Annotated in this window: 55 protein-coding genes and 1 tRNA gene (2 of these 56 running past the window's edge); 30 read left to right on the top strand and 26 right to left on the bottom strand. The window is 72.1% G+C overall.

Annotation, left to right across the window (positions count from 1 at the left end):
* The 3 genes in view from treZ to ACUY4T_RS04855 are tightly spaced (at most 53 nt apart) and all read left to right on the top strand, a layout consistent with a single transcriptional unit that may run on beyond the window.
* Positions 1-1473, top strand: partial view of a malto-oligosyltrehalose trehalohydrolase gene (treZ, locus tag ACUY4T_RS04865; RefSeq protein WP_446017772.1) — the 3' portion only. It extends 294 nt beyond the left edge of the window; the window shows 1473 of its 1767 coding nt (coding positions 295-1767); the start codon falls outside the window, past its left edge; the stop codon is at positions 1471-1473.
* A gap of 10 nt (positions 1474-1483) precedes the next feature.
* A complete protein-coding gene (locus ACUY4T_RS04860) occupies positions 1484-2029 on the top strand; it encodes a ClbS/DfsB family four-helix bundle protein (RefSeq protein WP_446017771.1) in 546 nt (181 codons plus the stop codon).
* A gap of 53 nt (positions 2030-2082) precedes the next feature.
* Positions 2083-3213 carry a hypothetical protein gene (locus ACUY4T_RS04855; protein WP_446017770.1) on the top strand — a complete coding sequence of 377 codons (1131 nt, stop codon included), beginning with the start codon at positions 2083-2085 and terminating at the stop codon, positions 3211-3213.
* 16 nt (positions 3214-3229) lie between these two features.
* Here the strand turns inward: ACUY4T_RS04855 and ACUY4T_RS04850 are convergent, their stop codons facing one another.
* The gene (locus ACUY4T_RS04850) at positions 3230-3397 is read right to left on the bottom strand and encodes a hypothetical protein (RefSeq protein ID WP_446017769.1); all 168 of its coding nucleotides are present in this window, start codon (positions 3395-3397) and stop codon (positions 3230-3232) included.
* A 49-nt stretch (positions 3398-3446) separates the two neighbouring features.
* Positions 3447-4361: a non-homologous end joining protein Ku gene (ku, locus tag ACUY4T_RS04845; RefSeq protein ID WP_446017768.1), complete on the bottom strand. Its 915-nt coding sequence runs from the start codon at positions 4359-4361 to the stop codon at positions 3447-3449.
* Positions 4362-4519: 158 nt separating this feature from the next.
* On the opposite strand from ku, the gene ACUY4T_RS04840 reads away from it, so the two are divergent.
* Positions 4520-6979, top strand: a complete 2460-nt coding sequence (locus ACUY4T_RS04840; RefSeq protein ID WP_446017767.1) for an ATP-dependent DNA ligase — start codon at positions 4520-4522, stop codon at positions 6977-6979.
* Between the two features lie 111 nt (positions 6980-7090).
* The gene (locus ACUY4T_RS04835) at positions 7091-7438 is read left to right on the top strand and encodes a DUF7882 family protein (RefSeq protein ID WP_446017766.1); all 348 of its coding nucleotides are present in this window, start codon (positions 7091-7093) and stop codon (positions 7436-7438) included.
* A gap of 9 nt (positions 7439-7447) precedes the next feature.
* Here the strand turns inward: ACUY4T_RS04835 and ACUY4T_RS04830 are convergent, their stop codons facing one another.
* From ACUY4T_RS04830 to ACUY4T_RS04815, 4 genes are all read right to left on the bottom strand, one after another.
* Positions 7448-8512 carry a fatty acid desaturase family protein gene (locus tag ACUY4T_RS04830; protein WP_446017765.1) on the bottom strand — a complete coding sequence of 355 codons (1065 nt, stop codon included), beginning with the start codon at positions 8510-8512 and terminating at the stop codon, positions 7448-7450.
* Between the two features lie 188 nt (positions 8513-8700).
* Positions 8701-9681: a DNA topoisomerase IB gene (locus ACUY4T_RS04825; protein WP_446017764.1), complete on the bottom strand. Its 981-nt coding sequence runs from the start codon at positions 9679-9681 to the stop codon at positions 8701-8703.
* A gap of 11 nt (positions 9682-9692) precedes the next feature.
* A complete protein-coding gene (locus tag ACUY4T_RS04820) occupies positions 9693-9965 on the bottom strand; it encodes a DUF7218 family protein (RefSeq protein ID WP_446017763.1) in 273 nt (90 codons plus the stop codon).
* 32 nt (positions 9966-9997) lie between these two features.
* Positions 9998-10879 carry an SDR family oxidoreductase gene (locus ACUY4T_RS04815; protein WP_446017762.1) on the bottom strand — a complete coding sequence of 294 codons (882 nt, stop codon included), beginning with the start codon at positions 10877-10879 and terminating at the stop codon, positions 9998-10000.
* A 292-nt stretch (positions 10880-11171) separates the two neighbouring features.
* Here ACUY4T_RS04815 and ACUY4T_RS04810 point away from each other — a divergent pair, with 292 nt between their 5' ends.
* Both ACUY4T_RS04810 and ACUY4T_RS04805 read left to right on the top strand, forming a co-directional pair.
* The gene (locus ACUY4T_RS04810) at positions 11172-11336 is read left to right on the top strand and encodes a hypothetical protein (protein ID WP_446017761.1); all 165 of its coding nucleotides are present in this window, start codon (positions 11172-11174) and stop codon (positions 11334-11336) included.
* Positions 11337-11414: 78 nt separating this feature from the next.
* Positions 11415-11780: a DUF7882 family protein gene (locus tag ACUY4T_RS04805; protein ID WP_446017760.1), complete on the top strand. Its 366-nt coding sequence runs from the start codon at positions 11415-11417 to the stop codon at positions 11778-11780.
* A 4-nt stretch (positions 11781-11784) separates the two neighbouring features.
* Here the strand turns inward: ACUY4T_RS04805 and ACUY4T_RS04800 are convergent, their stop codons facing one another.
* Positions 11785-12348, bottom strand: coding sequence for an SRPBCC family protein (locus ACUY4T_RS04800; RefSeq protein WP_446017759.1), 564 nt, complete (start codon positions 12346-12348; stop codon positions 11785-11787).
* A gap of 134 nt (positions 12349-12482) precedes the next feature.
* Between ACUY4T_RS04800 and ACUY4T_RS04795 the strand changes: the two genes are divergently transcribed.
* Positions 12483-12683, top strand: a complete 201-nt coding sequence (locus ACUY4T_RS04795) for a hypothetical protein (RefSeq protein WP_446017758.1) — start codon at positions 12483-12485, stop codon at positions 12681-12683.
* A gap of 24 nt (positions 12684-12707) precedes the next feature.
* Here ACUY4T_RS04795 and ACUY4T_RS04790 read toward each other — a convergent pair whose 3' ends face one another.
* On the bottom strand, positions 12708-13031 hold the full coding sequence (locus tag ACUY4T_RS04790; protein WP_446017757.1) for a DUF7882 family protein: 324 nt from the start codon (positions 13029-13031) through the stop codon (positions 12708-12710).
* 185 nt (positions 13032-13216) lie between these two features.
* On the opposite strand from ACUY4T_RS04790, the gene ACUY4T_RS04785 reads away from it, so the two are divergent.
* A tRNA-Arg gene (locus ACUY4T_RS04785) sits at positions 13217-13289 on the top strand.
* A 121-nt stretch (positions 13290-13410) separates the two neighbouring features.
* Entirely contained in the window at positions 13411-15291 is a 1881-nt protein-coding gene (locus ACUY4T_RS04780; RefSeq protein WP_446017756.1) for a glycoside hydrolase family 15 protein, read from the top strand.
* A 27-nt stretch (positions 15292-15318) separates the two neighbouring features.
* Here the strand turns inward: ACUY4T_RS04780 and ACUY4T_RS04775 are convergent, their stop codons facing one another.
* Both ACUY4T_RS04775 and ACUY4T_RS04770 read right to left on the bottom strand, forming a co-directional pair.
* The gene (locus ACUY4T_RS04775) at positions 15319-17271 is read right to left on the bottom strand and encodes an alpha-amylase family protein (RefSeq protein WP_446017755.1); all 1953 of its coding nucleotides are present in this window, start codon (positions 17269-17271) and stop codon (positions 15319-15321) included.
* A gap of 503 nt (positions 17272-17774) precedes the next feature.
* Positions 17775-18410: a hypothetical protein gene (locus ACUY4T_RS04770; protein WP_446017754.1), complete on the bottom strand. Its 636-nt coding sequence runs from the start codon at positions 18408-18410 to the stop codon at positions 17775-17777.
* Between the two features lie 140 nt (positions 18411-18550).
* Between ACUY4T_RS04770 and ACUY4T_RS04765 the strand changes: the two genes are divergently transcribed.
* Both ACUY4T_RS04765 and ACUY4T_RS04760 read left to right on the top strand, forming a co-directional pair.
* Entirely contained in the window at positions 18551-19003 is a 453-nt protein-coding gene (locus ACUY4T_RS04765; protein WP_446017753.1) for an Hsp20/alpha crystallin family protein, read from the top strand.
* On the top strand, positions 19000-19332 hold the full coding sequence (locus tag ACUY4T_RS04760) for a GNAT family N-acetyltransferase (protein WP_446017752.1): 333 nt from the start codon (positions 19000-19002) through the stop codon (positions 19330-19332). Before ACUY4T_RS04765 ends, ACUY4T_RS04760 begins: the two co-directional genes overlap by 4 nt.
* A gap of 274 nt (positions 19333-19606) precedes the next feature.
* On the opposite strand, the gene ACUY4T_RS04755 is transcribed toward ACUY4T_RS04760, so the two are convergent.
* The 4 genes from ACUY4T_RS04755 to upp all read right to left on the bottom strand — a co-directional run bounded on the left by ACUY4T_RS04755 (position 19607) and on the right by upp (position 22855).
* On the bottom strand, positions 19607-19999 hold the full coding sequence (locus tag ACUY4T_RS04755; protein ID WP_446017751.1) for a hypothetical protein: 393 nt from the start codon (positions 19997-19999) through the stop codon (positions 19607-19609).
* A gap of 111 nt (positions 20000-20110) precedes the next feature.
* Positions 20111-20590: a MarR family winged helix-turn-helix transcriptional regulator gene (locus tag ACUY4T_RS04750; protein ID WP_446017750.1), complete on the bottom strand. Its 480-nt coding sequence runs from the start codon at positions 20588-20590 to the stop codon at positions 20111-20113.
* Between the two features lie 315 nt (positions 20591-20905).
* The gene (locus tag ACUY4T_RS04745) at positions 20906-21694 is read right to left on the bottom strand and encodes a winged helix-turn-helix domain-containing protein (RefSeq protein ID WP_446017749.1); all 789 of its coding nucleotides are present in this window, start codon (positions 21692-21694) and stop codon (positions 20906-20908) included.
* Positions 21695-22222: 528 nt separating this feature from the next.
* Complete coding sequence (gene upp, locus ACUY4T_RS04740; RefSeq protein ID WP_446017748.1) at positions 22223-22855, bottom strand: uracil phosphoribosyltransferase; 633 nt, start codon at positions 22853-22855, stop codon at positions 22223-22225.
* Positions 22856-22909: 54 nt separating this feature from the next.
* On the opposite strand from upp, the gene tadA reads away from it, so the two are divergent.
* Positions 22910-23380, top strand: coding sequence for a tRNA adenosine(34) deaminase TadA (gene tadA, locus ACUY4T_RS04735; RefSeq protein ID WP_446017747.1), 471 nt, complete (start codon positions 22910-22912; stop codon positions 23378-23380).
* Here the strand turns inward: tadA and ACUY4T_RS04730 are convergent.
* Positions 23305-24099, bottom strand: coding sequence for a glutamine amidotransferase-related protein (locus tag ACUY4T_RS04730; RefSeq protein ID WP_446017746.1), 795 nt, complete (start codon positions 24097-24099; stop codon positions 23305-23307). The genes tadA and ACUY4T_RS04730 overlap by 76 nt on opposite strands.
* Positions 24096-25058 (bottom strand): cation diffusion facilitator family transporter, encoded by a 963-nt coding sequence (locus ACUY4T_RS04725; protein ID WP_446017745.1) that lies wholly within the window; start codon positions 25056-25058, stop codon positions 24096-24098. Before ACUY4T_RS04725 ends, ACUY4T_RS04730 begins: the two co-directional genes overlap by 4 nt.
* A gap of 23 nt (positions 25059-25081) precedes the next feature.
* On the opposite strand from ACUY4T_RS04725, the gene proC reads away from it, so the two are divergent.
* Entirely contained in the window at positions 25082-25930 is an 849-nt protein-coding gene (proC, locus tag ACUY4T_RS04720) for a pyrroline-5-carboxylate reductase (RefSeq protein ID WP_446017744.1), read from the top strand.
* A gap of 195 nt (positions 25931-26125) precedes the next feature.
* Here proC and rlmC read toward each other — a convergent pair whose 3' ends face one another.
* Genes rlmC through ACUY4T_RS04705 form a run of 3 tightly spaced genes read right to left on the bottom strand, consistent with a single transcriptional unit; the run spans position 26126 to position 29827 of the window.
* A complete protein-coding gene (gene rlmC / locus ACUY4T_RS04715; RefSeq protein ID WP_446017743.1) occupies positions 26126-27250 on the bottom strand; it encodes a 23S rRNA (uracil(747)-C(5))-methyltransferase RlmC in 1125 nt (374 codons plus the stop codon).
* A gap of 25 nt (positions 27251-27275) precedes the next feature.
* Entirely contained in the window at positions 27276-28898 is a 1623-nt protein-coding gene (locus ACUY4T_RS04710; RefSeq protein ID WP_446017742.1) for an ABC transporter permease, read from the bottom strand.
* Positions 28895-29827 (bottom strand): ABC transporter ATP-binding protein, encoded by a 933-nt coding sequence (locus ACUY4T_RS04705; RefSeq protein ID WP_446017741.1) that lies wholly within the window; start codon positions 29825-29827, stop codon positions 28895-28897. Before ACUY4T_RS04705 ends, ACUY4T_RS04710 begins: the two co-directional genes overlap by 4 nt.
* Before the next feature lie 98 nt (positions 29828-29925).
* Here ACUY4T_RS04705 and ACUY4T_RS04700 point away from each other — a divergent pair, with 98 nt between their 5' ends.
* A complete protein-coding gene (locus ACUY4T_RS04700; RefSeq protein ID WP_446017740.1) occupies positions 29926-30321 on the top strand; it encodes a hypothetical protein in 396 nt (131 codons plus the stop codon).
* A gap of 25 nt (positions 30322-30346) precedes the next feature.
* Here the strand turns inward: ACUY4T_RS04700 and ACUY4T_RS04695 are convergent, their stop codons facing one another.
* Both ACUY4T_RS04695 and ACUY4T_RS04690 read right to left on the bottom strand, forming a co-directional pair.
* The gene (locus ACUY4T_RS04695; protein ID WP_446017739.1) at positions 30347-31015 is read right to left on the bottom strand and encodes a potassium channel family protein; all 669 of its coding nucleotides are present in this window, start codon (positions 31013-31015) and stop codon (positions 30347-30349) included.
* Complete coding sequence (locus ACUY4T_RS04690; protein WP_446017738.1) at positions 31008-32474, bottom strand: TrkH family potassium uptake protein; 1467 nt, start codon at positions 32472-32474, stop codon at positions 31008-31010. Before ACUY4T_RS04690 ends, ACUY4T_RS04695 begins: the two co-directional genes overlap by 8 nt.
* Before the next feature lie 64 nt (positions 32475-32538).
* On the opposite strand from ACUY4T_RS04690, the gene ACUY4T_RS04685 reads away from it, so the two are divergent.
* Positions 32539-32979 carry an ArsR/SmtB family transcription factor gene (locus ACUY4T_RS04685; RefSeq protein ID WP_446017737.1) on the top strand — a complete coding sequence of 147 codons (441 nt, stop codon included), beginning with the start codon at positions 32539-32541 and terminating at the stop codon, positions 32977-32979.
* Here the strand turns inward: ACUY4T_RS04685 and ACUY4T_RS04680 are convergent, their stop codons facing one another.
* On the bottom strand, positions 32980-33489 hold the full coding sequence (locus ACUY4T_RS04680; RefSeq protein WP_446017736.1) for a GNAT family N-acetyltransferase: 510 nt from the start codon (positions 33487-33489) through the stop codon (positions 32980-32982).
* 138 nt (positions 33490-33627) lie between these two features.
* On the opposite strand from ACUY4T_RS04680, the gene ACUY4T_RS04675 reads away from it, so the two are divergent.
* The 3 genes from ACUY4T_RS04675 (at position 33628) to ACUY4T_RS04665 (ending at position 35767) form a co-directional block, all read left to right on the top strand.
* Positions 33628-33726 (top strand): 30S ribosomal protein bS22, encoded by a 99-nt coding sequence (locus tag ACUY4T_RS04675; RefSeq protein WP_003792170.1) that lies wholly within the window; start codon positions 33628-33630, stop codon positions 33724-33726.
* Between the two features lie 82 nt (positions 33727-33808).
* On the top strand, positions 33809-34090 hold the full coding sequence (locus ACUY4T_RS04670; protein WP_446017735.1) for a glutaredoxin family protein: 282 nt from the start codon (positions 33809-33811) through the stop codon (positions 34088-34090).
* A 63-nt stretch (positions 34091-34153) separates the two neighbouring features.
* Positions 34154-35767: an FAD-dependent oxidoreductase gene (locus ACUY4T_RS04665; RefSeq protein WP_446017734.1), complete on the top strand. Its 1614-nt coding sequence runs from the start codon at positions 34154-34156 to the stop codon at positions 35765-35767.
* 10 nt (positions 35768-35777) lie between these two features.
* Here ACUY4T_RS04665 and ACUY4T_RS04660 read toward each other — a convergent pair whose 3' ends face one another.
* Positions 35778-37028, bottom strand: a complete 1251-nt coding sequence (locus tag ACUY4T_RS04660) for a cation:proton antiporter domain-containing protein (RefSeq protein WP_446017733.1) — start codon at positions 37026-37028, stop codon at positions 35778-35780.
* A gap of 64 nt (positions 37029-37092) precedes the next feature.
* Complete coding sequence (gene aspS / locus ACUY4T_RS04655) at positions 37093-38436, bottom strand: aspartate--tRNA(Asn) ligase (RefSeq protein WP_446017732.1); 1344 nt, start codon at positions 38434-38436, stop codon at positions 37093-37095.
* 104 nt (positions 38437-38540) lie between these two features.
* On the opposite strand from aspS, the gene ACUY4T_RS04650 reads away from it, so the two are divergent.
* The 7 genes from ACUY4T_RS04650 (at position 38541) to pulA (ending at position 50358) form a co-directional block, all read left to right on the top strand.
* Positions 38541-39185 (top strand): histidine phosphatase family protein, encoded by a 645-nt coding sequence (locus ACUY4T_RS04650; RefSeq protein WP_446017731.1) that lies wholly within the window; start codon positions 38541-38543, stop codon positions 39183-39185.
* Positions 39185-39790 (top strand): TlpA family protein disulfide reductase, encoded by a 606-nt coding sequence (locus tag ACUY4T_RS04645; RefSeq protein WP_446017730.1) that lies wholly within the window; start codon positions 39185-39187, stop codon positions 39788-39790. The genes ACUY4T_RS04650 and ACUY4T_RS04645 overlap by 1 nt, the downstream gene beginning before the upstream one ends.
* A gap of 19 nt (positions 39791-39809) precedes the next feature.
* Positions 39810-40562 (top strand): cytochrome c biogenesis CcdA family protein, encoded by a 753-nt coding sequence (locus ACUY4T_RS04640; RefSeq protein WP_446017729.1) that lies wholly within the window; start codon positions 39810-39812, stop codon positions 40560-40562.
* 49 nt (positions 40563-40611) lie between these two features.
* On the top strand, positions 40612-42285 hold the full coding sequence (gene resB, locus ACUY4T_RS04635) for a cytochrome c biogenesis protein ResB (protein WP_446017786.1): 1674 nt from the start codon (positions 40612-40614) through the stop codon (positions 42283-42285).
* A gap of 51 nt (positions 42286-42336) precedes the next feature.
* Positions 42337-43305: a c-type cytochrome biogenesis protein CcsB gene (gene ccsB / locus ACUY4T_RS04630; protein ID WP_446017785.1), complete on the top strand. Its 969-nt coding sequence runs from the start codon at positions 42337-42339 to the stop codon at positions 43303-43305.
* A 109-nt stretch (positions 43306-43414) separates the two neighbouring features.
* A complete protein-coding gene (locus ACUY4T_RS04625) occupies positions 43415-43945 on the top strand; it encodes a hypothetical protein (RefSeq protein ID WP_446017728.1) in 531 nt (176 codons plus the stop codon).
* A 191-nt stretch (positions 43946-44136) separates the two neighbouring features.
* The gene (pulA, locus tag ACUY4T_RS04620) at positions 44137-50358 is read left to right on the top strand and encodes a pullulanase-type alpha-1,6-glucosidase (RefSeq protein ID WP_446017727.1); all 6222 of its coding nucleotides are present in this window, start codon (positions 44137-44139) and stop codon (positions 50356-50358) included.
* Between the two features lie 145 nt (positions 50359-50503).
* Here pulA and ACUY4T_RS04615 read toward each other — a convergent pair whose 3' ends face one another.
* Together ACUY4T_RS04615 and ACUY4T_RS04610 are read right to left on the bottom strand one after the other, a co-directional pair.
* Positions 50504-50944: a hypothetical protein gene (locus ACUY4T_RS04615; protein ID WP_446017726.1), complete on the bottom strand. Its 441-nt coding sequence runs from the start codon at positions 50942-50944 to the stop codon at positions 50504-50506.
* Between the two features lie 158 nt (positions 50945-51102).
* On the bottom strand, positions 51103-52098 hold the full coding sequence (locus tag ACUY4T_RS04610) for an o-succinylbenzoate synthase (protein WP_446017725.1): 996 nt from the start codon (positions 52096-52098) through the stop codon (positions 51103-51105).
* A 70-nt stretch (positions 52099-52168) separates the two neighbouring features.
* Between ACUY4T_RS04610 and ACUY4T_RS04605 the strand changes: the two genes are divergently transcribed.
* The 4 genes from ACUY4T_RS04605 to ACUY4T_RS04590 all read left to right on the top strand — a co-directional run.
* Positions 52169-52423 (top strand): hypothetical protein, encoded by a 255-nt coding sequence (locus ACUY4T_RS04605; protein WP_446017724.1) that lies wholly within the window; start codon positions 52169-52171, stop codon positions 52421-52423.
* Between the two features lie 28 nt (positions 52424-52451).
* Positions 52452-53384: a 1,4-dihydroxy-2-naphthoyl-CoA synthase gene (locus ACUY4T_RS04600; protein ID WP_446017723.1), complete on the top strand. Its 933-nt coding sequence runs from the start codon at positions 52452-52454 to the stop codon at positions 53382-53384.
* 55 nt (positions 53385-53439) lie between these two features.
* On the top strand, positions 53440-54621 hold the full coding sequence (locus tag ACUY4T_RS04595; protein WP_446017722.1) for an AMP-binding protein: 1182 nt from the start codon (positions 53440-53442) through the stop codon (positions 54619-54621).
* 89 nt (positions 54622-54710) lie between these two features.
* Positions 54711-54959, top strand: the 5' end (the start) of a protein-coding gene (locus tag ACUY4T_RS04590) for a 1,4-dihydroxy-2-naphthoate polyprenyltransferase (RefSeq protein ID WP_446017784.1). The gene runs 744 nt beyond the window's last position; 249 of the gene's 993 nt are visible here — the first part of the coding sequence; it begins with the start codon at positions 54711-54713; its stop codon lies beyond the right edge, outside the window.

The following is a 54959-nucleotide window of genomic DNA, read 5'->3' as shown; positions in this document are numbered from 1 at the left end:
GAGCTCCACCTGGGCACGTTCACCCCGGCCGGCACGCTCGATTCGGCGATCGACCGGCTCGACCACCTCGTCGACCTCGGCATCGACTTCGTCGAGCTGCTGCCCGTCAACGCGTTCAACGGCACGCACAACTGGGGGTACGACGGCGTGCTCTGGTACGCCGTGCACGAGGCCTACGGCGGGCCGGCCGCCTACCAGCGGTTCGTCGACGCGTGCCACGCGCGCGGCCTGGCCGTGATCCAGGACGTGGTGTACAACCACCTCGGGCCGAGCGGCAACTACCTGCCCCGGTTCGGGCCGTACCTGCGCACGGCCGAGCGCAACACCTGGGGCGACTCGGTGAACCTCGACGAGCCCGAGGTGCGCAGGTACATCGTCGAGAACGCGATGATGTGGATGCGCGACTTCCACGTCGACGGCCTGCGGCTCGACGCGGTGCACGCCCTCCGCGACCGGTCCGAGCGCCACCTGCTCCGAGAGCTCGCCGAGCAGGCCGACGCGCTCTCCGCGCACCTGCGCCGGCCCCTCACGCTCATCGCCGAGTCCGACCTCAACGATCCGACGCTCATCATGCCGCGCGAGGCCGGCGGCTACGGCCTGACGGCGCAGTGGAGCGACGACCACCACCATGCGATGCACGTGGCGCTCACCGGCGAGACGAGCGGCTACTACGCCGACTTCGCCCCGCTCGACGCGCTGGCCAAGACGACCGCGCGCGGGTTCTTCCACGACGGCACCTACTCGTCGTTCCGCGGTCGCGACCACGGTCGGCCGATCGATCCCGCGGTACCCGCGTGGCGGCTCGTCACGTTCACGCAGGACCACGACCAGGTCGGCAACCGCGCGGCGGGCGACCGCATCTCGCAGACGCTGCCGGAGGAGCGGCTCGCCGTCGCCGCCGTGCTGAACCTCACGAGCCCGTTCACGCCGATGCTCTTCATGGGCGAGGAGTGGGGCGCGTCGACGCCGTGGCAGTTCTTCACGTCGCATCCGGAGCCCGAGCTCGGTCGCGCGACCGCGGAGGGTCGCATCGCGGAGTTCGCCCGCATGGGATGGGACGAGTCCGTCGTGCCCGACCCGCAGGACCCCGAGACCTTCCGCCGTTCGAAGCTCGACTGGGAAGAGCCGGCCGAAGCGGATGGCGCGCACGCCCGCCTGCTCGACCTGCACCGACGCCTGATCGCCCTGCGCCGCGCGCGGCCCGAGCTCACCGACCCCTCGTTCGCGCACATCGCGGCGTGGGCCGACGACGAGGGCCGGAGGTTCCGGATGGAACGCGGCGCCTCCGAAGCTCCCGAGCGGGTCGTCGTCGTGGCCAACCTCGGGACCGCGCCGTGGGAGGTGCCGCTCGACGGCCGCGCCGAGGTGCTGCTCGCCACCGGCGCGTCGCCGGCCGAGGTCAGCCCTGCCGGCGGCGCGCTCGCGCTTCCCGCCGACGCGGCCGCGGTCCTGCTCGTCGCACGCGCCGCATAGGGTGGGATCCGTGGGCATCCCGAACGACCGCGCCGAGCTCGTCCGCCAGGCCGAGGAGGGTTTCGACCGGCTCGACGACGCGGTCGACGAGCTGATCGCGTCCGGTGCGGCGTCCGAGACCGCCCGGCCCGATGACGGGCCCGAGGCGGCGGAGGCCGCGGCGACCGGGCCGCGCGACCGCGACGCGGTCGACGTGCTGAACCACCTGCACGCCTGGCACATGCTCCTGCTCGGGTGGCTCGAGGCCGACGCCGCCGGCCGGGTTCCCGCGTACCCCGCGGAGGGCTTCACGTGGGCCGACCTCGATCGCCTCAATCGCAAGCTGCGCGACCGGTACCGCGGGGAGGGTGATCTCGACGTCGCCCGCGACCGGGTGCGCGCGAGCCACCGCTCGGCGCTGGCCCGCATCGACGCGCTCGACGACGACGCGATCTTCGCCGAGGGCCGCCCGTGGCTCGGCGGCGCCACGCTCGCCGAGCCCGTGCACGAGTGCCTCGGCGGCCACTACGCGTGGGCCGTCGGGGCGCTCGAGGGGATGGCCGCGCGCTCGCGGTGACGCTCCGGGCGGCCACTGAGGCGTACGCCTCGGCGGCCCGATAGCGTCCGGCCATGGACACCCTTCTCCGCGAGCCCTCGCATCGAGTCGCTCGTATCCGGACCCGACGCCCGCTGACGGCCACGGCCGCAGTCCTCGCCATCGCCGCGCTCTCGCTCAGCGCGTGCGCCGGCTCGCCCGCCCCGGCCACAACGGACGCAGCGACGCCGCCGGCGTCCGAGACGACCGAGCCGACCGCCGCGCCGGCCCCCGGTTCCGCGCAGCCGGCGTCGCGCTACGACCTCACCTGCGACGAGCTGGTTCCGCAGCAGGCCGTGTCGGACATGTTCGACGTCGCGCTCGAGCCGGTCGACCCGCTCGTGACGGCGGCGGCCGCCGGCATCTCGGTGCCGCGGATGACGTCGGTGCTCAGCGTCGGCGGGCTCGCGTGCGGCTGGAGCAACGGTGCTGAGTACAACAGCCAGTTCGGGACGAACCCGGCGTACACCGGCGTGCTCGTCACCGTCGTGCCGCCGCAGGACGCGGGATGGTCCCCGCGCGCGATACAGGCCGGCATGCCGGCACCGGACGCCTCCTGCACCGCCGACGTGTGCACCATGACCCGGGTGGCGTCGGGTGCGTGGATCGCCGTCGAGGGGGAGGCCGGACCGGCGACGATCCTGCCCGCGGGCGCCGACGCGGTGGCGAACGCCGCCGTCGCCGCAGTGGACGCGGCGAGTCCGCCGGCCGCCGCCGCGGAGGTCCCGACCCGCATCCCGGAGGGGTGCGAGGCGGTCCTGCCGGCCGCGCAGGTCGAGCAGATCACGGGCGCGACCGGTCTCACGGTGAGCGAGCAGGGCGGTGGCGGCTGGAGCGACTGGGCCGAGGCGGGGTGGATAGCCGGCGACCTCGGTTGCTCCTGGACACCGCCGGACTCGGAGGAGTCCGTGGTGTGGGTCTCATGGGTGCGCGGCGGACGCTGGGCCTACGATCGCGTCGCCGATGCGGGCGCACTGGTCCCGTCGCCGTCGACCACGGGCATCGCCGTCAGCGGTGACGACGTGGCGCAGGTGCGCTGCGACCCGTCCCGTGCCGTGTGCGCGGTCGACCTCGTGCTCGGGCCCGACTGGGTGCAGGTCAAGTCGTCCGAGCAGGACTGGGCGGTCGCCGCCGCGCAGGAGATCGCGTCCGGACTCTCCCGCTGATCGGCACGCGCCCGGATCAAGGGCGCGTCGGGTCCTCCGGCTCGTCGCTCCCGGACTCGGCGTCTGCGTCGGCGTCGGCGTGCACCTCCGCGGGAGCCGGGTCGACGGGCCGGTCGGGCGGCGGCGGGCCCTGCTCGCCCTCGCCGGCGGCGAACCTCGCGAGAATGTCGTCGGTGTCGCTCATGGCGCCACGCTACGTGCCCATCGCCGGGATCGGCAGGGGTTGACGACCCTCACCCGGCCTTCTTCGCGCTCTTCCGCTTCGCCGCGGGCTTCTCGGTGCCCTCGTCCGCCTTCGCCGAGGTCTTCGCCGCCTTCTTCGAGGACGGCTTCTTCGCGGCCGGCTCACTCGCGGCATCCGACCCGCCGCGCTTGGCCGCGATCGACTGGCGGAGCGCCTCCATCAGGTCGATGACCTCGCCGCCCTCCTCCTCGGGCTGCTCGCCGAAGGTCGCCGCGGTGTCGATCGCATCGCCCTGCTCGAGCTTGGCGCGGATGAGGGTGCGAAGCTCCTCCTGGTAGTCGTCGACGAACTCCGCCGGGTCGAAGTCGGCCGAGAGGCTCTCGATGAGCTGCTTGGAGAGGTCGAGCTCCTTCGAGGTGATCTTCGCCGGCTCGTCGAGGGAGGGGAACTTCGCCTCGCGCACCTCGTCGCTCCACCGGAGCGTCTGCACCATCAGCACGTCGCCGAACACGCGGAGCGCCGCCAGCCGGGTCTTCTGGCGCAGCGCCATCCGCACCACCGCCGTGCGCTCGGTCGACTCGAGGGCCTCCCGCAGGAGCACGTACGCCTTGTTCGACGCCGAGTCGGGTTCGAGGTAGTAGCTGCGGTCGAACATGATCGGGTCGATCTGCTCGCTCGGCACGAACTCGACGACCTCGATCTCGCGGCTGCGCTCGGCGGGGAGCGACTTCAGGTCGTCGTCGGTGATGATGACCGTGCGCTCGCCGTCGTCGTAGGCCTTGTCGATGTGCTGGTAGGGCACGACCTCGCCGTCGATCTCGCACACGCGCTGGTAGCGGATGCGGCCGCCGTCCTTGTCGTGCACCTGGTGCAGTGACACGTCATGGTCCTCGGTGGCGCTGTACAGCTTGACGGGCACATTGACCAGGCCGAATGTGACCGCCCCCTTCCAGACGGCTCGCATGCTCCCAGTAGACACCTCGGATGCCGCGAGCGGTACCCCCTGCCATCCGCCCGAGGCGACACCGCCCCGGAGGGTGACGCGCGAACCCGCGTCACCGCCTGTGCGGGTGTCGCCCCGTCATCCGACACCGGATGGACCGGAGGGGGCAGGATGGGGATATGGCGCAGGGGGGCCCGCAGCTGGTCGACGTCGACGGACGACGCCTGCGCCTGACGAGCCTCGAGAAGGTCATGTACCCGGAGACGGGCATGACCAAGGGCGAGATGATCGGCTACTACGCCGAGATCGCCGCGACGATGCTCCCGCACGTGGCGGGCAGGCCCATCACGCGCAAGCGCTGGGTGAACGGCGTCGGCACCCCGCGGCATCCGGAGCAGGCCTTCTTCGAGAAGCACCTCGAGGAGCACGCCCCCGAGTGGATCCGGCGCGGCGTGCAACACCACTCCGACGGGGACAAGTCCTACCCGGTCGCCGACAGCCGCGCGACGCTGGTCTGGCTCGCGCAGATGGGAGCGATCGAGCTCCATGTGCCGCAGTGGCGGTTCACGCCGTCCGGTGAGGTCGCCAACCCCGACCGGATGGTGTTCGACCTCGACCCGGGCGAGGGGATGGGGCTGCCCGAGTGCGCCGAGGTGGCACGGCTCGTGCGCGGCATCCTGCAGGGCATGGGGCTCGAGGCGGTGCCGGTCACGAGCGGCAGCAAGGGCATCCACCTCTACACGGCCCTCGACGGCTCGCAGACGTCCGAGCAGGTGTCGCAGGTCGCCCACGAGCTCGCGAGGGCGCTCGAGGCCGACCACCCCGGCCTCGTGGTATCGAGCATGCGCAAGGCGCTCCGCGCGGGGCGGGTGCTGATCGACTGGAGCCAGAACAACGGGAAGAAGACGACGATCGCGCCGTACTCGCTGCGGGGCCGGTTCCGTCCGACGGTCGCGGCGCCGCGCACCTGGGAGGAGCTGGAGGACCCGGACCTGCGGCATCTGGAGGCCGACGAGGTGGTCGCGCTCGTCGCCCGACGGGGCGACCCGATGCTGGCGGTCGCCACCGCCTCGGCCGAGGGCCCGCTCAGCACGTACCTGGCCATGCGCACGGCCGGTGCCACGCCCGAGCCCATGCCGGAGTCGGCGTGGGGCGTGGCGAACGACGGCGCGCCGCGGTTCGTGATCCAGGAGCATCACGCCAGGCGCCTGCACTACGACCTGCGGCTGGAGCGCGACGGCGTGCTGAAGAGCTGGGCGGTGCCCAAGGGCGTGCCGGCGACGTCCGGGACGAACCACCTGGCGGTGCAGACCGAGGACCACCCGATGGAGTACCTCGTGTTCGAGGGCTCGATTCCCGAGGGGCAGTACGGCGCCGGCTCCATGACCGTGTGGGACACCGGCACGTACGAGGTCGAGAAGTGGCGCGACGACGAGGTGATCCTGACGCTCGCCGGCCGGGCCGGCGGACCCCTCGGAACGGTGCGCCTCGCCCTCATCCGCACCGAGGGAGAGGGGGAGAAGAGCCAGTGGCTGCTGCATCGCATGAAGGACCAGCAGCCGGGCGCCGCCGCGCGGGAGTCGCCCGAGCGAGCCCCCGAACGTCCCGAGGCGCCGCCGTGGGCCGCGTCGACCGACCGGATGCCGCCGGTGCCGAAGCCCATGCTCGCCACCGCCGGCACCGCGGGCCTCGTGGCCGGCGATGACTGGGCGATCGAGTGGAAGTGGGACGGCATCCGCGTGCTCGCCCAGGTGGAGGGCGGCACGACGCGCCTGGTCAGTCGCAACGGCGTCGACCTCACCGCGACCTACCCGGAGCTCGCCGGGCTCGCACGCGTGCTGCGCGCCGATGCGATCGTCGACGGCGAGGTCCTCGCGCTCGACGCATCCGGCCGGCCGGACTTCGGGCTGCTGCAGCGGCGCATGAACCTGTCGAAGCCGCGGGAGGTGGAGGCGGCCGCGGCATCCGTGCCCGTGGTGCTGCGCCTGTTCGACGTGCTCGAGGTCGCCGGAACGCCGACGATCGACGAGTCCTACGAGCGACGCCGCGAGCGGCTCGAGCGACTCGTGCGCCCGCACCCGGACGTGCCCGTCGAGGTGCCGGACCCGGCCGGCTCCGCGCCGGACGTCGCGCTCGACGAGGCGCGCCGGCTCGGTCTCGAGGGCATCGTCGCCAAGCGCCGCCGTTCCGCCTACCGGCCGGGGGTCCGCAGCGACGACTGGGTCAAGGTGAAGCTGTCGCGCACCCAGGAGGTGGTCATCGGCGGGTACCGGCGCGGCTCCGGCGGCCGCGCCGGCCGCATCCGCTCGCTGCTTGTGGGCGTTCCGGGCGACGACGGCGGGTGGCGCTACGCGGGCCGCGTCGGGTCGGGCCTGCGCGAGCGCGACGCGGAGCGCCTGCTGGGGCGCCTCGACGAGCTGGCGCAGGAGGATGCATCGCTGACGGGCGTGCCGGCGGCGGACGCCGCGGACGCGGTCTGGGTGAGGCCCGTGCTCGTGGGCGAGATCGAGTTCGGCGAGTGGACGAGGTCCGGCGTCGCCCGGCATCCCCGCTGGCGCGGCCTGCGCCCTGACAAGCGGCCGGAGGACGTACGGCTGGAGGATCCGCGGACCGGGGGAGCTCCCGACCCCACCGCGTGAGATCGTTCGGCGACCCCCCGTTCGCTGAACGGTCTGTGAATCGTCGCAGAAGGCGAGAGATTGTCCAACAAGGATGCTGCGCAGACCCCCCGATGGGGGTACGGTGGCCGCGTGGGCATCCTGTATTACGGCGACTCCGGTACGCCGGTCGAGATCGACGACCGAGCTCTGGCGCACCTGAAGATCGCGATCACGACCAAGCTGCGCCGAGGCGAGAGCTTCATGCTCTCGTGGCGCCACGGCGCCGGCCAGCCGCGGGGGCGCAGCTCGCTGTGGCTGCACCCCGCCATCCCCCTGCGCTTCGTCTTCGAGGAGTCGGAGGCGGGCGAACTCAGCCGGGAGTGGATCGAGGACCTCATGCGCTCGGCGAACTCGGGCGGCGGCATCATCCTCGACCCTGCGCGGCACGTGGCCGAGGTCGGGTCACCCGCCGGGCCGAAGCCCGTCGAGGCGGCCTGACCCGATCGCTCAGCGGCGCCGCATCCCGCCGGCGGCCGGGCAGTCGAACGGATCCCGCGCCGACAGGCCGACCTCGTTGAGGTAGCGGACGACGATCGCGTACGAGCGCCCCAGCGACGTCTCCGTGTAGGGGATCCCCAGCGAGCGGCAGTGCTCGCGGACGATCTCGCGCGCCTTCGCGAGGTGCGGCCGCGGCATGCTCGGGAAGAGGTGGTGCTCCACCTGGTGGTTCAGGCCGCCCATGAGCGGGCTCGTCCACCGACCCGTGATGTTGCGCGAGGTCAGCACCTGCTTGCTCAGGAAGTCGAGCTTCGCGTCGGCCGGCACGATCGGCATGCCCTTGTGGTTCGGCGCGAACGAGGCGCCCATGTAGACGCCGAACACGGCGAGCTGCACCCCGATGAACGCGAACGCCATGCCGAGCGGCAGGGCCCAGAAGACCGCGGCGACGTAGAGTCCGAGACGGGCCGCGATGAGGCCGAGCTCGAGCGCCCTGCCGGGCACCGCGCGACGCTCGAACAGCGAGCGGATCGACGTCACGTGCAGGTTGAGGCCCTCGAGCAGCAGCAGCGGGAAGAACAGCCAGCCCTGCCGCTGCGTGATCCACCGCAGCACCCCTCGCTGCCGCGCCGCGGACTCCTCGGTGAACGAGATCGTGTCGAACTCGATGTCCGGGTCCTTGCCCAGGCGGTTCGGGTTCGCGTGGTGACGCGTGTGCTTCGTCATCCACCACTGGTAGCTGATGCCGACGACGGCCGTCGCGACGATCCGCCCGATCCGGTCGTTCGCCCGTCCGCCGTCGAGGACGGCGCGGTGCGAGGCCTCGTGCGCGAAGAACGCGAACTGGGTGAAGATGATCCCGAGCGCGGCGGCGATGAGCAGCTGGAACCACGAGTCGCCGAGCAGGACGAACCCGGCGATCGCACCCCCGAGCGCCGCGGTGAGCCCGCCGATGAGCAGGCCGTAGAACCAGGGCGTGCGGCGGAGCAGGCCGCTCTCCTTGATCACCTGCGACAGCGCGGCGTAGCTCTGGGTGACCGGCGGCCGGTCGATTCGGGGGAGGGTGGCGCGCACGGCGCCGAGTCGTGCAGGGGGGATGAAGGTGGTGATGGCCGGGCCCGTCGTCGTCGACTTCCCAGCCGGTGTGTCGCGAGCGACCGCTCGCAGTGGATGTCGCCAGCGTAAGCGGCGTCGCGTGCCGCGCGGCGTATGTCAGGCGGATCCCCAGCCTGGCCGCGACCCGGCTCCTCGGTCCGGCCGGCCTAGTCGTCCGCCGCGTCGTCGACGAGCAGCTGCAGGAGGGCGGTCTCGCGCAGGCCGCGGAGGTTCACGAGCCGGCCGCGCTCGAACGCCTCGATGACGCGCGGGTCGACGTAGCTGGCCTTCGCGATCGCCGGCGTGTTGCCGAGCACCTCGCTCGCGTGGACGATGGCCTCGCGCACCGCGGCGTCGCGCGCGCGCTTCGTTCCGGTCGTCCCCAGCCGTGCGAGCCGGTCCGCGGCGGCGACCGTGCCGCGCAGGGTCCGGAAGTCCTTCGCGGTGAAGTCGCCGCCGGTGCGCTCGCGGATGTCCTCGTTCACGTCGACGGGCCCGAGGGGTCGCATGCGGCGGCCGTGCGTGAACGCGTAGAGCCGGGACGCCGGCGAGCGGCCCTCCATGGCGGCGACGAACCCCGCGAGCGCCTCGTCCGACAGCGTGAGCTCCTGGGCGATCCCGCCCTTCGCGCGGAACTTGAGCCGGACGGCGTCGGCGCCCTCGAGCCGCGCGTTGCGGACGAGCAGGGTCGTCAGTCCGCGGCTGCGCGCCGTCGCGAGCGACTCCTCCGAGCCGATGCGGATGGCGCCGAGGTCGAGGGTCCGGAACGCCGCCGCCAGGACGCGTTCGCGCACCAGCTCCTCGAGCGCGAGGTCTCGACGCACGCTCCGGCGGGCACCGGGGAGCGCCTCGGCCAGGGCGGTCATCCGCAGGAACTTCTCCAGGTCCTGCTTCTCGCGCCAGACCGGATGGTAGAGGTACTGCCGGCGCCCGGCCGCGTCGACGCCGACCGCGAGGATGTGCGCGTTCGGCGCCTCCGCGATCCACACGTCCTCCCAGGCGGGAGGGATCGCGAGGTCGGCGATCCGCGAGCGGTCCGCGCGGTCCACGCGGGATCCGTCGGGATGACGGTACGTGAACCCGCGGCCGCTGCGGTGGCGGGTGATGCCGGGTGACGCGTACGGTTCGACGCGTCGCAGCCGCGGCATCCGACCCGCCCTCAGTGGTTGCGCAGGGCGTCGATGAGCTCGCCCTTGCGCAGGTCGCTGTAGCCGTGCATGCCGAGCTCCTTGGCGCGGCCCTTCAGTTCCGGCACCGTCCAGTCCTCGTAGCTTCCGGATTCGCCGCCCTTGCGCCCGACCGAGCTGCGGCCGCGTGCCGCGGCCGCGTTCGAGATCCGGGCCGCCTTCTCCTTCGAGGCGCCCTGGTCGCGGAGCTCCTCGTACATCTCCGGGTCCTTGAGGGACGACTGCCCCCGCTCGTCCTTCGGCATGGTGTGCTCCTTTCCGTGTTGCGCCGCTCGGGTCAGAGCGGCTTCCCTCCCGTCACCGGGAGGATCGCCCCCGACGTGTAGGACGCGTCGTCGGAGGCGAGGTAGACGTAGGCGCCGGCGAGTTCGGCCGGCTGGCCGGCGCGCCCCAGCGGGGTGTCCTGCCCGAACTTCGGCAGCTTGTCGGGCCAGCCCGTCGCCGGGATGAGCGGCGTCCAGATCGGGCCGGGGGCGACCGAGTTGACGCGGATGCCGCGCGGCCCGAGCTCCTCGGCGAGCGCTTTCGTGAACGCCACGAGCGCGGCCTTCGTCATGGCGTAGTCGACGAGGCGGCTCGAGGGGTCGAAGCCCTGGATGGAGGAGGTGGTGATGATCGACGAACCGGCCGGCATGCGCGGGACGGCGGCGCGGGTCAGGAAGACCGTGGCGTACAGGTTGGTGCGCATGACCGCGTCGAAGTCGCCGGTCGGCACCTCGTCGATGCCGCCTCGATCGCGCTGGTGCGCGGCGTTCAGGACGAGCAGGTCGATCCCGCCGAACGCCCTGCTGGTCCGCTCGATCAGGTCGGCGCAGTGCTGCTCGTCGCGGAGGTCGCCGGGGAGCAGCTCGACCTGCCGGCCGGCGTCCGTCACCCAGCGGGCGGTCTCCTCGGCGTCCGCCTGCTCGGACTCGAGGTAGGAGATCGCGACGTCGGCGCCCTCCCGGGCGAAGGCGATCGCGACGGCTCGGCCGATGCCGGAGTCGCCGCCCGTGATGAGGGCGCGCCGGCCCGTCAGGCGGCCGGAGCCGCGGTAGCTGTACTCGCCGTGGTCCGGCTGGGGCGACATCGCCGGCGTGAGGCCGGGTGGAACCTGCTCCTGCCGCGGGAAGGGCTCGGCGGCATGCTTGCTCGTCGGGTCGATCAGGTGGTCGTCCAAGGGTCCTCCTCAGTCGGTGCCGTTCGTCCGCACCCTGTCACGGTACGCGCGCCCGCCGCGGAGGGCGTACGGGTTGACAGGGCGCCGCGCGCCGTCGTTCGCGGCGGCCGCCGTGCCGGAACCGCCCGGCGCGCCCGCGCGATTACCAGCGGATCTCGGGAGGGTGCAACCCCTCGCGCCCCGTCGGCTCCCGGCCCTACGGTCGTCAGCACGAGGCCGACGGCTGCCTCGGAGGCCCTGCCGACCCGGCGGGGCCGTGAACCGTCCACGAGACGGAACCGAAGGAGAGATCATGAACATCCTCATCGCCATCATCGCCATCGCGGCCATCGTGCTGCTCATCACGGGCGGTGCGGTCCAGTCCCTGCAGTTCCTGCTGTGGGTCGGACTCGTGCTCGCGGCCCTGGCCGTCATCGTGTTCCTGGTGCGCTACCTCGGAGGGAAGAAGGCGGTCTGACCCGCATTCCCCGACCTGAACGGCGGGCGGCCCCTCTGGGCCGCCCGCCGTCTCGTTCGTCCGGGTACCCTCGGAGGCATGGGCACGCTGTTCTACGGCGACACCGCGACTCCGATCGGGATCGAGGATCGCGCGCTCGCCCACCTGAAGGTCGCCATCGTCACCAAGCTGCGCCGCGGTGAGGCGTTCACCGTGTCGTGGCGGCATCCCGACGACCAGCCTCGGGGCCGGACCACGCTCTGGCTGCACCCGAACATCCCGCTCCGGTTCGTCTTCGACGAGCCCGAGCGGCCGGAGCTGAGCCGGGAGTGGATCGAGGAGCTCATGCGCTCCGCGAACTCGTCGGGCGGGATCCGGCTCGTGCCGGAACAGCTCGACACCGGGCCGATCGAGACGGTCGAGCCGTCTGCGGATCGACCCGGTGCCGACGTCGAGTGGTCCTGACGCGTCAGGCGCGGAGGTCGGGGTCGCTGCCCGCGACGCCCTCGCTCGTGGGCGGATTCACGCTGCCCGGGGTCGCGGTCGTCGCGGTCGCCTCGCCGGCGCTCGACGCGCCGCCGTGCACCTCGCCGCGCCATTCGCCCGTCGGGGTGTGCCGCTCCTCGATGAACTCCTTGAAGCGGTGCAGGTCGCGCTTGACCTGCGCGTCGTCGAGCTGCAGCGCGGCGCCGGCCTTCTCGACGAAGCCCTGCGGCTCCCACTCGATCGTCAGGTCGATCCGGGTGCCGCCGTCCGTCCCGGGACGGAAGTCGATGCGGCCGCGGTGCTGGACCTCCGCGACGGTGCTGCGCCAGGCGACGTGGTCGTCGGGGACCTGGTCGGAGACGTCGGCGTCGAACTCGCGCGTGACGCCGGCGATCGACACCACCCAGTGCGTGGTCCGATCGTCCACCTGGGTGATCGACTCGACGCCGCTCATGAACTCGGGGAACGACTCGAACTGCGTCCACTGGTCGTAGGCCACGCGAACGGGCACGTCCACCTCGATGTCGGCGGTCACGGTCGTGCTCATGCTGATCCTCCGTTCCGGGCGTGCTCCGTGCACGCCCCGGATCACGGTAGGCACGCGGTCGAACGGGTCGCGAGGGGTTGCAGCCCGGGCACGCCGCTGATACCACGGAGGGACGATGGCGATGGGGGGCCAGAATGGCGGATCAGGAGTCGAACGCCGAGCGGTGGTGGCCGCACCTCTCGATCGAGGCCAAGCACGCCATCCTCTCCGATCCCGCAGCGCCGCTGCCGGAGGACGTCCGGCGTGAGATCGCGGCGCTGGTCGGCGACGCGCCGCAGCGGCTCGGCGAGGCCGACCGGCGGTTCATCGGCACGCAGACCGAGGCGGTCGACTGACCGCCGCGCGTCATCCGCCGCGTGTCACTCGATCTCGAGCGGCTCGTCCTCGGCGGGCTCGGGAACGTACTGCAGGCCGGCGGTGCTGTTGGCGGAGAGGAGCAGTTGCTCGATCCACAGCCGGTTGAGCTTCGGCGGGCGGTTGCCGCTGAACACGAACTGCAGCGGGATGGACTCGTGCAGCCAGAGCGTCGTGCGTCCGCTCCCGTGCTCGATGCCGTGCTCCCAGGTCATGGCGAAGCTCTCGGAGCGGCGCAGCTTGTTGATGATGGCCACGCGCAGGTGCGCGAGGGTCCGGTCCTCGATCTCGATCTCGCGGTTCGAGGAGTTGTAGATGAGCTTGCCCATGCGGAGACTCTAATGCCCCCGGGGGGCCGTCAGGTCCGCGCCCGCGGCGACGGCGCCGGGAGCCCGGGCGGGCGCGAGGTGCGGCCGACGCGCCCGGCTCGGTCGCTCGATTGGCGCACCGCCGCCGCGTGGGATAAAGTAACGGGGTTGCCTGATGAGCGGAGATCGCACAGGCGGCATCCCATGCGCCCGTAGCTCAATGGATAGAGCATCTGACTACGGATCAGAAGGTTGGGGGTTCGAGTCCCTCCGGGCGCGCAGGGTGAAGCCCCGGATTCGCACAGCGTGCGAGTCCGGGGCTTCGTTCGTCGGTCGGGCCGATTGCTTGCCGGGCGCATTCCGGGCATGCCACGCTTCCCGTGGGGGAAGGCGGCGGCGCATGGCGAAGAAGTACCCGGACATCAGCGACCACGGCCTCATCGGCGACCTGCAGACCGCGGCACTGATCTCCACCGACGGCACGATCGACTGGTTCTGCGCTCCGCGGTTCGACTCGCCGAGCGTCTTCGGCTCCCTGCTGGACCACGAGCGCGGCGGGTTCGTCCGGGTCCGGCCGGTGGGCACCGAGTACACGACCCGGCAGCTCTACCTCCCCGACACCGCCATCCTCGTGACGAGGTTCCTCACCGACGGCGGCGTCGGCGAGGTCGTCGACTTCATGCCGGTGGCGGATGGCACGGTCACCGACCGCCACGTCATCGTCCGCATGATCCGGGTCGTCCGCGGCGAGATGACGTTCGAGGGCGAGGTCCAGCCGCGCTTCGACTACGGTCGCGCGTCGCACCGGCTCGAACCGGCGGGCGTGGGTGCGAAGTTCGTGTCGGACGATTTCGTGATGACGCTGCACCGCGTCGGCGACCCGGTGCTGCACGGCGGACGGAAGGCCGGCCGGGTCGAGGTCGTCGGCGACGGCATCAAGGTCACCATCACGCTGCGGGCCGGCGAGCGCACCGGGGTCATGCTCGAGACGGGCGACGTCGACGCGCGCCAGGTCGACGTCGCCGAGCTCGACCGGATGCTCGACGAGACCCGTCGGTACTGGCGACGCTGGAACGACCGCTCCACGTACCGGGGACGCTGGCGGGAGATGGTCGCGCGATCCGCGATGACGCTCAAGCTCATGACGTACGCGCCGACGGGCGCGCTGGTCGCCGCGCCCACCGCGGCGCTGCCCGAGAAGGTGGGCGGCGAGCGGAACTGGGACTACCGGTACACGTGGATCCGCGATGCGTCGTTCTCGGTGTCGGCATTGCTGTGCCTCGGGTACACCGAGGAGGCCGAGGCGTTCGTGGGGTGGCTGCTCCAGCGCATCCACGAGAGCGTCGGCTCGGAGTCCGGTCCGCTCAAGGTCATGTACCGCGTCGACGGATCGAGCGATCTCGAGGAGGAGAGCCTCGAGCACCTCTCGGGCTACCGGAAGTCGCGGCCGGTCCGGATCGGCAACGGCGCGGCGGACCAGCTTCAGCTCGACATCTACGGCGAGGCGCTCGACTCGATCCACCTCGCCGACGCGAACGGGCTCGCGCTGCCCCACGCGGGATGGGCCAAGACGCGCGAGGTGCTCGACTGGCTGTGCGACCACTGGGACGAATCCGAGGAGGGCATCTGGGAGACCCGCGGGGGCCCGAAGCACTTCACCTACGGCCGGTTCATGTCGTGGGTCGCACTCGATCGCGGCATCCGCCTCGCCCAGGCCCACGGTCGCCCCGCGTCGATGACGCGCTGGACGCACGAGCGCGACCGGATCTACGAGGCGATCATGGCGACGGGCTTCGACGCGGAGCGTCGCGCGTTCGTGCAGTTCGAGGGCGGGGACGTCCTCGACGCGTCACTGCTGCGGATGCCGCTCATGGGCTTCGTCATCCCGCGCGACCCGCTGTGGATGTCGACCCTCGAGGCCATCGACGAAGCGCTCGTCTCGGACAGCCTCGTCTACCGGTACGACCCGCGCTCCTCTCCGGACGGACTCGAAGGCACCGAGGGCACCTTCACGCTGTGCTCGTTCTGGTACGTCGACGCGCTGGCGCGCTCGGGGCGCCTCGACGAGGCGCGGCTCGTGTTCGAGAAGATGCTGACCTACGCCAACCACCTCGGGCTGTACGCCGAGGAGATCGGCCTCACGGGCGAGCAGCTCGGCAACTTCCCCCAGGCGTTCAGCCACCTCGCCCTCATCAACGCCGCGGTGAACCTCGACTTCCAGCTCGACCACGGCTCGGGCTACGTCGCCCCGGTCGTGCGTCGCCCCGGGCATTCGGACTGACGACGGCCGCCCGGCCCGCTCGCCGATTCAGAACCGCGGGGGCGCGGGCGCCGGCGCGACCCGCAGCCAGGCCACGTGGCAGGGATCGAGCACGAGTCCGCGTTCGAGCGTCACCCGGCGGTCCGAGATGAGCTCGTGCGCGTCGGGGGCGAACCCCGAGAAGGTGGCGGGCGCGATGGCCGCCGGTTCGTCGCCGAGGTTCGCCAGGCACAGCACGACCGGAGCGGCGGGCGCGCCATCCGCGTGGACGTCGCCGGCCGGGGCGCCCGCAGCCGGCCGCTGGTACGCCAGCACGCTCGGGTGCTTCGCGTCGAAGGGCAGGAGCCGCCCGTCGGCCAGCTCGGGCGTCTCGCGGCGCACCCGGATGAGGCGCGAGAGGCCCGAGTGCACCGCGCCCGCGGGCGTCGACGGGTCGTGTCGCCGCTCGTACGCCGCGGCGGGGTATCGCGGACGGTTCACCCATCGGCTGTCGTCGGCCGTCGCCGGGTCGTCGACGTAGCCGTAGTCGTTCAACTGGGCGACCTCGTCGCCGAGGTAGACGAGCGGGATGCCGCCCGTCGACAGCGCGATCGCGTGGGCGAGGAGCACCCGATCGACGCCGTGCGCGTCGCCCGCCTCGATCCCGGCGAGCGATGCGGTCGTGCCCGCCACGCGGGCGTCGCCCGTGCGGGGGTTCTCCTGGAACGGCACGCCGCGCGCGAAGCTGCCCGGGAACCGGTTCACGTAGAACGCGTTGAGGAACCGCCGGTGGTCGAAGCCGTCGATGCCGAGCTCGGCGGCATCCTCGTCGGCGAAGGTCCAGCCGATGTCGTCGTGCCCGCGCACGTAGTTCACCCACGAGCACCCGTCGGGCAGGGCGTGACGGCGCTCGAGCGCCTGCTGCAGCATCCGCGGGTCGCGCGTGGCGAGCGCCTCCCAGGTGAGCGCCATCTGCAGGGGGTTGTACGAGAGCTGGCACTCCTCGAGCGAGATGTACTCGACGACCTCGTCGGGGTGCACGATCGCCTCCGACTTGAACAGCAGCGACGGCGCCGCGATGCGCAGCACGGCGTTGAACGCCCGCAGCAGAAGGTGGGCCTCGGGCAGCGACTCGCACGCGGTGCCGAGCCGCTTCCAGATGAAGGCGACCGCGTCCATGCGGAGCACGTCGACGCCGAGGTTCGCCAGGAACAGCATCTCGCCGGCCATGGCCCGGAAGACCGCCGGGTTGGCGTAGTTGAGGTCCCACTGGAACGAGTGGAACGTCGCCCAGATCCAGCGGCCGTCGGGCAACTGCACGAACGAGCCGGGGTGGTCGTCGGGGAAGATCTCGCGCACCGTCCGCTCGTACGCGTCGGGCATCGTCCGGTCGGGGAAGATCAGGTAGAAGTCCTCGTACGCGGGATCGCCCGCGATCGCCTTCCGCGCCCACTCGTGGTCGGACGCGGTGTGGTTGAAGATGAAGTCGAGCACGAGCGAGATGCCGTTCGCGCGGAGGTCGGCGGCGAGGCCCCGCAGGTCGTCGATCGTCCCGAGGTGCGGCGCCACCGCACGGTAGCTCGACACGGCGTACCCTCCGTCGGAGTTGCCCTCGGGAACCGCGAACAGCGGCATGAGGTGCAGGTAGGTGAGGCCGAGGTCGACGAACTCCGGGATGCGCGCACGCACCCCGGCGAGGTCGCCCGCGTATCGGTCGACGTAGCAGACGCCGCCGAGCATCCGGTTGGACAGGTACCAGTCGCGGTCCTGCTCGCGTCGGGCGTCGGCGAGCTTCAGGTCGTCGGGGCGCTCGGCCCACGAGGCCGCCGCGTCGACGATGACGCCGGTCAGCGCGTCGAGCGCATCGTCGCGCTCGCCGTAGAGGCGGCCGAACAGCCGATGGAGGGCGGGGAAGTGCGCGGCCAGGCGGGTGCCGAGGGCGTCGTCCGCAGCGGAGGTCGCGGGCAGCCGCTCCCTGACGCGGGCGAGGTCGACGGCGGCGTCGATTCCGAGGCGTGCCATGCTGCCCAGCCTGCCGCATCCGGCGACGATGGGGGAGGGGCGGCGGCGACCCTCCTGCTGTGAATCGCCTCGGCATGGATCGCGAGCGGCGCCCGGGGATGGTTCCGAGTCCCCCTCGGTGGTTAGGCTTGCCCGGTCCTGCCCGCGATTCGGAGTGCTGCGATGAGGGGTGCGCGAGCCGCGTTCGATCCTGTGCCGGTCCTGCGCCGTGCCGCGCTCGGATCGGCGATGCTCGCCGTCGCTGCGGCCGTCGCGCTGGCGATCGCGTGCGAACTGCTCCACCTGCCGCATGCCCGATCGGACGGGGCGGCCCGGGCGGGGGTCGAGGCGGCCTGCGTCGCGATCGCCGCGGTCGCGTCGGTCCTGCTGCTCGGCGCGATGGGCGCGGCGGCGGCGCCCAAGACCGCGGACGGCGGAGCGGTCGCCAACGCCGTGGTCTGGGCGACGATCGCCGGCCTGGCGGTCCAGTCGTCCGCCGCTGCGTTCGACCAGGTGCCCGGCGGTCACGCCGGGATCGGCGCGCTGGCCGCCGGGACCATGGGCGCGCTGACGGGTGCGCTCCACCGGCGCGCGCATCGGCGATCGGCGTATCGGTCGTTCAACGTGGTGGCGATGGTGCTGGCCGCCGGGTGCCTCGCGAGCATGAGCCTGACCTCGACGGGGGCGTGGTGGGCGCGCAACTTCAGCACCCTCGGCACGTCGGGCGATCTCGCGGCGGTGTGCTTCAACGGCGCGCTGGTGCTCTCCGGCGCGGCGATGGCGGCGATGGCGGGCCGCCTCGCCCACGGCCTCGACCGCATCCCAGGCGTGCGCCGGAGCGCGGTCGGCGTCGTCCGGGCGCTCGTCGTCGTGATCGGACTCGCGCTCGCCGGGGTCGGCATGGTGCCGATCAATGCCGACGAGGTGCTCCACAACGTGCTTGCCAGCGTGGCGGGCGCGGCGTTCGCCGTGCTCGCGGGCACGTCGTCGTGGTGGGTGCGACGGATGCCGCGCCGGCTGGTCCGGGTCTCGCGGTCGGCCCTCGCGGTCGAGGTCGCGGCGTGGGCGGCGTACGACCGACTCGGGCTGGTCTCCCTGACGGTGTTCGAGGTCGTCGCGTTCGCGCTCGTGTTCGCCTGGCTCATCGCGCTGGTCGTCACCACCCATCCGCCGGAATGCCCGCCGCCGGTGCGCGTTGGATCCTCATGGAGAGTTGAGTCGAATCGGCTCAACTCGTATCATCGAGACAAGCATGAGTCGATGAGACTCAACTTCGTCGCGACAGAGAGGAGATCCGATCATGGCCACCACCGACCCGTTCCGCGAACTCGACCGATTCGCCTCCGCGTTCCTCGACACGACCCGTCGTGGGCCGCGCCGCATGCCGATGGACCTGTACCGCGATGGCGACCACTACGTGCTGACCGCCGACCTTCCCGGCATCGACCCGGGGTCGGTCGACATCGACGTGGACGGCCAGCTGCTCACCATCCGCGCCGAGCGCACGCTGCCCTCGGGAGACGGCGTCACCTGGATCACGCGCGAGCGCGAGGCGGCCTCGTTCCTGCGCCAGCTCAGCCTCGGGCAGGGCATCGACACCGAGCGCATCTCCGCGAACTACGCCAACGGCGTACTCAGCGTGACGATCCCCGTCAGCGAGAAGGCCAAGCCGCGCAAGATCGTGGTCGAGTCGGCCGACGCCTCGCCGACGGTCGTGTCGAGCGGCGACACGATCCGGCCGGTCGAGTCGTGACCGACCGCGAGGTGCGGTTCGAGCGCAACGAGGACGAGCGTCGCTACGAGATGCACGTCGACGGCGAGTACGCCGGCTTCGCGGAGTTCCGCCTCCGCCCGGAGGGTCGGATCGTGTTCACGCACACCGTGGTGTTCCCCGGTCGCGAGGGGCAGGGGCTCGGCTCCGCCATCGCCCGCCACGTCATCGAGGATGCGATCGCCCGCGGCGAGCGCATCGTGCCGCGTTGCCCGTTCATCGCGGCGTACCTGCGTCGCCACCGCGAGTACGACGAGTCGATCGAGTGGCCCGAGGGCGTCCGCGCGACCGAGGGGTCGAGCGGAGGCTGAGCGCGCGTCGGCCCCCGAGCGCGTGTCCCCCGGTCTGGGGCGGTGTGGCCCCCGGGTGCCGGACGATACGATTCCTCAAAACCCGAGCCCGGGTCCCCGAACCCGGCAGACGTCGATCGACGTCATTTGCGACCGGATGTCCCAGCAGAGGTCGCTCGGGATTCAGCTCGCCGAGCTCAGTTCGGGTCGCTCGGCGGGGAGGGCCTCTCAGAGGCCGCGGTGGGGCGGGAGGTAGGGTTCCCGCCCCACCGTCATGTCCTCCCGACGCGCCGTGTCAGAGCAGGCCGCGCTCGGCCTGGATGACCAGAAACCCGGCGACCGAGACCACCAGCCCCAGTCCGGCGACGCCGATCAGGACGTAGCCGACCGGGCTGCGGCGGTGGCCGCGGAGGATCAGCAGCGCGAGCGTGGCGATCACCGTCCCGACGGCGGCGGCCGGGACGACGACCATGGCCAGCCAGAACGCGTCCCAGCCGAGGCTCACCGATCGCCCGTACTCCGTCTGGGATGCTGCACCGGCGATCCACGCCGGGACGAACGCGAGCGTGAAGACGGCTGCGCTGGCCCCGATGACCGCTCCCAGCGCCTGCAGGGCGTACGCGGAGAATCGTCGCAGCCCGGTGGCGGTGGGCCTGCCCGTCGTGGTGGCGTGTGCGTCCAGCGTCATCGATGAGCCTCTCGTGTCGTCGTAGGTCCGGGGGCCTCGTCGGGGATCACCTCACGAGGCACGAGTCGAAGGCTCGCCCACGACCACCCCGAGTCGACTCAGCGACACGCCCTAGTCGACGATCGGCGTGTTGGAGCGCGGCCGAGCCGAGCGGTCCTCCTGGGCCTCGCGGAGCTTGTCGCACAGTTCGATGAGCTGTCGGAGCTCGTCGTCGTCGAGGGCGTCGCCCACGCGATCGGTGATCGACTGCATGTGCAGGATCGCCGCCCGGCGGAACTGCTCGAAGCCGTGCGGGGTGAGGCGCACCAGGGTGCCGCGGCCGTCGCGCGGATCGTCGGTCTTCTCGACGAAGCCGCGCGTCGCGAGGCGATCCACGAGCCGGCTCACGCTCGGCTGCGAGATGAGCACGTGGCGGTTGAGCTCCTTCAGTCGCAGGGAGCGCTCGGGCGCCCGCGAGAGGTACAGCAGCACGTCGTACTCGTTGAACGACATCAGCGCCGTCGGGAACTCGGCGGCGAGCCCCCGCATCACCTGCACCTGGGCGCGGAAGAGCGCCTCCCAAGCCGCAACCGCCGCTGCGCGATCCGCCACGCGTGCTCCCTTCGTCCGTCGAGGCGACCCGGCCGCGCCCGGACTGGCGCGTCGCCGATCACCCAACAATACGAAGGCGGACGCCGCGGCGGAGTGCGGCTGGCGTCGGCGTCACCCGTTCTGGGGACACGAGAGACGGTTGAGGGCCGGTCGTAGAGGCTGACGACCGGCCCTCGCCCTTGCACCAAGAGTGTCCTGCAATCACATTCGCGTCGGCCGCCACAGCAAACGACCGGCGCCCTCCGAATATATAACGGATCGGTAACGGGCGCTAGACCCGTGCGCCGCGGATCCGGGTCCGATCGGCCCGGGAGGCTAGAAGACGTCCGGGCTCGGCGTCGACGCCTGCCGGATCGAGACGTCGGCGTGCCGGTCGAATCGGTAGCCGACGCCGCGGACCGTGCGGACGATATCCTGGTAGTGGCCGAGCTTCGCGCGCAGGCGCCGCACGTGGACGTCGATGGTGCGCTCGTTGGGCACGTCGTCCTCGTCCGACCAGAGCCCGTCGATGAGCTCGTGCCGGTCGATGGTGCGGCCCTCCCGCAGCACGAGGTACTGGAGCAGCTCGAACTCCTTGTAGGTGAGCCCGGCGGCCTCGCCGTCGAGCAGCACCCGCTTGCGCGAGATGTCGATGATGACCCCGTCGGGGTGCCGGTCGGCGTCGTCGTGGAGGCCGCCCTGCTCCTCGCGCTGCTTCGCCAGCGCGGCCGGATCCTGGAGCGCGAGGCGGACCACGTCGACGTCGCGCCCTCCGGCGCCCTGCGGGGCGAGCGCGACCGCGGCGTGGGTCTCGGCGGATGGGGCGAGCTCCGCCGTCAGCCGGCGGAGCTCGGCGACGATCCGGTGCAGGGTCGTGCCGTCGGCGGCGGCCTTGGTCTCGTCGACCCCGACGTAGAGCACGAAGCCGCGGGCCTCCGTGCCCTCGGGCACGGCGCGGACGCGCGGGGACGGACGGTCGCCGGCGCTCGGCGGCGTCGGTGCGGGACGGGTGGCCGGCCCGGCGCTGACGGGCGCAGCGGAGGGCCGCGGCGCGGCGGCGGGGCGCGGCGCAGGGCGCGCGGCGGGGTGCGTGGGGCGGGCGGCGTGGGCGAGTGCGAGGGACATGGCTGATCCTTGTGCTGAAGATGCGTCGTCGACCCCGCTCGAGGGGGTCGGAGAGCGAGGCCCATCGGTGGGCCGGGAGAACCCGGAAGCGCATCGGGTTCGACGGAGCAGCGAGGACCCGGGTGGGGTCAGGCGCGTGGCTCGGCGGAGGGTTCGCTGGTCAGCGGCACATTCGACAACACATGGCGGCACGCGCCGGCATCATCGTGCCGGGGTTCCTCTGAGCCTCGAGGGCGATCAGGGGGCGTGCGGTGTCGGTCATGGGGGAAGTCAAGCGAGGCGTCGCCGATGTGTCAAACCGTGACGGCGGATGACGCCCCGCGGCGTCGCACGCGGTGCACGAGGCGCCCGGCGGCTGGCCGGGGTCCCCCGTGCGGCACGTTCGTCGTGGAAGATGCTTCGATGAAAACCGAATTCATCGAATATCGCAAAACTGGATCCTAGTCGGCGTGTCCGCGCCCGAAGAACCTGCGACGCTCGCCGACCTGCGGCGAATCGCGCGGTGCCCGCAGCCGGCGGGCGGCCCGGTCAGACGGTGCCGTAGAGCCGGTCGCCGGCGTCGCCGAGGCCGGGCACGATGTACCCGTGCTCGTTGAGCTTCTCGTCCACCGCGCCGAGCACGACGGTCACGTCGCGCCCGAACATGGCCTTCTCGACCGCCTCGAGTCCCTCGGGGGCGGCGAGGATGCAGATCGCCGTGACATCCGTCGCCCCGCGCTTCAGCAGGAACTCGATCGCCGCGATGAGCGAGCCGCCCGTGGCGAGCATCGGGTCGAGCACGAAGCACTGCCGGCCCGACAGGTCGTCGGGGAGGCGCTCGGCGTACGTCGTCGGCTCGAGCGTCTCCTCGTTGCGCGCCATGCCGAGGAAGCCGACCTCGGCCGACGGCAGCAGCTTGACCATGCCCTCGAGCATGCCGAGGCCCGCCCGGAGGATCGGCACGATCAGCGGCTTCGGGTCGGCGATCCGCACGCCCGTGGTCGGCGCCACCGGCGTGATGATGTCGACCGGCTCGACCCGGACGTCGCGCGTGCCCTCATAGGCCAGGAGGGTCATCAGCTCCTCGACGAGCGCCCGGAACACGGGCGAGGTGGTCTGCGAGTCGCGGAGCACCGTCAGCTTGTGGGTGATGAGCGGGTGGTCGGCAACGTGGACTCGCATAGGCTCGAGTCTAGTTGCGGGTCCGGCCCGCCAGCGAGAAGGGCGGGAGGACGGATGCCGCAGCACCGGCCCGAGCACGTCGAGTGGATGCGACTCGCCCTCGCCGAGGCATCCGCGGCGCTCGCCACCGACGACGTCCCCGTGGGCGCGGTCGTCGTGCGCGACGGCGAGGTGATCGCCGCCGGACGCAACGAACGCGAGCGGCTCGAGGATCCGACGGCCCACGCCGAGATCCTCGCGATCCGGGAGGCGGCCCGCGTCACGGGCGACCGGCACCTCACCGGCTGCACGCTCGTCGTGACGCTCGAGCCGTGCGTGATGTGCGCCGGCGCCATCCTCGCCGCCCGCATCCCGACCGTCGTGTTCGCCGCCTGGGACGAGAAGGCGGGCGCCGCGGGCTCGCTGTACGACGTCCTGCGGGATCGTCGGCTGAACCACCGCGTCGAGGTCTACGCGGGCATCGAGGAGGAGGCCGCCTCGCGGCTGCTGCTCGACTTCTTCGCCGACCCCGCCCGGCGGCCCTGAGCCAGCCCGTCGAGGAACTCGCCGAGGATCGCGCGCGACGCGGCCTCGGCGTCGGCCCCGCACCGGGCCTGCAGTTCGCGCATGCCCTCGACGGTGAGCCCGTACTCGGGCAGTTCGTCGCCCCAGGCCGCCAGCCAGTCCTCGTGGATCGCCGGAGTGACCTCCGGGTGGAACTGCACCGCGAGCAGCCAGTCGCCGACGCGGAACGCCTGATTCGCGTACTGCGGCGACGTCGCGAGCACCTCGACGTCATCCGGCAGGTCGAAGGTGTCGCCGTGCCACTGGACGAAGCGGAGGCCGCGCGCGTGGCGCACCGGCGAGGCGTCGCCGGCCTCGGTGAGGTCGACGCCGAGCCACCCGACCTCCTTCCGCGGACCCTGGTAGGCGCGCCCGCCCAGTGCGGCGGCGAGCATCTGGGCGCCGAGGCACACGCCGAACACCGGCGCCCCGGCGGCCACGCGACGGCGGAGCAGGTCGATCTCCTGGCCGACGTACGGGTAGCGCTCGGTCTCGTACGCCGCCTCGTCGCCGCCCAGCACGACCAGAACGTCGGCGGCGAGCGGATCGATCGCCGGGATGTCGGCTGCGGGGGCGTCGACCGTCACGACCTCGTAGCCGCGGTCCTCGAGCACCGGGCCGAGGTTGCCGAGCCCGATCGCCGAGTCGTGCCGGAGGACCAGCGCGACCGGGCGGCCGGCGGCGCCGGCGGCATCCGTCATTCGAGGCCCTTGATGACGATCGCGTCGGTGGGCGGTGCCGCGAGGTTCGGGTCGACGTAGACGTCTGGCTCGACGTAGATCACGCGCGCCGAGGGGACGGCGGCGCGGATGCGCCGCTCGATCACGTTGATCGCCGCCGACACCTCGGCGAGGGTCTCGCGGCCGTGGAAGCCGAGCTTGGCGGCCACGAGCAGTTCGTCGGGCCCGAGGTAGAGGGTCTTCATGTGGATGATGCGCTCGGCCTCCGGGCCGGCGAGGATCGCCTCGCGGATCTTCTCGGTCTCGGCCTCGTTCGCGCCCTCGCCGACGAGCAGGCTCTTCGTCTCGATGCCGAGGATGATCGCCACCACGATGAGCAGCGTGCCGATCATGAGGGTGCCGATCGCGTCGAACAGGGTGTTGCCGGTGAGCACCGTGAGGCCGACGCCGAACAGCGCGAACACGAGGCCGAGGAGGGCTGCGACGTCCTCGAGCAGCACGACCGGCAGTTCCGGTGCCTTCGCGCGGCGCACGAACTGCACCCAGGTCTGCTTGCCGCGCACCAGGTTCGACTCCTTCACCGCGGTGCGAAGCGAGAGGGATTCGAGGACGATCGCGATCACGAGGACCAGCATCGGCAGCCACGGCACCTCGAGCTCGTGCGGGTTCTGGATCTTCTCCACGCCCTCGTAGATCGAGAACACGCCGCCGACCGAGAACAGGATGATCGAGACGACGAAGGCGTACACGTAGCGCTCGCGGCCGTACCCGAACGGGTGCTCGCGGTCGGCCTCGCGCTTGGCCTGGCGGCCGCCGATGAAGAGCAGCAGCTGGTTGCCCGCGTCGGCCACGGAGTGCACCGCCTCCGCGAGCATCGACGCCGACCCCGAGAAGAACCACGCGATGAACTTCGTCACCGCGATCCCCGCGTTTGCGAGGAATGCCGCCAGGATCGCCTTCGTGCCGCCGGATGCGCTCATGCGCCAATCCTAGGATGGCTGGCATGGCCCCCTCGCAACCCGTTGACCTGCCCGCCATCGCCTTCCTCGGCGCCGGATCGATGGCTCGGGCGGTCCTCGCCGGGCTGCTGCAGCCCCACGTGACCGCGGCCGGGATCACGGCCACGAACCGCAGCGCGGCGCGCGCGGCCGAGTTCGACGACGAGCCGCGCGTGACGGCGTACGCGACCGAGACGGATGCGGCGGCGAACCGCCGCGCGGTCGCCGGCGCGAAGCTCGTCGTCGTCGCGGTGAAGCCCGCGATGGTGCCCGACCTGCTCGACGAGATCGCCGACGCGCTCGAGCCCGGCGCCATCGTGGTGAGCGTCGCCGCCGGGGTCACGGTCGCGACCTTCGAGGCGCACCTGCCGGAGCACGTCGCGGTCGTGCGCACGATGCCGAACACGCCCGCCGTCGTCGGCCGCGCGGTCACTGGCGTGTCCGCGGGCACGCGCTCGACCGAGGCCGATCTCGCGCTCGTCGTGTCGATGTTCGAGACGGTCGGCGACGTGCTCGTCGTGCCGGAGTCGCAGCTCGACGCGCTCTCGACGATCTCGGGCTCCGGCCCGGCCTACGTGTTCCTGCTCATCGAGGAGCTCGAGAAGGCGGCGGTCGCCAAGGGGTTCACCCCCGAGCAGGCCGGGACGATGGTGCGGGGCACGTTCCGCGGCGCGAGCGAGCTGCTCGCGGCATCCGTCGACGACCCCGCCGAGCTGCGGCGCCGGGTGACGAGCCCGAAGGGCACGACCGAGCGCGCGATCGCGGTGCTCCAGGAGTCCGACCTCGCGGGCCTCTTCGGCCGCGCGACCGACGCCGCCCTCGCCCGCGCCCGCGAGCTCGCCGCCGGCGCCTGACCCCCCAACCGTTCTCAGGAGGTTTTCGGCGTGTCGTCGCCGGATGCGGCGTGTCGTCCTGAGAAATGTGCGGATCCCGGCGGCGTTCCTGAGAAACGTGCGGATCCCGGCGGCGTTCCTGAGAAACGTGCGGATCCCGGCGACAGTTCCTGAGAAACGCGCGGATCCCGGCGACGGTTTCCTGAGAACGGGGGTTCAGCGGCGCTCGAGGAGCACCATGACCTCGAAGTGCGTCGTCTGCGGGAACATGTCGAACACGCGCGCCTTCACGGGGCGCAGCGACGGCATCGCCGCGAGGTCCTTCGCGAGCGACGCGACGTTGCACGACGAGTAGAGCACGTGCGCGGCATCCGACCGCTCGAGCCATCCCGCGAGCTCGGCGCCGATCCCGCGCCGCGGCGGGTTCACGACGACGAGGTCGGGGGCGGATGCCGCGCCGAGCGCGAACTCGGTCGCGTCGCCCGCGGCGAAGCGCACGCGCGAGAGCGCGGCATCCGTTCGGCTCAGCTCGGCGCTCGCGACCGCCTCGACGCTCGTCTCGATGCCCGTGACGGCCGTCTCGCCCCCGGCGAGGTGCAGCGCGAACCCGCCGACGCCCGAGTAGAGGTCCCACGCGTCCTCGGGCGCGAGGTCGCGGATCCAGTCGCGCGCCTCCGCGTACAGCGCCTCGGCGATCGCGGTGTTCGTCTGGAAGAAGCTCTGCGGTCGTAGGTGCATTGTCACGTCGTTGAGCCGCATGGGCAGGGTGTCGTGCTCGGTCAGCACGACCTCGTCGGCGCCCTCGAGCACGGCCTTGTGCTCCGGCAGCAGGTTCGCGGTGACGACGCGCGCCTGCGGGAGCTCGGCGAGCAGCGTCGGCAGGTGCTTGCGCATGCGCCCGAGCGGCTCGGTCGAGCGCAGCACGAACCGCACCATGAGCTCGCCGTCGGGCGACTCCGTGACGATGAGGTGCTTCAGCTCGCCGCGACGGGAGGCCAGGTCGTAGGGGGCGATCCCGGCGAGGGTGATGAACCGGGCCAGGAACGGGAACGCCGCGCGATGGCCGGGGGAGCAGATGCCGCACGCCTGCAGGTCGACGCCGTGGCCGTCGGCGTCGAGGATGCCGATCGTCGGCGCCTCGACCGTGCCGCCGACGACCATCTTCGCCTTGTTGCGGTAGTCGCGCTCGCCGGAGGCGACGGGCGGCAGCCACGACGGCACGTCGAAGGGGGCCAGCAGCGATTCCGCGTGCCGCTGCTTCTCGGCCAGCTGCCCGGGGTAGGGCTGCCCCATGAGCGAGCACGACCGGCATCGCCGCGCGTCGAAGTACGGGCACTGCACCCGTCAAGGGTACGCGCCCGGCGGCTCAGCCCTCGGTGACGAGCTCGCGGCGGCGCATCCCGACGACGGATGCCGCGACGAGGGCGGCCGCGATCGCGAGCATCCACGCGCCGCCCGTCCAGTCGACCTCGCCGCCCACCGGCACCGGCAAGTGCGCGAACGGCGACAGCTCGTGCATCCACTCGGGCAGGCCGAGCAGCTCGCCGAAGATCCCGAAGAACGCGCCCAGCGCGAGCAGGGCCCAGCCCAGCGGGATGGCGAGCCGCGGTGCGACCACCACGAGCACCAGCACGGCGCCGAGGTACACGAGCGCGGCCGGCAGCTGGGCGACCGCCGCTCGCAGCGCGAGCTCGATCGTGGTGCCGGGGTCGTCGGTGCTCGCCGCGCCGGCGACGGCGCCGGCGGCCGCGAGGCCGAGCACCACCGTCACCGCGACGGCGGCGATGGCCGCGTAGTCGCCCAGCCATCGCTCGCGCGCCACGGGGGTCGCGAGCACGGGCTCGGCGGTGCCGTGCGCCTCCTCGAGGCGTGCGCGCATCACCGCCTGCAGCGCCGCGGCTGCCGCGAGGATGCCGACCATCGTGAAGAAGGTGGTCACGAACGCCTCCTCGAACGACGCGGTCTCGCCGGCGAACCGGCGCAGGGTCTCCGCGATGGCCGGGGCGTCGGAGCCGATCTCGTCGACGAGGGGCGACAGCGTGGTCGCGAGCGTGCCGAAGACCGCGGCGCCCACCGCCCACGCGAGGACCGCGCCCGCGTTGAGCCGCCAGGCCAGCCCGAGCGAGCCCCGGAGCGTCGGTCCGGCCGATGCCCGGCCCTGCGCGTCGGGGAGGATGCTCGCTCCGCTGTCGCGCGCCGACTGGAACGCGAAGACGAGGCCGACGAGCACTGCGGCCAGGCCGACCGAGAGCAGGAGGGGTGCGAGGTCGTTCGCCGCGAACGGCTCGGTGCGCTGGGCCCAGCCGATCGGCGACAGCCAGCTCGGCCAGGCCGCCGTGCGGAACAGTCCGTCCGCCGAGGCCTCGCCCAGGGCGTCGCCGAGGCCGCGCACGAGGTAGGCGGCGAGCACGACGGCGACCGAGAACGCGTTGGCGCCCCGCGAGGTGCGGAAGACCTGCGCCGCGACGAGCCCGACGCCGAAGAACGCCAGGCCGGTCGCCCCGACCGCTGCGCCGGCGACGGCGGAGCCCGCGGCGGGCAGGCCGCTCACCGCGAACGCCAGGGCGACGGCGACGGCCAGGGCCGCGTTGGCGAGCACCCCGTGCGCGACCGTCGCGACCGTCGGCAGCGTCCGGCCCGCGCCCGTGGCCTCGACGAGTTCGGCGCGGCCCTGCTCCTCGTCGCCGCGGGTGTGCCGGACCGCGAGGAACGTGCTCATCAGCCCAGCGAGGAGGGCGAGGAACGCGAGGATGAGGAAGATCGCGAACTCGCCCTCGCCCGCGCCGTTCGGCGTGCCGCGGAAGACGAGGATCGCGGGGGCGAGGATCGTCAGCCGCAGGATCGACTCGCGCTCGGCGCGGTCGCCGAACGTGTCGGCCACCGCGGTGGTCGCCATCAGCGCGAGCGCGGCGGTGCCGACGATCCACATCACCAGTTGCAGCCGGTCGCGCCGGATGCGGTGCGCGAGCAGCACGCCGAGCAGGTTCACCGCCGCGCCCCCTCGTCAACGAGCGCCGCGTCGTCGCCGTAGTGGCGGAGGAACAGCTCCTCGAGCGACGGGGGCGCGACGGTGAGCCCCTGCACGCCGAGCCGGCCGAGCTGGGGCAGCACGCCCGCGATCCGGTCGGTGTCGACGGTGAAGCGGACCCGGCCGTCGTCGACGACGAGGTCGTGCACCCCGTCGATCGCGGTCAGCTCGGCCTCCTGCCCGGCGACGTGGACGAAGCCGACCGACGACCGGGTGAGGTGCCGCAGTTCCGCGAGCGTGCCGGACTCCACGAGACGCCCGGCGCGGATGATCGAGACCCGGTCGCAGAGGGTCTCGACCTCCGAGAGGATGTGGCTCGACAGGAGCACGGTGGCGCCGTCGCCCGCGGCGTGCCGGATCTCGCGGTTGAACACCTGCTCCATGAGCGGGTCGAGGCCGCTCGTCGGCTCGTCGAGGAGGTAGAGGTCGGCGGGGGTGGCCAGCGCCGCGACGAGGGCCACCTTCTGCCGGTTGCCCTTCGAGTAGGCGCGTCCCTTCTTCCGCGGGTCGAGCTGGAACACGTCGACCAGGCGCGCCTTGCGTTCCTCGTAGGCACGACGGTCGCCCGCGCCGCCGCGCAGCCGCGCCAGCAGGTCGATGGCCTCGCCGCCGGTGAGGTTCGGCCACAGGCTGACGTCGCCCGGCACGTAGGCCACGCGCCGGTGCAGGGTCGCGGCATGGCGCCACGGATCCTCGCCGAACAGCCGGGCCTCGCCGCCGGTCGCGCGGGCCAGTCCGAGCAGGATGCGGATCGTGGTGGACTTGCCCGCGCCGTTCGGGCCGAGGAAGCCGTGGATCTCGCCGTCGCGGACCTCGAGGTCGAGCCCGTCGAGGGCGATCGTCCGGCCGAAGTGTTTCTCGAGTCCGCGGGTGCTGATGACGGTGGTCATGCGGCGGATGCTACGCCCGAGCCGGCGGCTCGGGTAGGGTCCGGCGTCGCGAGTCGGGCAGCGTCATCCGGCACCCGGCGCGCCGGTACGCTCAGCGCATGGGTGTGCTCATCGTGATCGCGCTGGTCAGCGAGGTGGTCGCGTGGATCACGCTGGTCGGCGGCGGGCTCTGCCTGCTCGCGTTCGCCTTCGCGCGGATCGTCGACGGCACCTGGGAGCCGACGGAGGCCGTGGTCGTCGACGCGGCCGACGGCCGGCGGGTGCGGTGGTTCGCCGAGGGCGAGTTCCACGAGCGCGCGCTCGACGACGAGGAGCGGCTCGTCGTCGAACCGGGAGAGGCGCAGCCGGCGTTCACCCGCCGCCGCGCGCCCGACCGCCTGCGGTTCGAGCCCGACTCGCCCCTTCCGCGGGCGCTCGGGGGCCTCGCGGCCATCCTGCTCTCGATCGGGCTCGTCGCGACGGTGGCGTCGACGGTCGCCGGTCTCATCGACTGAGCGGTGGCGGATGCCGCAGCATCCGTCACTCGAGCGCCGCGAACCGTTCGATGTCGCCCTCGGTGCCCGACACGATGATGAGGTCGTGCGTGGAGACGACCGTCTTCTCCGTCGCGTAGGTGAACGGCTTGCCCGGGCTCTTCACCCCGACGACCGTGACGTTGTGGCGCGAGCGCACGCCCGACTCGGTGAGGTTCTTGCCGCGGATGGGCTTCGGCGGGTACATCTTCACGAGCGCGAAGTCGTCGTCGAACTCGATGAAGTCGAGCATGCGGCCCGACACGAGGTGCGCCGTCCGCTCGCCGGCCTCGCGCTCTGGGTAGATGACGTGGTTCGCGCCGATGCGCTCGAGGATCTTGCCGTGCGAGCTCGAGATCGCCTTCGACCAGATCTGCGGGATCTTCAGGTCGACGAGGTTCGCGGTGATGAGCACCGACGCCTCGATCGACGAGCCGACGGCGCAGACGGCGATGGAGAACTCCTGCGCGCCGATCTGCTTGAGCGCCTCGAGCGAGCGGGCGTCGGCGACGACGGCGTGGGTGACGCGTTCCGCCCACTTCTGGACCAGGCCCTCGTCCTCGTCGACGGCGAGCACCTCGCGGCCGAGCCGGTCGAGCTGGCCGGCCGTGGCCGCACCGAAGCGGCCCAGTCCGATGACGAGCACGGGGGCGTCGTGCTTGATTCGATCAACCAACGATGGGCCTCTCTTCCGGTCGCTTGAACAGTTGGCGCTTGTGCGTCGCCGCGAGGGCGGCCGCGAGGGTGACCGTGCCGACGCGTCCCATGAACATCGTGAGGGCCATGACGTACTTGCCCTCGGGCGGGAGGGACTCGGCGAGCCCCGTCGACAGGCCGCACGTCGCGAACGCCGAGATGACGTCGAACAGCACGAAGTCGAGCGGCGCCTTGGTGATCTGCACGATGATCACCGTCGAGACCGCCACGATGGTGGCGCCCCAGAGCACGACGCTCACCGCGAGCCGGAGCATGTCGCGGGGGATGCGGCGACCGAAGGCCTCCATGGCGGGGGCGCCGCGCGCCTCGGCGTAGGCCGCGAGGAACAGCACGGCGAGCGTGGTGACCTTGATGCCGCCCGCGGTGGAGGCCGACCCGCCGCCGACGAACATGAGCATGTCGGTCACGAGCAGGCTCGATCCGTACAGGTCGGCCATGTCGATGGTGGCGAAGCCGCCCGAGCGGGTCATGGTCGACATGAAGAACGCCTCGTACAGCGTCTTGCCGAAGCCGAACGAGCCGTAGGTCTTCGGGTTGTCGTACTCGAGCACGAGGAACGTCAGCGCCCCGGCGATCCAGAGGGCGACCGTCGTGGTGAGGGTGAGCTTGACGTGCACGCTCCAGCGCCGCGGCATCCGCCAGGTGCGCAGCAGCGCGAAGATCACCGGGAACCCGAGGCTGCCGAGGAACACCGAGAGCATCATCAGCGACTGGAACCAGTAGTCGTCGAAGAACTCGACCGGTCCGAGCGGGTTCGGGTTGAACCCGGTGTTCGTGAACGCGCTCACCGAGTAGTAGGCGGAGTACCAGACGCTGGTGCCGAAGTCGTAGCCCTTGGCGAGCACGCTCGGGACCATGCCGAGGAAGATGACGAACTCGATCGCCAGCGTGCTGAGCGCGACCGTGGCGAGCAGGCCGCCGACCTCGCCGAGGCGGACGGCCTGCTGCTCGGACACCGGTCCCGCGTGCACGCGCGCGGCGTTCGTGTCGCTCGCGGCGATGAGCCGCGCCCGCAGGCCGAGCCGGCGGGAGACCACGAGGCCGAGGATCGAGGCCAGCGTGAGCACCCCCATGCCGCCGATGTTCATGCCGATGAAGATCACCGCGTTGCCGAACGGCGACCAGTAGGTGGCCATGTCGACCGTCGTGAGGCCCGTGACGCAGATGGTCGAGGTCGCGGTGAAGAGCGCGTCGGCCAGGGGCGTGGCGCTGATCTCGCCCGCGCGGGCGATCGGCAGCGAGAGCAGCATGGTGGTGATGAGGATGAGCGCCGCGAAGATCAGCAGCGCGAAGCGCGCGGGCGAGGCTCGGACGAGCTGGTCGATCGCGTCGCGCGCGCGGCCGACCCACGCGAATCCGGAGGGGCGACCGCCCGGACGGCGCGCGTCGCCGCGGCGTCCACCCGGCTGCGCGGCCATCCGCCCTCCTCCGCTCGACGCGTGAGTCATGGTACTCCCCGTCGCGAGTGACTACCCTTGACCCATGGCGGACATCTTCGACGTGGTGGCGGATCCGACCCGGCGCGACATCCTCGGGGTCCTGCTCGACCGCGAGACCACGGTTCCGGACTCCCACGGCGAGATCAGCGTCGGCGAGATCGTGACGGCCCTGGGCGTCAGCCAGCCGACCGTGTCGAAGCACCTGAAGGTGCTCCGCGACTCGGGGCTCGTCTTCGTGCGCGAAGAGGGCCAGCACCGCTACTACCGCCTCGATCGCGGCCCGCTCGAGCGCCTCGAGGACTGGCTGATCCCGTTCGTCACGACGGATGCCGCGGCCGATGCCGCTGCGCTCGCCGGGATCGACGCCGGGGGCGGGGGCGACCTGAACAACGAGCAGCGCGCGTTCGCGTCGGCGCTCGGCAAGGCGTTCGCCGACACCGCGCACCAGGTGACGACGGTGGTCGCACCCAAGAAGCGCCGGTAGTCAGCGCACCCGCTTCACCATCTCGAGCTCGAACCCGCCCGGGGCGAGTTCGTACGGTCGACGGTGGCCGGTGAGCTCGAAGCCGCGCTTCTCGTAGAAGCGGATGGCGCGGGGGTTGGCCTCGTGCACCTCGAGGCGCAGCGTCTCGGCGCGGTCGGCGGCCCACCGCTCGACCTCGGCGAGCAGCGCGAGCGTCACCCCGGCCTCGTCGCCGCGCCGGTCGGGGGCGACGTAGACGCCGACGAGCATGGGCCCGGTCGCCTGGTCGGGCACGTAGCAGCCCATGATGCCGACCCAGCGGTCGTCCTCGATGGCGACGACCGACGTCTCGTGGGTCCCCTCGCCGCGTCGCGCGCGCATCCGCCACTCGGACTCGTCGCGGTCGAGGGCGTCCTCGAGCGTCTCTCCGTAGGCGATCGGCGTGTCGCGCAGCATCTCGAGTCGAAGCGCGCGCACCGCCGGCCAGTCGTCTTCGCGGGTCGTGCGGATCACGAGGTCGGGTCGTGGCATCCCTCGACGCTAGCGGATGTCGCGCGGTGTGCCGGGCACCCGTTTCCGACCCCCGAGGCGAATGGGCTAGACTACCCCGAGGCTTTTCGGCCCTCGGCTGCGGCACGCGCGGCCGACTCGGATCTTTGTGAGGTTTTCGTGGGTTCCGTCATCAAGAAGCGTCGCAAGCGCATGGCGAAGAAGAAGCACCGCAAGCTGCTTCGCAAGACGCGCCACCAGCGTCGCAACAAGAAGTAGGTCGTCACCGACGACCGGCACGAAGCGCCAGGCCCCCGGGCTTGGCGCTTTTCGCTGCCTCCGCGCGACGTATCCTGAGCGGATGACCCCCCGCGACATCCGACTCACCCTCATCGGCAAGCCCGGATGCCACCTCTGCGACGACGCCCGCGAGGTGGTGGCCTGCGTGCGCGAGGAGCTCGCGGCCACGCCGGGAGCGCCGAGCACGACGCTCGACGAGCTCAGCATCCTCGACGACGAGGCGCTGCGGGCCCGATACGCGGAGGAGATCCCGGTGCTGCTCGTCGACGGCGAGGTGCACGGCTACTGGCGCATCGACCCCGTGCGACTGAAGACGGCGCTGCTGTCGGCGCCGCGCGGCTAGCCTGCGGCCCTCGTTCGCTCAAGGGGGGTGACGACGGATGCCGCGTCGCGTTGACTGGGCCGCATGACGAGCCTCGACGCGACACCTGCCGACCTGCCCGGCGTACCCGGCCACGCCGACGTGATCGTCGTCGGCGCCGGCATCACCGGGCTCTCGACCGCGATCATGCTGCGCGACGCGGGCCGCCGGGTCATCGTGCTCGAGCAGGACGTGCCGGGTGCGCTCGCGAGCGGACGCAACACCGGCAAGGCGAGCCTGCTGCAGGGCACCCGGCTCTCGTCGATCCGCCGCCGGCACTCGGCCGGCCTCGTGCGCGCGTACGCGCACGCCAATCGCGCCGGCCAGGAGTGGCTGCGGCGCGCCTGCGAGCGAGCGGGGGTCGCCTACCGCGAGGCGACCGCCTACTCGTACGCCCAGACGACCGAGGGGCTCGACGCGGTCGACGCCGAGGTGCGCGCCGCCCGCGAGGCGGGGCTGCCCGTGCGGCGCGTCCGCGACGTGGCCGACGACGTGCCGTTCCCGCTGGCCGGCGCCGCCGCACTCGACGGGCAGCTGGCGCTCGACCCCGCGGAGCTCATGCGCGGGCTCGCCGACCTGTTCGTCGCGTCCGGCGGCGACCTGGTCACGGGCGTCCGGGTGCTCGGCGTGCGCGCGAGCGATCCGGTCCGGGTCCGGACCAGCTCCGGAGTGTTCACGGGGGGCACGGTGGTGATCGCGACGGGCGCGCCGATGCTCGACCGCGGGCTGTACTGGGCGAAGACGAGCGCGTTCCGTTCGATGCTCGTGTCGTTCGCGGCGCCCCCGTCGGGCGAGGGTCTCCCCGAGGGGCTGTACCTGTCGGTGGACGACCCGTCGCGCAGCATCCGATCGGCCGACTGGGGCGGCCGGACCAGCCTGATCGTCGGCGGCGGCGACCACCCCACGGGACGCGCCGACACGGGCGAGCTGCTCGACGAGCTGCTGGACTGGACGCGCGCGTGGTGGCCCGACGTCGCCGAGCCCGAGCACTGGGCGGCGCAGGACTACGTGTCGCACAACACGGTGCCCTTCATCGGGCGGATGCCCCGTGGGCGCGGGCGCGTCTGGTTCGCGACCGGCTACGCCAAGTGGGGCCTCACGAACGGCGTCGCGGCCGGGATCCGGATCTCGCACGAGGTGCTCGGCGCGAGGCGGCCAGACTGGGCGCGCACGATCGGCACGCGGATCACCATGCCCGCCGACTTCGCCCGGGGCGCAGTCGAGGGGGCGAAGGTCGGCGTCGCCGCGGTCCGCGGGTGGGTCGACGCGCTGCGCGCTCCGGAGGCCGAGGTCGCGCCGACGCCGCCGGAGGGGGTCGGCGGCATCGCCCGCCGGGGCCTCCGGCCGGTCGGCGTGTCGACCGTGGGCGGCGCGACCTGCGAGGTCTCGGCCGTCTGCCCGCACCTCGGCGGAGTGCTGCACTGGAATGCCGCCGAGTCGACCTGGGACTGTCCGCTGCACGCCTCGCGCTTCGACCACCGCGGCCGGCGCATCGAGGGGCCCGCGATCGCCGACCTCGCGCGCGCCGACGCGCCGCCGCTCGAGGTCGTGCTCCGCGCCGCCCGGTCGAGCGCGACGGCCGAGGGCGACGCCGGCGAGGCCGACCGTGCGGCCACGGGCGGCGAAGCGGCGACGAGCGTCGTGGCCGACGACCGCTGAGACCGGATCGTCACGCCTCGTCGGCCCGGCCCGCCTCCCGCTCGACGGTGCCCGTGCGCTCGGCCGGGTCCAGCCAGGTGGCGTGCGCCCGGCGCTCGGCCTGCTCGCGCCGCGCGAACCACCCCGCGATCGGCACGTCGGTCGAGGAGTGGGCCACGATCGAGAGCACGATCGCCACGACGATCACGTGGAACATGTACTCGGAGCGCGGTGCCGCGCTCTGCAGCACGAGGATGCCGTAGAGCACCGACGCGAACCCCTTCGGCCCGAACCAGGCCGCGGTCGCCCGCTCCTCCCACGGCAGGCGGCTGCCGACCAGGGCCAGTTCGACGGCGACGGGCCTGGCGAACACGAGCAGCAGGATGCCGAAGACGTAGCCCGTCCACGGCACGTCGGTGAGCAGCTCGGGCGAGATCAGCGCGCCGAACATGAGGATGGCGAGCAGCTTGATCAGCTCCGAGAACTGGCCGCCGAACTCGGTGAACGCCTCGCGCATCTCGGGCGCGGCGGTCGCGATCGTGATGCCGGCCGCATACGCGGCGAGGTACAGGTTGGCGTGCGTGACGGTGCAGACCCCGAGCACGATGAGCCCGACCGCGACGGGCGTGAGCGAGGCGTAGAGCGGGGTCCGGCTGAAGACGGGCCGGCGCACGAGCCAGGTCGTGACGAGCGGCACGACCACGCCGACGACGATGCCGAGTCCGAGCTCCTCGGCGAGCACGATCGGCTCGACCTCCGGTCCGCCGACCGTCGCGATCAGGATGAGCACCACGGGGAGCGCGAGTCCGTCGTTCAGTCCCGACTCGACGCCCAGCAGGTGCCGCACCCGGTAGGGGATCTCGCCGCGCCCCACGATCGCCGAGGCGAACACCGGGTCGGTCGGGGCGAGGACGGCGGCGACGAGGGCGGCCTCGCCCCAGTCGAGCCCGAGCAGCGCGACGCCGAGCAGGGTCGTGATCGCGAACGTCAGCGGCATCCCGAGCAGGAGCGCCCGGCCCGGGAGCTTCCACGCCGACCGCAGCTGCCGCAGCCCGATCTCCTGGCCGTCGGTGAAGAGCACCACGAATAGCGCCAGCGACGAGATGGTCGTCACGACGGGGTCGGTCGCCTCGAGCACGACGACGTCGAGCATGCCGCTGCCGAGCAGGAACCCGGCCACGAGGAACAGCACCGTCGTCGAGAGCACCGTGCGGTGCGCGAACCCGGAGATCAGGATCGCGGCGAGCAGCACGAGCGCGAAGGAGAGCAGCAGGGCGTCCACGATCGCCAGTCTGCCCCCCTCACGGCGTGCCCGTCACGTGCCGCGACGGCAGGCGGGGCGGCGCCTACGGCAGCAGGCGCGTCGGGCCGCGGAACAGGTACGTCGTCTCGCGGATCGAGTGCGCGTCGAGCATGAGCATCAGCAGGCGGGCGAGGCCCATGCCGAAGCCGCCGTGCGGGGGCACGCCGTAGCGGAAGAAGTCGAGGTAGAAGCCGAGCTCCTCGGGGTCGAGGCCCTTCTCCTTCGCCTGCTCGACGAGGACGTCGATGCGGTGCTCGCGCTGCGCGCCGGTCGAGATCTCGACGCCGTTGTAGATGAGGTCGTACGAGTTCGTGAGCGACGGGTCGCCCTCGTGGCGCATGTGGTAGAACGGCCGGATGCTCGAGGCGTAGTCCGTGAGGAACACGAAGTCGTGCCCGTAGGTCTCCTTGACGTACGCAGAGATCTGCCGCTCGCCCTCCGGGTCCATGTCGGCGTCGGCGCGCGGCACGACGTAGCCGCGCGAGGCGACGATCTCCTTGGCCTCGGCCAGGGGGATGCGCGGGAACGGCGTGGTCGGCACGGCCAGCTCGATGCCGAACAGCTCGCGGACCTCGTCGCCGTGCTTGGCCACGACGGCCGTGAAGCCCGCGACGAGGAGCTCCTCGTGCATCTTCATGATGTCCTCGTGGGAGTCGACCCAGCTCATCTCGGCGTCGATCGAGGTGAACTCGGTCGCGTGCCGCGAGGTGAACGAGGGGTCGGCGCGGAAGGCCGGGCCGACCTCGAACACGCGGCCGAGGCCGGCGGGCTGGGCCATCTGCTTGAAGAACTGCGGGCTCTGCGCGAGGTAGGCCTTGCCCTCGAAGTAGCCGAGCTCGAACAGCTCGGCCCGCGACTCGGACGCCGAGGCCATGAGCTTCGGCGTCTGGATCTCGATCCAGTCGCGCTCGACCCAGTAGGTGCGCAGGGCGTGCAGGAACGTGGTCTGGATACGGAAGATGAGGTTCTGCTTCGGGTGGCGCAGGTCGAGGAAGCGCCAGTCCATGCGCTTGTCGAGGCTCGAGTCCGCGGCGATCGGCGTCTCCTCGGCCTCGGTGACGACCTCGAGCGTCGCGATCTTCACCTCGAGCCCGCCGAGCTTGACGCGCTCGTCGTGCTTGAGCTGCCCGGTGACGGTGATGAACGTGCCGTGGCCGAGCGCCGAGATCTGCTCGGTGAGGGCGAGCGCCTCGGCGGCGCCGACGCTCACGCCCTCGGGGTCGAGCTCGCGCACGGCGGGGTTCACGAGCTGCACCGCGCCCGACTCGTCGCGCAGGATGATGAACTGCACCTTCTTCTGGTCGCGGACCGTCTCGACCCAGCCCGAGACCGTGACGGGCCCGTCGGGGAGGGCGGCGAGCTGCTTGACGAGGGTGCGCGTGTTCACGACAGGCCATCCTACCGGTCGCCCTTTCGCCGCCCGACCGGCCCCGCTCGCTCGTCGGGGCGCGCACGGCGCTTTCAAAGGGAAGCGCTTCGTAGACTGGAGGCGTGCCGGCCGAGCAGATCCATCTCGTGCGCCATGGCGAGGTCTTCAACCCCCAGGGCGTGCTCTACGGCCGACTCCCCGGGTTCGGGCTGAGCGACCTCGGGCGTCGCATGGCGGACGCCGCCGCGGCCGACCTGCAGTCGCACCGCCGCCCGGTCTCGGCGATCGTGTCGTCGCCGCTGCAGCGCACGCAGCAGTCGGCCGAGCCGGTCGCCGCGCGCTTCGGGTTGGAGGTGCAGCTCGACGAGCGCATCATCGAGCCGACGAACCGGTTCGAGGGCAAGCGGATGACGGGACGCGAGTCGGCGCTGCGCGACGTGCGCAACTGGTCGTACCTCGTGAACCCGTGGGAGCCGAGCTGGGGCGAGCCGTTCCGCTCGATCGCCGACCGCATGCTCGAGGCGATGGCCGATGCCGCCGACTCCGTCGACGAGGGCGACGTCGTCATGGTCAGCCACCAGCTGCCGATCTGGATGGTGCATCGACGCGTGACCGGCAAGTCGCTCGCGCACGATCCGCGGCGACGGCGCTGCGCCCTCTCGAGCATCACCAGCTTCGAGCGGCGCAACGGCCGGTTCGTCGAGATCGGGTACCGCGACCCGGCCTCCGGACTCTCGGCGCAGGCCACCGACGTGGGGGCGGTCTGATGCGCGCACGCACGCTCGCGGCCGCCGCCGCGCTCGCCGCGGCATCCGTGCTCGCCCTGGCGGGGTGCTCGACCGACCCGCTCGCCGAGCAGTACCGCGCGGGCGACAACAAGGGCTACATCGCCGGCGACGGCACCATCTCGGAATTCCCCGCCGACCAGCGCGGCGAGCCGGTCGCGTTCGCGGGCGAGACCATCGAGGGCGGGGCGATCGACTCGGCCGACCTCGCCGGCGAGGTCGTCGTCGTGAACTTCTGGTACGCCGGCTGCGCGCCGTGCCGCGCCGAGGCACCCCTGCTGCAGGAGGTCTCCGAGGAGTTCGAGGGCGAGGGCGCGTCGTTCGTCGGCGTGAACGTGCGCGACCAGGCCGCGACCGCGGCATCCTTCGAGGAGAACTACGGCATCACCTACCCGTCGATCATCGACGTGAACGACGGCGCCGTGCAGTACGCCTTCGCCGGCGACGTGCCGCCGGCGGCCGTGCCGACCACCCTCGTGCTCGATGCCGAGGGCCGGGTGGCGGCGCGCATCCTCGGTCAGGTGAAGGACGCGTCGATCCTCTCGACCATCGTCGGCGACCTCGTCGACGAGGCCGCGGCGGCGTAGCGGCGGACCGGCGCACGACATGGACCTCGGCGAGATCGTCTTCAGCGGCCAACTGCTGGTCGCCGTGCCGATCGCGCTCGCCGCGGGGCTGGTGTCGTTCCTTTCGCCGTGCGTGCTGCCGCTCGTGCCGGGCTACCTCGGCTACCTGGGCGGGTTCGCCGAGGCGAGCGCCGAGGCCGAGGAGCAGCGCCGCGCCCGGCGCCGGCTGCTGCTCGGCGTGCTGCTGTTCATCGCCGGGTTCACGCTCGTGTTCCTCGTCTTCACGACCGCGTTCGGCGTGCTGGGGGCGTGGCTGGCGCGCTGGTCCGACCTCATCATCCGCATCCTCGGCGTGGTGCTGATCGCCATGGGCCTCGTCTTCGTCGGCCAGTTCACGTTCCTGCAGCGCACGTTCAAGCCGTCGTGGCGGCCGGCGACGGGGCTCGCGGGTGCGCCGCTGCTCGGTGTCGTGTTCGGCCTCGGCTGGACGCCGTGCATCGGCCCGACGCTCGCGGTCGTGCTCGCCCTCAGCGCCGACTCCGCCTCCGCGGGACGCGGCGCGCTGCTGGGCCTCGCGTACTGCATCGGCCTCGGCATCCCGTTCGTGCTCGTCGCGCTCGGCTTCGGCTGGGCCGCCAACGCGCTCTCGTTCGTGCGGCGCCACATCCGCGCCGTCAACCTCATCGGCGGCGCCCTGCTGATCGTGATCGGCGTGCTCATGGTGTCGGGCCTCTGGACCATCTGGATGTACGACCTGCAGGCGGTGATCAGTGGTTTCGTCCCGGCGATCTGAGGCTGAGCGAGCGGATGCCGCGCCAGCGCGTCCGGCGGGCGTCGACCCGCTGCGCCCCTCCGACTACGACGACGGCACGGATGCCGCCGGCGCGGCCGACGCCGGCCCGGCGGCATCCGTCACCGCCCCGAGGCTCGGCCCCGTCGAGTGGCTGCGGTTCGCGTGGCGGCAGCTCACGAGCATGCGCACGGCCCTGCTGCTCCTGCTGCTGCTGGCGATCGCGGCCATCCCGGGTTCGCTCGTTCCGCAGCGCTCGAGCGACCCGAACGGCGTCGTGCAGTACTTCGCCGACAACCCCGACCTCGCGCCGGTGCTCGACTCGTTCCAGATGTTCGACGTCTACACCTCGGTGTGGTTCTCGGCGATCTACCTGCTGCTGTTCGTCTCGCTGATCGGCTGCATCGTGCCGCGCACGAAGCACCACTTCCAGGCCCTCCGCGCGCGCCCGCCGAAGACGCCCGCCCGGCTCGAGCGGCTCCCGGCCCACACCGAGCGCCCGCTGGCCGAGACCGAGACCCCGGATGCCGCGATCGAGCGCGCCGCGGCCGACCTGAAGCGCGCCGGGTACCGCGTCGAGCGGTACGACGCGCGCGGCGCGGCATCCGTCTCGGCGGAGCGCGGCTACCTGCGCGAGACCGGCAACCTCGTGTTCCACGCCGCCCTCGTCGGCGTGCTCGTGACGGTCGGCATCGGCGGCGGGTTCGGCTTCTCGGGCCAGCGCGTGATCGTCGAGGGGCAGTCGTTCGTGAACACGCTCGCCGCGTACGACTCGTTCAACCCGGGCCGCTTCTTCGACGACACGACCCTGACGCCGTACCGCCTGACGCTCGACGAGCTCGAGGCGGTCTACGAGACCGAGAACCGCGACGCGCTCGGCCAGCCGATCGACTTCACGGCGCGGGTCACCATCACGGGCGACGGCGGCGCGGACGCGCGCCAGGTGAAGGTCAACGAGCCGCTCTACGAGTACGGCACCGACGTGTACCTGCTGGGCAACGGCTACGCGCCGACCATCACGGTGCGCGACGCCGACGGCGACGTGGTCTTCACCGACGCGGTGCCGTTCCTGCCGCAGGACGCCAACCTCACCTCGATCGGGGTCGTGAAGGTGCCCGACGGGCTCGACGAGCAGCTCGGCATGGTCGGCTTCTTCTACCCGACGCAGACCACGCTGCCGTCGGGCGCGTTCACCTCGTCCTACCCCGACCTCGTGTTCCCGGTGCTGACGCTGAACGTCTTCCAGGGCGACCTCGGGATCGACGGTGGCACCCCGCGCTCGGTGTACCAGCTCGACACGAGCGGCATGGAGCAGCTGACCGGCGGGCAGACCGGCGTCGACTCGATCGAGCTCATGCCCGGGGAGTCGGCCGAGCTGCCGAACGGCCTCGGCACGGTCGAGTTCGAGGACGCGTCCCCGGATGCCGCGGGCGACGACTTCTCGCAGAGCGTGCCGCGGTTCGCCTCGTTCGACGTGCACCACGACCCGTCGCAGGGGTGGGTGCTCGTGTTCGCGGTCCTGATCCTCGGCGGGTTGCTGCTCTCGCTCTTCGTCCCGCGCCGCCGGATGTGGGTGAAGGCGGTGCAGCGGGCGGACGGCTCGACGGTGCTCGAGTACGCGGGCCTCGCCCGCGGCGACGACCCGGGCCTCGAGCGCGCCGTCGAGGAGTTCGCCGACGCCCACGGCGGCCCGCACCCGCGGAATCCCGAGAATCCTTCGACGTAAGGTGGAACAGTGACGCTCGACGAGATCTCCATCCTCTCCGTGTACTCGGCGATGGCCGTGTACGCGATCGCGTTCATCGCCTACTCGATCGACCTCGCGAAGCGGTCGGCGGCGTCCGCGAAGGCGGCCGACGACCTCGCGGCCGGGTCCACGGCGACGACGGATGCCACGGCTTCCGCCTCGCGCGGCGGCGCGGTGCAGACCGTGCAGCGGGCGAAGGCCCCCGCGAAGCCGGCATCCGTCGACTACGGTCGCTCGCCGTCGCTGCGCGTCGCAGTCGCGATGACGGTGATCGCCTGGGTGCTGCACCTGACGGCGACGGTGCTGCGCGGCATCGCCGCGGAGCGGGTGCCGTGGGCCAACATGTACGAGTTCGCGCTCACCGGCACGCTCGTCATCACGACGGTGTTCCTGGTCGTCATCACGTTCTCGCGGAAGACCGACTTGCGCTTCCTCGGCACGTTCATCACCGGCCTGGTGCTGGTCTCGCTGGGCGTCGCGACGGTGAACTTCTACGTCAGCGTCGTGCCGCTGCCTCCGGCGCTGCAGTCGTACTGGCTCGTGATCCACGTGTTCGTCGCGACGTCGGCCGTCGGGTTCTTCGCCCTCGGGTTCGCGCTCTCGGTCGTGCAGCTCATGCAGGCCCGGCGCGAGGCGATCACCGCCACGGCGGATGCCGTGAAGAAGTCGTTCCTGGCCACGCTGCCCGATTCCGCGGCGCTGGAGAACCTGGCGTACCGCATCAACATCATCGGCTTCATCCTCTGGACCTTCACGCTCATGGCGGGCGCGATCTGGGCCGAGAAGGCGTGGGGCCGGTACTGGGGCTGGGACACCAAGGAGGTGTGGACCTTCATCATCTGGGTGGTCTACGCCGGCTACATCCATGCCCGTGCGACGCGGGGCTGGCGCGGCACCCGCTCCGCGTGGCTCGCGATCATCGGCTTCTCGGCGGTGCTGTTCAACTTCACCGTGGTGAACCTGTTCTTCAAGGGGCTGCACGCGTACTCCGGGCTCTGATCCCTCCGCCGGTCGGGCGGGCGCGGATCGCGCGGCTACCCTTCGTACGTGGTGCTGATCCTCGCCTTCCCCTTCCCTCCTCATCGCCGTCGGGGTGACGATCCTCTTCGTGGTCTGGACGATCCGGCAGGCGCGTCAGCATGGCCGTTCGGCGCTGATGACGACGATCGCGATCTGGTGCGCGGCCGGTGTCCTCACCGCCCTCGCCGGGACCGCCTGGTTCATGGTCGGGTGGCGGTCGTCGGCAGACGCCTCGCCCGAGCAGTTGACGGGCTCATGGACCACCGAATCGCCGGATGGCACGGCCACGATCGAGTTGAGGCCGGATGGATCGGCCGTCGTCGCCGGGGTCCCCTCGGAAGCGGCGTGGAGTGACCGCTGGCCGGCCGCGGAGCCCGGCCTTCCGGAGGTGCTCTCCGGCGAGGGCGTGTGGGACGTTCCGTCCGAGGAGCTCGAGCTGACCTGCGCCGACGGCCGGACGCTCCGGCTCTGGTGGCAGACGGTCGAGAGTCCGACGGGCGCGATGTACCTCCAGGTCATCGCCGGCGACCCGGACGCCCCCGACTACTTCGGCGAGTTCAGTCGGGTCGACGAGCGTGATGCGCCGAGCCCGGCGCGCTCGTCGGGGCCGGCCTGCTGAGGCCCGTGTCCGGCTCGCGTCGCGGTGCGGCCGAACCCCCGCAGACGAGGGTCACGGATTGAGAACGTTTCCACGGATGCGCGGCTCGGATCGGCCTGAAACAAGGGATGCGGACACGTGATGCACGATGAACATCATCGGAAGTTGCAAACGCTTGCATTAACTGCACCGCCGCGATAGCGTCGCACGCAATGTCGTTCAGGCACGTCGTCGTGCCGGGGAATCGGGAGTCGAAGATGACGCAACGAGCGCGCGCTCGCAGCTTGCTGGCACTGGGGGTGACGGGCGCCGTCGCGGCATCCGTCCTCGCCGTCGCACCCATCGGGGCCGCGGCCGAGGAGGGCGACACGTTCGCGCTCGTCGGCTCGCTGCAGAACGAGCTGGGATGCTCGGAGGACTGGCAGCCGAGCTGCGAGGCCACGCACCTGCTCCCGACCGACACCGCCGGCGTCTACGCCGCCGAGTTCACCGTTCCGGCCGGCTCGTACGAGTACAAGGTCGCCGCGAACGACACGTGGGACGCGAGCTGGGGCCTGAACGGCGGCGGCGACAACATCCCGCTGACCGTCGCGGGCGACACCGACGTGCGCGTGGTCTTCGACGACACCCAGAAGCGCGTCGGCCTCGAACTGCTGAGCGCGCGCGGGGCGTACGACGAGCAGGCGGATGCCGCACTGGCCCTGCCGCCCGTGCGCCAGCCCGGCAGCACCGAGAACTTCTACTTCGTCATGACCGACCGGTTCGCCAACGGCGACCCGTCGAACGACACCGCGGGCATCGCCGGCGACCGCCTCGACCACGGCTTCGATCCCACCGACAAGGGCTTCTACCACGGCGGTGACATCCAGGGCATCCGCGACCACCTCGACTACATCGACGGCCTCGGCACGAGCGCGATCTGGTTCACGCCGAGCTTCAAGAACAAGCCCGTGCAGGGCGAGGGCGACAACGCCAGCGCCGGCTACCACGGCTACTGGATCACCGACTTCACCCAGATCGACCCGCACCTCGGCACCAACGCCGAGCTCGAGGCCCTGATCGCGGAGGCGCACGCCAAGGGCATCAAGGTCTACTTCGACATCATCACGAACCACACGGCCGACGTGATCTCGTACGAGGAGGGGCAGTACTCGTACATCGACAAGGCCGCCTCGCCGTACCGCGACGCGGCCGGGAACGTGTTCGACCCGAGCACGATCGCGGGCAGCGCCGACTTCCCCGACCTCGACCCGGCGACGAGCTTCCCCTACACGCCGACGATCACGGCCGAGGAGGCCGACGTCAAGGTGCCGGCGTGGCTCAACGACCCGACGGTGTACCACAACCGCGGCGACTCGACCTGGTCGGGTGAGTCGGTCACCTTCGGCGACTTCGTGGGCCTCGACGACCTCATGACCGAGGACCCGACCGTCGTGGACGGGTTCGTGCAGGTCTACCAGGACTGGATCGACCTCGGCATCGACGGGTTCCGCATCGACACCGCCAAGCACGTGAACTTCGAGTTCTGGGAGACCTGGTCGACCGAGGTCCTCGACTACGCGCATGCGGCCGGCAAGCCCGACTTCTTCATGTTCGGCGAGGTCTACGACGCCGACCCGGTCAAGCTGTCGCCCTACGTGCGCAAGACCGACATGAACTCCGTGCTCGACTTCACGTTCCAGTCGCAGGCCGTGGCGTTCGCCGCCGGCAACTCGGCGAAGAACCTGCAGTCGCTGTTCGCGGGCGACGACTACTACACGACGCCCGACTCGTCGGCGACGGCGCTGCCCACGTTCCTCGGCAACCACGACATGGGTCGCGTCGGCTACTTCCTCGCGAACTCGGGCGGCACGGCCGTGCAGCGCGACGAGCTCGCGCACGAGCTCATGTACCTCACGCGCGGCCAGCCCGTCGTCTACTACGGCGACGAGCAGGGCTTCGCGGGCACCGGCGGCGACAAGGACGCCCGCCAGACCCTCTTCGCGAGCCAGGTCGACGAGTACGTGAACCAGCCGCTCGTCACGGGCGAGAACGCCGGCAGCGTCGACCGCTACGACACTGGCGCACCGCTCTACACGCACATCGCGGCCCTCGCGGAGCTGCGCGAGGCGCACCCGGCGCTCGAGCAGGGCGCCCAGATCGAGCGCTTCGTCGCCGACGGCGCGGGCGTGTACGCCTTCAGCCGCGTCGACCGCGACGAGAAGGTCGAGTACCTGGTCGCGGTGAACAACGCGAACGAGGCGAAGACCGTCGACGTGCCGACGCTGACGGCGGATGGCGCGTTCGAGGTGCTCTACGGCGACGCGTCCGCGCTCGCGGCGAACGCCGACGGCGTGGCATCCGTCACCGTCCCGGCGCTCGGCGCCGTGGTCTGGAAGGCCGACCGGCCGGTGACGGCGCCCGACGCGGCATCCGCCATCGCCGTCGACGTGCCCGTCGCGGGCGCCGGCGTCACCGGGCTCGCCCCGGTCTCGGCCGACGTCGCCGACGCGACCTGGCAGGAGACGAGCTTCGCCTGGCGCGTGGCCGGATCGACCGAGTGGTCGTCGCTCGGCACCGCCGAGGACACCACCCCGCGCGTCTTCCACGACACCGCGGGCCTCGCGAACGGCACGCTCATCGAGTACCGGGCCGTGTCGACGGATGCCGCGGGCAACCGCGCCGCCGCCTCGACCTACGCCTCGGTCGGCAACGCCGTCAACCTCGTCGTCGAGGAGGAGCCCGAGACCGAGATCGACCTCGTGACGGTGCCGGGCAACCACAACTCCGAGATGGGCTGCCCGGGCGACTGGCAGCCGGGCTGCGAGGCCGCGAAGCTCACGAAGCGCGCCGACGGCATCTACGCCGGCACGTTCGAGATCCCGGCCGGAACCTACGAGTACAAGGTCGCCATCAACGGCAGCTGGGCGCTGAACTACGGCCTGAACGGCGCCCAGGACGGCCCGAACGTCACCTACACCACGGAGGGCGGCCCGGTCACGTTCTACTGGGACCCGCGCACGAACGTGTTCTCGTCGACGGCCGAGGGCCCGATCGTGACCCTCCCCGGCAACCTGCAGTCCGAACTCGGGTGCCCGGGTGACTGGCAGCCCGGCTGCATGGTCACCTTCGCCCAGGACGGCGACAAGGACGGCGTCTACGAGTTCTCCACCGACGGCCTGCCGGCCGGCTCCTACGAGGTGAAGGTCGCGCACGGCCTCTCGTGGGACGAGAACTACGGCGTCGACGGCGTCCGAAACGGCGGCAACATCCCGTTCGTCATCGCGAAGGACGGCGAGTTCGTCACCTTCCGCTACACGCTCGAGACCCACGTGCTCGAGGTCGTCGTCGCCGACCCGCCGCTCGCCGGCACCGGCCAGCAGCGCGCCTACTGGCTCGACGCCGACACCCTCGCCTGGCCGGCGTCGCTCCTCGGCGGCGCGAACGCGGCCGACCTCGGCTACACGCTGGAGTTCGCCGCTGAAGGCGGGCTCGGCAGCGCCGACGGCGCCGTGACCGGCGCCGACCAGTCGGTCGAGCTCGAGGCCGTGCCGGGCGGCATCGGCGAGGAGCTCGCCGCGCGCTTCCCGCACCTCGCGGGCTACGTGGCCCTCAGCCCGGTCGGCCTCGACCGCGAGGCCATCGCCGAGCTCGTCACGGGCGAACTGCAGGTCGCACAGCGCAGCGGTGACTCGCTCAGCGCGATGACCGGCGTGCAGCTGCCGGGCGTGCTCGACGACCTGTACGCCGAGGGCGTGGCATCCGCCTCGCTCGGCGCTTCGTTCGACGACGGCGAGCCGACCCTCTCGGTCTGGGCGCCGACCGCGACGTCGGTCTCGGCCCAGGTCTGGGAGTCGGGCTCGACCGGCGACCCGGCCGTCGTGCCGGCGACGTTCGACGCGGCATCCGGCATCTGGTCGGTCGTCGACGGCGTCGACGCCGGCGACGAGTACCGCTGGCTCGTCGAGGTCTACGCGCCCTCGACCGGGCAGGTCGAGCAGAACTCGGTGACCGACCCGTACTCGGCGGCGCTCACCGTGAACTCGGCCCGCACCGTCGTGGTCGACCTCGACGACCCGTCGCTCGCCCCCGAGCTGTGGGCCGAGACGCCCGCGCCGCTCGTCGAGCGCCAGGTCGACCGTGCGATCACCGAGCTGCACGTGCGCGACTTCTCGATCACCGACGAGACGGTGCCCGAGGAGGAGCGCGGCACGTACCGCGCGTTCACCCGCAACAGCGCGGGCACCGCGCAGCTGCGCGAGCTCGCCGCGGCCGGCATCAACACGGTGCACCTGCTGCCGACCTTCGACATCGCCACCATCGAGGAGCGCCGCGACCAGCAGGCGACCCCCGACTGCGACCTCGAGTCCTTCGGCCCGGCGTCGGAGGAGCAGCAGGCCTGCATCGAGGCGATCCGCGACCTCGACGGGTTCAACTGGGGCTACGACCCGTACCACTTCCAGGCGCCCGAGGGCTCCTACGCGGTCGACCCCGAGGGCGGCGCTCGCGTCGCGGAGTTCCGCGAGATGGTCGGCGCCCTGCACGCCACCGGCCTGCAGGTCGTGCTCGACGAGGTGTACAACCACACCGCGCAGTCGGGTCAGGGCGAGAAGTCGGTGCTCGACAAGGTCGTGCCGGGCTACTACCACCGCCTGAACGCGACCGGCGGCGTCGAGACCTCGACGTGCTGCCAGAACGTCGCGACCGAGCACGCCGTCGCCGAGAAGCTCATGGTCGACTCGACCGTGCTCTGGGTGAAGGAGTACAAGGTCGACGGCTTCCGGTTCGACCTCATGGGCCACCACTCGAAGGACAACCTGCTCGCCATCCGCGACGCGCTCGACGAGCTCACGCTCGCCGAGGACGGCGTCGACGGCTCGAAGGTGTTCCTCTACGGCGAGGGCTGGAACTTCGGCGAGGTCGCGAACAACGCCCGGTTCGTGCAGGCCTCGCAGGGCCAGCTCGGCGGAACCGGCATCGCGACCTTCAACGACCGTCTCCGCGACGGCGTGCACGGCGGGAGCCCGGTCTCGGGTGACTCGAAGTACGAGCAGGGCTTCGGCACCGGGCTCGCGGGCGAGCCGAACGGGCTGCCCGTGCGCGACGGCATCCGCAACCTCGGCCAGCAGACCGACCTGGTGAAGGTCGGCCTCGCGGGCAACCTGCGCGACTTCGAGTTCACCGGGTACGACGGCGTGACGAAGTCGGGAGCCGAGGTCGACTACAGCGGGTCGCCGGCCGGCTACGCCGACCACCCCGAGGAGGTCATCAACTACGTCGACGCGCACGACAACGAGACGCTGTTCGACCTCGGCGTGCTGAAGCTGCCGGCCGACACGCCGATGGCGGACCGGGTCCGCATGAACACGCTGTCGCTCGCGACCGTGACGTTCTCGCAGAGCCCCTCGTTCTGGCACGCCGGCACCGAGCTGCTCCGCTCGAAGTCGCTCGACCGGAACAGCTACAACTCGGGCGACTGGTTCAACCGGATCGACTGGACCGGCCAGGAGTCGACCTTCGGGTCGGGCCTGCCGATGAAGTCCGACAACGAGGACCACTGGCCCGTCATGGCCGAGCGGCTCGCCGACCCGGCGCTGAAGCCGACCGCGGAGGACATCGCCTCCGCCGAGGCCGCCGCGCTCGACCTGCTGCGCGTGCGTTCGACCGTCGACCTGCTGAAGTTGGGCTCGGCCGAGCTCATCGAGCAGAAGGTGTCGTTCCCGAACAGCGGGGCGGATGCCACCGACGGGCTCATCGTGATGCTCATCGACGACCTGGTCGGCGATGATGTCGACCCCGAGCTCGAGGGCGCCCTCGTGGTGTTCAACGCCTCGGGGGAGCCGATCACGGAGGCGATCGACGGGCTCGCGGGCCGCGACTTCAAGCTCGCGAAGCCGCTGCAGACCGGCGTCGACGAGGTCGTCAAGGACACGAAGTGGAAGGCGAAGACCGGCACGCTGACGATCCCGGCGCGCACGGCCGCGGTGCTCGTCGACGACCAGAAGTCCACGGGGCCGTCGACCGGAGCCGGAAGCGGCAAGCCCGCCGCCAAGGCGACGACGACGGATGCCGCGGCGCCGCTGGTGCGCCTCGACGCCGCCTCCGTCACGGCCGGCTCCACGCTGGCCGTGTCCGGCCGCGGGTTCGCGCCGGGCGAGCTCGTCCAGGTCTGGCTCGAGTCGACGCCGACGCTGATGGAGGCACAACCCGCCGCCGCGGACGGCTCGGTCGCGTTCGAGATCGGCATCCCGCAGGGCACCGAGCTCGGCGACCACCACATCCGGCTCATCGGCATCGCGTCGGGCACCGAGGCGGTCGCGGAGCTCACCGCGGTGAACTCGATCGGGCTCACCGGCCTGCAGGCCGCGCTCGCCGGGCTCCTCGCGGCGGCGCTCCTCGGAGCGGCGATGGTCGTCGCGACGCCGCACGTGCGGCGCGCGCGCAGCCGGGCCTGATGCGTCCGGGCGGAGCGGGTGTGCGCCGCTCCGCCCGGCCGCGCGGCCGGCGCCCGGGTCCCCCCGCCCGGGCGCCGCGCCGCGTACGAGGCGATGCCCGGCGGTTCCCCCTACGCGCCGGGCATCGTCGTCGTGGACGTGCCGGTCAGGACTCGCCTCCGAATGTCGCGCCGCACTCCTCGTAGCTTCCGAAGATGAGTCCGCCGTACGTGTCGAAGAAGTGGTCGATCCCCTTCCCGTCCGACATCAGCCAGTCGTTCGGGTTGTTCGCGCCGATGAGACCGCCCTGGCCGGCGGCGCCCTTGACCATGAGCGAGACGACCTCGGGCCCGCCGCCGGCGGTGTAGAGGTCGAAGATGCACTCGGCCTGATCCGTCGTGATGATTCCTCGCTCGACGTCGTCGGCCAGCGCGTCGCTGACGTAGAGGGTGAACCAGGCGGCCGAGTGCGAAACGCCCTCGTTCCCCTGCTGGGATCGGTTCGGGTTGTAGCAGTCGTGGGCGTAGGCGGCCATGCCGCTGCCCAAGGTGATCGCGGCGGCCAGCCCGACGCCGGCGCCGATGCTCTTCGCGGTTCTCGAGAACATGCGTGCTCCATTCCATCCGATTGCGCGGCGCCGATCGGGCGCCGCACCACACGATGCCCGGGTCGGGCATCGATGCACTCAGGGTTCTCCCGGACATGTCCCAGACGCCGCCCCCAGTTCCGGGGACAATCCTCAGGTTCGCGGTCGTCGCCGCGTGATCATGCCGCCTCGAGGATCGCGTGGCAGCGCTCGAGGCGGGCGAGCCACCAGGCGGTGCGGTCCGGATCCGCCGCGTACCGGTCGAGCAGTGCGGGGTCGGGCGTGACGCGGCGCACGTCGATCGCGCCGTCCCGCGGGAGCAGCGGGTCGCGCGTGACATCCGCCGCCAGCAGTGACGCGGTGCCGAGCCCGCAGTCGTACTCGAGTTCGGGAACGGATGCCGCGAGGCGCGCGCCCATGGCGAGCCCGATGCTGGTGTCGAGGGCGCTCGAGACGACCACCGGCAGCCCGGCGCGCGCGACGATCTCGAGCGCGCGATGGATGCCGCCGAGCGGCGCGGCCTTGACCACCAGCAGGTCGGCGGCACCGGCCTCGGCGACGGCGAGCGGGTCGTCGGCGCGGCGCACGCTCTCGTCGGCCGCGATGGGGATGCCCATGTACTTCGTGCGGCGACGGATCTCGGCGAGCTCGTCGACGGTGGGGCACGGCTGCTCGACGTACTCGAGGTCGTACGGCGCGAGTTCGTGGATGGCGTGCTCGGCCTCGTCGATGTTCCATCCGCCGTTGGCGTCGACGCGGATGCGGCCCTCCGGGCCCATCGCGTCGCGGACGGCGCGCACGCGCGCCGCGTCCTGCGCCAGGGTCTGGTCGGATGCCGCCACCTTCACCTTCGCCGTGCGGCATCCGGGGAACCGCTCGAGCACGGCCCGCACCTCGTCGGCGTCGACGGACGGGACGGTCGCGTTGACCGGGACGCGGTCGCGCAGCGCGGGCGGCGGCGCCTGCCATCCGAAGTCGATCGCCGCGGAGAGCCACGAGGCGGCCTCCGCGTCGTCGTACTCGGCGAACGGCGCGAACTCGGTCCAGCCCTCGGGGCCCTCGAAGAGCACCGCCTCGCGCACGTCGATGCCGCGGAACCGCGTCACGAGCGGCAGCGCGACGACCCGCGCGGTCGCGAGCAGGTCGGACAGGGGCGGCAGGGCGACGTCGCTCATGCCCCGAGTCTGCCATCCGCCGGTGCCCGCGGCGCGGGGCGGCGCGCTCGGCCGACGTAGGCTGGAGGGCATGGCAGTCGAGGGCGCGGTCGCAGTGCATCCGGAGGAGACGACGGAAGGGCTGGAGTCGCTCGGCGTCGAGCCGGTCGAGGTGCGCGACCCGGTCGGCCGCAACGTCGTGATCGCCGTGATCGGCCTCGTGGTCGTCCTCGCCGCGCTCGTGCCGCTCGTCTACGGGGCGGTCTGGGCGGGGTCCCTCCTCTACGCCGCGGTCGTGTCGCTGCTCACCGGCGGACCTGCGGCACCGCCCGGCACCGCGATCTGACCGACCCTGAAGTCCTAGGCTGGACGACATGGCGGTCGAGGTGTCGGAACTGTTCGATGCGAGCGTGTGGGTGGATGCCGCGGCATCCGTCGCCGGGTCGGGCGGGTTCACCGACATCACCTACCACCACTCGACCGACGGCCGCATCGCGCGCATCGCGTTCGACCGGCCCGAGGTGCGCAACGCCTTCCGGCCGCACTCGGTCGACGAGCTGTACCGCGCGCTCGAGGACGCCCGCACGAACCCCCGCATCGGCGTGGTGCTGCTGACCGGCAACGGGCCGAGTCCGAAGGACGGCGGATGGGCCTTCTGCTCAGGCGGCGACCAGCGCATCCGGGGCCGCGACGGCTACCAGTACTCGGCGGCCGAGGGCGAGGTCGTGCGCGACCCGGCGGCCGCGGCGGCGACGGGACGGCTGCACATCCTCGAGGTGCAGCGGCTGATCCGCTTCATGCCGAAGGTCGTCATCGCGGTCGTCCCGGGGTGGGCGGCGGGCGGCGGCCACTCGCTGCACGTCGTCTGCGACCTGACGATCGCCAGCCGCGAGCACGGCCGGTTCAAGCAGACGGATGCCGACGTCGGCAGCTTCGACGCCGGGTACGGGTCGGCGTACATGGCCCGCCAGGTCGGGCAGAAGTTCGCGCGCGAGGTGTTCTTCCTCGCCGAGGAGTACTCGGCCGACCGGGCGTACGAGATGGGCGCCGTGAACCGGGTCGTCCCGCACGCCGACCTCGAGCGCGAGGCGATCGCGATGGCGCGCACCATCCTGACGAAGTCGCCGACGGCGATCCGCATGCTGAAGTTCGCGTTCAACGCCGTCGACGACGGGCTCGTGGGGCAGCAGGTGTTCGCGGGGGAGGCGACGCGGCTCGCCTACGGGACCGATGAGGCCGTCGAGGGTCGCGACGCGTTCCTGGAGAAGCGCGAGCCCGACTGGGGGCCCTACCCGTGGCACTACTGACCTCGGCGATCGGGCCCGCCCGGCGACACCGGACCAGCCGGTTCCGAGGGTCGCGATGAAACCCCTCATCAGGGTTCCGGCCGGCGACGTCCCGCGCCTGACGGCGCAGTTGCGCGGGGCGGTGCTGCTCGACGGGCTCGCCGTGCTGCCGATCGCCGGAGTCGACGAGCCGGACGATCCGATCGAGGCGCTCGTGGACGACGACGTCGCCCTCGTCGTCGAGACCAGCGGGTCGACCGACGCCCCGAAGCGGGTCGTGCTCTCCGGCAGGGCGCTGCGCGCGAGCGCGAGGGCGACGTCGCAGTGGTTCGGCGGGACGCACGGGCAGTGGCTGCTCGCCCTGCCCGGCACCTACATCGCCGGCATCCAGGTGCTGGTGCGATCGCTCGTCGCGGGCACCGAACCGGCGGTCATGCCCGCGGGCGGGTTCACCCCCGAGGCGTTCGTCGAGACGGCTCGCACGCTCGATCCCGACCGCCCCTGGTTCACCTCGCTCGTGCCCGTGCAACTGGCGCGGCTGGTCGAGGCGGCCGAGGACCATCGTCCGGTGCGTGCGGCGCTCGGCGCGTTCGAGGCGATCCTGCTCGGCGGCCAGGCCGCCCCCGCGGGTCTCGTCGAGCGCGCGGGCGCGCTGGGGGCGCGGGTGCACCGCACCTACGGCTCGAGCGAGACCGCCGGCGGCTGCGTCTACGACGGCCGGCCGCTGAACGGCGTCGAGGTGCGCACCGTCGACGGCGAGGTGCAGTTGGCCGGGCCGATGCTCGCCGACGGCTACCTCGACGACCCCGAGCGCACCCGGCTCGCCTTCGCGTTCGACGACGACGGACGGCGCTGGTACCGGACCGGCGACCTCGGCGCGCTCGACGACGACGGGCGGCTGCGGGTGACGGGCCGCGCCGACGACGTGATGATCTCGGGTGGCGTCAAGGTCGTGCTCGGCGAGGTCGAGCGTGCGGTGCACGGCGTCGAGGGATTCGGCGACGCGGTCGTGGTCGCCGTGCCCGACCCGCAGTGGGGCGAGCGCGCCGCGGTCGTGACCACCGGGGGCACCGCCCTGGGCGACGGCGCCCTCGACGCGTTGCGCACGGCGACGGATGCCGCGGGTCTCCCGCCGGCCGGCCGCCCCGCTCGCCTCCTCGTGGTCGATGAACTGCCTCGGCTCGCGTCGGGCAAGCCCGACCGCGTCGCGGCGTCCGCCCTCGCCCGAGCCGCAGCCCGGCCCGCCTCCGACGGATAGGACGGAGCGGTCGCGCCGGCGGATTCCGTCTGGGGCGGCCGGCGCTCGCCGCATACGATGTCGGGGTGGCACGCCCCAGACCCCAGCGCATGAACCCGTCCGCCAAGATCTCGTCGAAGGGCCGCTCCGCGTCGCGGACCGTGGGCCGATCCGGCAACCCGGCGAAGGCCGCCGCGGCACCCGTCGCGCAGCGCGGTCCGATCACGTGGCGCGACTGGGTCGGCGGGGCGCGCCTGCGCACCCTCCCGCTGGCGATCGCGCCGGTCGCGCTCGGCACCGGCGCGGGCGTGCTCGCGCTCGCGTTCACCGACGAGCCGTGGCATCCGTGGCGGTTCGCA

It is taken from the genome of Agromyces arachidis, from assembly GCF_052805135.1.
Note: the sequence above shows the minus strand (reverse complement) of the source record. Positions and strands in the feature narration are given on the sequence as shown.

Excerpts from the sequence above, each read along its gene's own strand:
- ACUY4T_RS04855 (WP_446017770.1), top strand. The coding sequence starts at position 2,083 with ATGGACACCCTTCTCCGCGAGCCCTCGCATCGAGTCGCTCGTATCCGG.
- ACUY4T_RS04850 (WP_446017769.1), bottom strand. The coding sequence starts at position 3,397 with ATGAGCGACACCGACGACATTCTCGCGAGGTTCGCCGCCGGCGAGGGC.
- ku (WP_446017768.1), bottom strand. The coding sequence starts at position 4,361 with ATGCGAGCCGTCTGGAAGGGGGCGGTCACATTCGGCCTGGTCAATGTG.
- ACUY4T_RS04840 (WP_446017767.1), top strand. The coding sequence starts at position 4,520 with ATGGCGCAGGGGGGCCCGCAGCTGGTCGACGTCGACGGACGACGCCTG.
- ACUY4T_RS04825 (WP_446017764.1), bottom strand. The coding sequence starts at position 9,681 with ATGCCGCGGCTGCGACGCGTCGAACCGTACGCGTCACCCGGCATCACC.
- ACUY4T_RS04820 (WP_446017763.1), bottom strand. The coding sequence starts at position 9,965 with ATGCCGAAGGACGAGCGGGGGCAGTCGTCCCTCAAGGACCCGGAGATG.
- ACUY4T_RS04810 (WP_446017761.1), top strand. The coding sequence starts at position 11,172 with ATGAACATCCTCATCGCCATCATCGCCATCGCGGCCATCGTGCTGCTC.
- ACUY4T_RS04805 (WP_446017760.1), top strand. The coding sequence starts at position 11,415 with ATGGGCACGCTGTTCTACGGCGACACCGCGACTCCGATCGGGATCGAG.
- ACUY4T_RS04800 (WP_446017759.1), bottom strand. The coding sequence starts at position 12,348 with ATGAGCACGACCGTGACCGCCGACATCGAGGTGGACGTGCCCGTTCGC.
- ACUY4T_RS04795 (WP_446017758.1), top strand. The coding sequence starts at position 12,483 with ATGGCGGATCAGGAGTCGAACGCCGAGCGGTGGTGGCCGCACCTCTCG.
- ACUY4T_RS04790 (WP_446017757.1), bottom strand. The coding sequence starts at position 13,031 with ATGGGCAAGCTCATCTACAACTCCTCGAACCGCGAGATCGAGATCGAG.
- ACUY4T_RS04780 (WP_446017756.1), top strand. The coding sequence starts at position 13,411 with ATGGCGAAGAAGTACCCGGACATCAGCGACCACGGCCTCATCGGCGAC.
- ACUY4T_RS04775 (WP_446017755.1), bottom strand. The coding sequence starts at position 17,271 with ATGGCACGCCTCGGAATCGACGCCGCCGTCGACCTCGCCCGCGTCAGG.
- ACUY4T_RS04765 (WP_446017753.1), top strand. The coding sequence starts at position 18,551 with ATGGCCACCACCGACCCGTTCCGCGAACTCGACCGATTCGCCTCCGCG.
- ACUY4T_RS04755 (WP_446017751.1), bottom strand. The coding sequence starts at position 19,999 with ATGACGCTGGACGCACACGCCACCACGACGGGCAGGCCCACCGCCACC.
- ACUY4T_RS04745 (WP_446017749.1), bottom strand. The coding sequence starts at position 21,694 with ATGTCCCTCGCACTCGCCCACGCCGCCCGCCCCACGCACCCCGCCGCG.
- upp (WP_446017748.1), bottom strand. The coding sequence starts at position 22,855 with ATGCGAGTCCACGTTGCCGACCACCCGCTCATCACCCACAAGCTGACG.
- tadA (WP_446017747.1), top strand. The coding sequence starts at position 22,910 with ATGCCGCAGCACCGGCCCGAGCACGTCGAGTGGATGCGACTCGCCCTC.
- ACUY4T_RS04730 (WP_446017746.1), bottom strand. The coding sequence starts at position 24,099 with ATGACGGATGCCGCCGGCGCCGCCGGCCGCCCGGTCGCGCTGGTCCTC.
- ACUY4T_RS04725 (WP_446017745.1), bottom strand. The coding sequence starts at position 25,058 with ATGAGCGCATCCGGCGGCACGAAGGCGATCCTGGCGGCATTCCTCGCA.
- proC (WP_446017744.1), top strand. The coding sequence starts at position 25,082 with ATGGCCCCCTCGCAACCCGTTGACCTGCCCGCCATCGCCTTCCTCGGC.
- ACUY4T_RS04705 (WP_446017741.1), bottom strand. The coding sequence starts at position 29,827 with ATGACCACCGTCATCAGCACCCGCGGACTCGAGAAACACTTCGGCCGG.
- ACUY4T_RS04700 (WP_446017740.1), top strand. The coding sequence starts at position 29,926 with ATGGGTGTGCTCATCGTGATCGCGCTGGTCAGCGAGGTGGTCGCGTGG.
- ACUY4T_RS04690 (WP_446017738.1), bottom strand. The coding sequence starts at position 32,474 with ATGGCCGCGCAGCCGGGTGGACGCCGCGGCGACGCGCGCCGTCCGGGC.
- ACUY4T_RS04685 (WP_446017737.1), top strand. The coding sequence starts at position 32,539 with ATGGCGGACATCTTCGACGTGGTGGCGGATCCGACCCGGCGCGACATC.
- ACUY4T_RS04680 (WP_446017736.1), bottom strand. The coding sequence starts at position 33,489 with ATGCCACGACCCGACCTCGTGATCCGCACGACCCGCGAAGACGACTGG.
- ACUY4T_RS04670 (WP_446017735.1), top strand. The coding sequence starts at position 33,809 with ATGACCCCCCGCGACATCCGACTCACCCTCATCGGCAAGCCCGGATGC.
- ACUY4T_RS04665 (WP_446017734.1), top strand. The coding sequence starts at position 34,154 with ATGACGAGCCTCGACGCGACACCTGCCGACCTGCCCGGCGTACCCGGC.
- ACUY4T_RS04645 (WP_446017730.1), top strand. The coding sequence starts at position 39,185 with ATGCGCGCACGCACGCTCGCGGCCGCCGCCGCGCTCGCCGCGGCATCC.
- ACUY4T_RS04640 (WP_446017729.1), top strand. The coding sequence starts at position 39,810 with ATGGACCTCGGCGAGATCGTCTTCAGCGGCCAACTGCTGGTCGCCGTG.
- ccsB (WP_446017785.1), top strand. The coding sequence starts at position 42,337 with ATGGCCGTGTACGCGATCGCGTTCATCGCCTACTCGATCGACCTCGCG.
- pulA (WP_446017727.1), top strand. The coding sequence starts at position 44,137 with ATGTCGTTCAGGCACGTCGTCGTGCCGGGGAATCGGGAGTCGAAGATG.
- ACUY4T_RS04615 (WP_446017726.1), bottom strand. The coding sequence starts at position 50,944 with ATGTTCTCGAGAACCGCGAAGAGCATCGGCGCCGGCGTCGGGCTGGCC.
- ACUY4T_RS04610 (WP_446017725.1), bottom strand. The coding sequence starts at position 52,098 with ATGAGCGACGTCGCCCTGCCGCCCCTGTCCGACCTGCTCGCGACCGCG.
- ACUY4T_RS04605 (WP_446017724.1), top strand. The coding sequence starts at position 52,169 with ATGGCAGTCGAGGGCGCGGTCGCAGTGCATCCGGAGGAGACGACGGAA.
- ACUY4T_RS04600 (WP_446017723.1), top strand. The coding sequence starts at position 52,452 with ATGGCGGTCGAGGTGTCGGAACTGTTCGATGCGAGCGTGTGGGTGGAT.
- ACUY4T_RS04595 (WP_446017722.1), top strand. The coding sequence starts at position 53,440 with ATGAAACCCCTCATCAGGGTTCCGGCCGGCGACGTCCCGCGCCTGACG.